The organism is Pseudacidovorax sp. 1753, assembly GCF_040544975.1.
In the GTDB taxonomy this organism is placed as follows: domain Bacteria; phylum Pseudomonadota; class Gammaproteobacteria; order Burkholderiales; family Burkholderiaceae_C; genus Xenophilus.
In genome coordinates, this window is record NZ_JBEPKY010000008.1 from 1 (window position 1) to 55,573 (window position 55,573).

At 69.7% G+C, this 55,573-nt stretch carries 53 protein-coding genes and 1 tRNA gene (1 of these 54 cut by a window edge); 37 read left to right on the forward strand and 17 right to left on the reverse strand.

Features of this window, described 5'->3' with window-relative positions; genetic code table 11:
- Positions 1–392 precede the first annotated feature (392 nt).
- From ABIC63_RS11125 to ABIC63_RS11190, 14 genes are read left to right on the forward strand one after another with little or no spacing between them, the layout of a single operon-like run.
- Positions 393–1,187: a prepilin-type N-terminal cleavage/methylation domain-containing protein gene (locus ABIC63_RS11125; protein WP_354319795.1), complete on the forward strand. Its 795-nt coding sequence runs from the start codon at positions 393–395 to the stop codon at positions 1,185–1,187.
- A gap of 36 nt (positions 1,188–1,223) precedes the next feature.
- On the forward strand, positions 1,224–1,724 hold the full coding sequence (locus tag ABIC63_RS11130) for a hypothetical protein (RefSeq protein ID WP_354319796.1): 501 nt from the start codon (positions 1,224–1,226) through the stop codon (positions 1,722–1,724).
- On the forward strand, positions 1,721–3,142 hold the full coding sequence (locus ABIC63_RS11135) for a hypothetical protein (RefSeq protein WP_354319797.1): 1,422 nt from the start codon (positions 1,721–1,723) through the stop codon (positions 3,140–3,142). The genes ABIC63_RS11130 and ABIC63_RS11135 overlap by 4 nt, the downstream gene beginning before the upstream one ends.
- Positions 3,139–3,702 carry a hypothetical protein gene (locus ABIC63_RS11140; RefSeq protein ID WP_354319798.1) on the forward strand — a complete coding sequence of 188 codons (564 nt, stop codon included), beginning with the start codon at positions 3,139–3,141 and terminating at the stop codon, positions 3,700–3,702. Before ABIC63_RS11135 ends, ABIC63_RS11140 begins: the two co-directional genes overlap by 4 nt.
- Positions 3,699–4,355 (forward strand): hypothetical protein, encoded by a 657-nt coding sequence (locus tag ABIC63_RS11145; protein WP_354319799.1) that lies wholly within the window; start codon positions 3,699–3,701, stop codon positions 4,353–4,355. The genes ABIC63_RS11140 and ABIC63_RS11145 overlap by 4 nt, the downstream gene beginning before the upstream one ends.
- The gene (locus tag ABIC63_RS11150) at positions 4,352–5,017 is read left to right on the forward strand and encodes a type II secretion system protein (protein WP_354319800.1); all 666 of its coding nucleotides are present in this window, start codon (positions 4,352–4,354) and stop codon (positions 5,015–5,017) included. Before ABIC63_RS11145 ends, ABIC63_RS11150 begins: the two co-directional genes overlap by 4 nt.
- Positions 5,014–6,660: a secretin GspD/PilQ domain-containing protein gene (locus ABIC63_RS11155; protein ID WP_354319801.1), complete on the forward strand. Its 1,647-nt coding sequence runs from the start codon at positions 5,014–5,016 to the stop codon at positions 6,658–6,660. Before ABIC63_RS11150 ends, ABIC63_RS11155 begins: the two co-directional genes overlap by 4 nt.
- Positions 6,657–7,286 (forward strand): tetratricopeptide repeat protein, encoded by a 630-nt coding sequence (locus ABIC63_RS11160; protein ID WP_354319802.1) that lies wholly within the window; start codon positions 6,657–6,659, stop codon positions 7,284–7,286. Before ABIC63_RS11155 ends, ABIC63_RS11160 begins: the two co-directional genes overlap by 4 nt.
- A gap of 15 nt (positions 7,287–7,301) precedes the next feature.
- Positions 7,302–8,966 carry a GspE/PulE family protein gene (locus ABIC63_RS11165; protein ID WP_354319803.1) on the forward strand — a complete coding sequence of 555 codons (1,665 nt, stop codon included), beginning with the start codon at positions 7,302–7,304 and terminating at the stop codon, positions 8,964–8,966.
- Entirely contained in the window at positions 8,963–10,216 is a 1,254-nt protein-coding gene (locus ABIC63_RS11170) for a type II secretion system F family protein (RefSeq protein WP_354319804.1), read from the forward strand. The genes ABIC63_RS11165 and ABIC63_RS11170 overlap by 4 nt, the downstream gene beginning before the upstream one ends.
- Positions 10,217–10,230: 14 nt before the next feature.
- Positions 10,231–11,406, forward strand: coding sequence for a hypothetical protein (locus ABIC63_RS11175; protein ID WP_354319805.1), 1,176 nt, complete (start codon positions 10,231–10,233; stop codon positions 11,404–11,406).
- A complete protein-coding gene (locus ABIC63_RS11180) occupies positions 11,406–12,491 on the forward strand; it encodes a type II secretion system protein (protein ID WP_354319806.1) in 1,086 nt (361 codons plus the stop codon). The genes ABIC63_RS11175 and ABIC63_RS11180 overlap by 1 nt, the downstream gene beginning before the upstream one ends.
- Complete coding sequence (locus ABIC63_RS11185) at positions 12,488–13,615, forward strand: type II secretion system protein (RefSeq protein ID WP_354319807.1); 1,128 nt, start codon at positions 12,488–12,490, stop codon at positions 13,613–13,615. Before ABIC63_RS11180 ends, ABIC63_RS11185 begins: the two co-directional genes overlap by 4 nt.
- A 23-nt stretch (positions 13,616–13,638) precedes the next feature.
- Complete coding sequence (locus ABIC63_RS11190) at positions 13,639–14,340, forward strand: prepilin-type N-terminal cleavage/methylation domain-containing protein (RefSeq protein ID WP_354319808.1); 702 nt, start codon at positions 13,639–13,641, stop codon at positions 14,338–14,340.
- A 59-nt stretch (positions 14,341–14,399) separates the two neighbouring features.
- On the opposite strand, the gene ABIC63_RS11195 is transcribed toward ABIC63_RS11190, so the two are convergent.
- Complete coding sequence (locus tag ABIC63_RS11195; protein WP_354319809.1) at positions 14,400–15,068, reverse strand: enoyl-CoA hydratase/isomerase family protein; 669 nt, start codon at positions 15,066–15,068, stop codon at positions 14,400–14,402.
- A 524-nt stretch (positions 15,069–15,592) separates the two neighbouring features.
- On the opposite strand from ABIC63_RS11195, the gene ABIC63_RS11200 reads away from it, so the two are divergent.
- From ABIC63_RS11200 to ABIC63_RS11210, 3 genes are all read left to right on the forward strand, one after another.
- Positions 15,593–17,521 carry a solute carrier family 23 protein gene (locus ABIC63_RS11200; protein ID WP_354319810.1) on the forward strand — a complete coding sequence of 643 codons (1,929 nt, stop codon included), beginning with the start codon at positions 15,593–15,595 and terminating at the stop codon, positions 17,519–17,521.
- A 139-nt stretch (positions 17,522–17,660) separates the two neighbouring features.
- Complete coding sequence (locus ABIC63_RS11205; RefSeq protein WP_354319811.1) at positions 17,661–18,212, forward strand: hypothetical protein; 552 nt, start codon at positions 17,661–17,663, stop codon at positions 18,210–18,212.
- A gap of 39 nt (positions 18,213–18,251) precedes the next feature.
- Complete coding sequence (locus tag ABIC63_RS11210) at positions 18,252–19,964, forward strand: ion transporter (protein ID WP_354319812.1); 1,713 nt, start codon at positions 18,252–18,254, stop codon at positions 19,962–19,964.
- 28 nt (positions 19,965–19,992) lie between these two features.
- Here ABIC63_RS11210 and ABIC63_RS11215 read toward each other — a convergent pair whose 3' ends face one another.
- Together ABIC63_RS11215 and ABIC63_RS11220 are read right to left on the reverse strand one after the other, a co-directional pair.
- Positions 19,993–20,382: a hypothetical protein gene (locus tag ABIC63_RS11215; RefSeq protein ID WP_294369048.1), complete on the reverse strand. Its 390-nt coding sequence runs from the start codon at positions 20,380–20,382 to the stop codon at positions 19,993–19,995.
- Positions 20,383–20,686: 304 nt separating this feature from the next.
- Positions 20,687–21,421, reverse strand: coding sequence for a DNA/RNA non-specific endonuclease (locus tag ABIC63_RS11220; RefSeq protein WP_354319813.1), 735 nt, complete (start codon positions 21,419–21,421; stop codon positions 20,687–20,689).
- Positions 21,422–22,116: 695 nt separating this feature from the next.
- On the opposite strand from ABIC63_RS11220, the gene ABIC63_RS11225 reads away from it, so the two are divergent.
- The 10 genes from ABIC63_RS11225 (at position 22,117) to ABIC63_RS11270 (ending at position 33,241) form a co-directional block, all read left to right on the forward strand.
- Positions 22,117–22,320 (forward strand): hypothetical protein, encoded by a 204-nt coding sequence (locus tag ABIC63_RS11225; protein WP_294369043.1) that lies wholly within the window; start codon positions 22,117–22,119, stop codon positions 22,318–22,320.
- Between the two features lie 334 nt (positions 22,321–22,654).
- Positions 22,655–23,689: a LysR family transcriptional regulator gene (locus ABIC63_RS11230; protein WP_354319814.1), complete on the forward strand. Its 1,035-nt coding sequence runs from the start codon at positions 22,655–22,657 to the stop codon at positions 23,687–23,689.
- A 13-nt stretch (positions 23,690–23,702) separates the two neighbouring features.
- A complete protein-coding gene (locus tag ABIC63_RS11235) occupies positions 23,703–25,211 on the forward strand; it encodes a SidA/IucD/PvdA family monooxygenase (RefSeq protein ID WP_354319815.1) in 1,509 nt (502 codons plus the stop codon).
- Positions 25,208–26,182: an ABC transporter permease gene (locus tag ABIC63_RS11240; protein WP_354319816.1), complete on the forward strand. Its 975-nt coding sequence runs from the start codon at positions 25,208–25,210 to the stop codon at positions 26,180–26,182. The genes ABIC63_RS11235 and ABIC63_RS11240 overlap by 4 nt, the downstream gene beginning before the upstream one ends.
- Positions 26,179–27,102, forward strand: a complete 924-nt coding sequence (locus ABIC63_RS11245; protein ID WP_354319817.1) for an ABC transporter permease — start codon at positions 26,179–26,181, stop codon at positions 27,100–27,102. Before ABIC63_RS11240 ends, ABIC63_RS11245 begins: the two co-directional genes overlap by 4 nt.
- Complete coding sequence (locus tag ABIC63_RS11250; protein ID WP_354319818.1) at positions 27,099–28,091, forward strand: ABC transporter ATP-binding protein; 993 nt, start codon at positions 27,099–27,101, stop codon at positions 28,089–28,091. The genes ABIC63_RS11245 and ABIC63_RS11250 overlap by 4 nt, the downstream gene beginning before the upstream one ends.
- Positions 28,088–29,131 (forward strand): ABC transporter ATP-binding protein, encoded by a 1,044-nt coding sequence (locus ABIC63_RS11255; protein WP_354319819.1) that lies wholly within the window; start codon positions 28,088–28,090, stop codon positions 29,129–29,131. Before ABIC63_RS11250 ends, ABIC63_RS11255 begins: the two co-directional genes overlap by 4 nt.
- A 39-nt stretch (positions 29,132–29,170) precedes the next feature.
- Positions 29,171–30,745, forward strand: coding sequence for an ABC transporter substrate-binding protein (locus tag ABIC63_RS11260; RefSeq protein WP_354319820.1), 1,575 nt, complete (start codon positions 29,171–29,173; stop codon positions 30,743–30,745).
- Positions 30,746–30,755: 10 nt separating this feature from the next.
- Entirely contained in the window at positions 30,756–32,066 is a 1,311-nt protein-coding gene (locus ABIC63_RS11265) for an acyl-CoA thioester hydrolase/BAAT C-terminal domain-containing protein (RefSeq protein ID WP_354319821.1), read from the forward strand.
- Positions 32,063–33,241 carry a CMD domain-containing protein gene (locus tag ABIC63_RS11270; protein ID WP_354319822.1) on the forward strand — a complete coding sequence of 393 codons (1,179 nt, stop codon included), beginning with the start codon at positions 32,063–32,065 and terminating at the stop codon, positions 33,239–33,241. Before ABIC63_RS11265 ends, ABIC63_RS11270 begins: the two co-directional genes overlap by 4 nt.
- Positions 33,242–33,254: 13 nt before the next feature.
- Here ABIC63_RS11270 and ABIC63_RS11275 read toward each other — a convergent pair whose 3' ends face one another.
- The 8 genes from ABIC63_RS11275 to ABIC63_RS11310 form a co-directional block, all read right to left on the reverse strand.
- Positions 33,255–34,541, reverse strand: coding sequence for an MSMEG_0569 family flavin-dependent oxidoreductase (locus tag ABIC63_RS11275; RefSeq protein ID WP_354319823.1), 1,287 nt, complete (start codon positions 34,539–34,541; stop codon positions 33,255–33,257).
- Between the two features lie 35 nt (positions 34,542–34,576).
- Positions 34,577–34,870, reverse strand: a complete 294-nt coding sequence (locus ABIC63_RS11280) for an MSMEG_0570 family nitrogen starvation response protein (RefSeq protein ID WP_354319824.1) — start codon at positions 34,868–34,870, stop codon at positions 34,577–34,579.
- Positions 34,858–36,108 (reverse strand): MSMEG_0565 family glycosyltransferase, encoded by a 1,251-nt coding sequence (locus ABIC63_RS11285; protein WP_354319825.1) that lies wholly within the window; start codon positions 36,106–36,108, stop codon positions 34,858–34,860. The genes ABIC63_RS11280 and ABIC63_RS11285 overlap by 13 nt, the downstream gene beginning before the upstream one ends.
- A complete protein-coding gene (locus tag ABIC63_RS11290; RefSeq protein WP_354319826.1) occupies positions 36,101–37,171 on the reverse strand; it encodes a sll0787 family AIR synthase-like protein in 1,071 nt (356 codons plus the stop codon). Before ABIC63_RS11290 ends, ABIC63_RS11285 begins: the two co-directional genes overlap by 8 nt.
- Entirely contained in the window at positions 37,168–37,710 is a 543-nt protein-coding gene (locus ABIC63_RS11295; protein ID WP_354319980.1) for an MSMEG_0567/Sll0786 family nitrogen starvation N-acetyltransferase, read from the reverse strand. The genes ABIC63_RS11290 and ABIC63_RS11295 overlap by 4 nt, the downstream gene beginning before the upstream one ends.
- Positions 37,711–37,840: 130 nt before the next feature.
- Entirely contained in the window at positions 37,841–38,938 is a 1,098-nt protein-coding gene (locus ABIC63_RS11300) for an MSMEG_0568 family radical SAM protein (RefSeq protein ID WP_354319981.1), read from the reverse strand.
- 20 nt (positions 38,939–38,958) lie between these two features.
- Positions 38,959–39,954, reverse strand: coding sequence for a Nit6803 family nitrilase (locus ABIC63_RS11305; RefSeq protein WP_354319827.1), 996 nt, complete (start codon positions 39,952–39,954; stop codon positions 38,959–38,961).
- 19 nt (positions 39,955–39,973) lie between these two features.
- Entirely contained in the window at positions 39,974–40,456 is a 483-nt protein-coding gene (locus ABIC63_RS11310; RefSeq protein WP_017761953.1) for an MSMEG_0572/Sll0783 family nitrogen starvation response protein, read from the reverse strand.
- A 356-nt stretch (positions 40,457–40,812) separates the two neighbouring features.
- Between ABIC63_RS11310 and ABIC63_RS11315 the strand changes: the two genes are divergently transcribed.
- Entirely contained in the window at positions 40,813–42,204 is a 1,392-nt protein-coding gene (locus tag ABIC63_RS11315; protein ID WP_354319828.1) for an aminotransferase-like domain-containing protein, read from the forward strand.
- 13 nt (positions 42,205–42,217) lie between these two features.
- On the opposite strand, the gene ABIC63_RS11320 is transcribed toward ABIC63_RS11315, so the two are convergent.
- Positions 42,218–42,451, reverse strand: a complete 234-nt coding sequence (locus ABIC63_RS11320) for a hypothetical protein (protein ID WP_294369000.1) — start codon at positions 42,449–42,451, stop codon at positions 42,218–42,220.
- 199 nt (positions 42,452–42,650) lie between these two features.
- A tRNA-Leu gene (locus tag ABIC63_RS11325) sits at positions 42,651–42,735 on the reverse strand.
- 94 nt (positions 42,736–42,829) lie between these two features.
- On the opposite strand from ABIC63_RS11325, the gene cysM reads away from it, so the two are divergent.
- The 3 genes from cysM to ABIC63_RS11340 are packed head-to-tail and all read left to right on the forward strand — an operon-like array spanning position 42,830 to position 44,605.
- Positions 42,830–43,732 (forward strand): cysteine synthase CysM, encoded by a 903-nt coding sequence (gene cysM / locus ABIC63_RS11330; RefSeq protein ID WP_354319982.1) that lies wholly within the window; start codon positions 42,830–42,832, stop codon positions 43,730–43,732.
- A gap of 58 nt (positions 43,733–43,790) precedes the next feature.
- Positions 43,791–44,345: an NUDIX domain-containing protein gene (locus tag ABIC63_RS11335; RefSeq protein ID WP_354319829.1), complete on the forward strand. Its 555-nt coding sequence runs from the start codon at positions 43,791–43,793 to the stop codon at positions 44,343–44,345.
- Between the two features lie 23 nt (positions 44,346–44,368).
- Positions 44,369–44,605, forward strand: a complete 237-nt coding sequence (locus tag ABIC63_RS11340) for a sulfurtransferase TusA family protein (RefSeq protein ID WP_369822454.1) — start codon at positions 44,369–44,371, stop codon at positions 44,603–44,605.
- Positions 44,606–44,677: 72 nt separating this feature from the next.
- Here ABIC63_RS11340 and galU read toward each other — a convergent pair whose 3' ends face one another.
- Both galU and ABIC63_RS11350 read right to left on the reverse strand, forming a co-directional pair.
- Positions 44,678–45,565, reverse strand: a complete 888-nt coding sequence (gene galU / locus ABIC63_RS11345; RefSeq protein ID WP_354319830.1) for a UTP--glucose-1-phosphate uridylyltransferase GalU — start codon at positions 45,563–45,565, stop codon at positions 44,678–44,680.
- Positions 45,566–45,631: 66 nt separating this feature from the next.
- A complete protein-coding gene (locus ABIC63_RS11350) occupies positions 45,632–48,601 on the reverse strand; it encodes a valine--tRNA ligase (RefSeq protein WP_354319831.1) in 2,970 nt (989 codons plus the stop codon).
- A gap of 117 nt (positions 48,602–48,718) precedes the next feature.
- Between ABIC63_RS11350 and yaaA the strand changes: the two genes are divergently transcribed.
- The 6 genes from yaaA (at position 48,719) to ABIC63_RS11380 (ending at position 53,353) form a co-directional block, all read left to right on the forward strand.
- Positions 48,719–49,498, forward strand: coding sequence for a peroxide stress protein YaaA (yaaA, locus tag ABIC63_RS11355; RefSeq protein WP_354319832.1), 780 nt, complete (start codon positions 48,719–48,721; stop codon positions 49,496–49,498).
- 45 nt (positions 49,499–49,543) lie between these two features.
- A complete protein-coding gene (locus ABIC63_RS11360; protein WP_354319833.1) occupies positions 49,544–50,374 on the forward strand; it encodes a 2OG-Fe(II) oxygenase in 831 nt (276 codons plus the stop codon).
- Between the two features lie 16 nt (positions 50,375–50,390).
- Positions 50,391–51,308 carry an alpha/beta fold hydrolase gene (locus ABIC63_RS11365; protein ID WP_354319834.1) on the forward strand — a complete coding sequence of 306 codons (918 nt, stop codon included), beginning with the start codon at positions 50,391–50,393 and terminating at the stop codon, positions 51,306–51,308.
- Positions 51,305–52,162: an NADPH-dependent 7-cyano-7-deazaguanine reductase QueF gene (gene queF, locus ABIC63_RS11370; protein WP_294368982.1), complete on the forward strand. Its 858-nt coding sequence runs from the start codon at positions 51,305–51,307 to the stop codon at positions 52,160–52,162. The genes ABIC63_RS11365 and queF overlap by 4 nt, the downstream gene beginning before the upstream one ends.
- Before the next feature lie 154 nt (positions 52,163–52,316).
- Positions 52,317–52,673 (forward strand): response regulator, encoded by a 357-nt coding sequence (locus ABIC63_RS11375; RefSeq protein WP_294369207.1) that lies wholly within the window; start codon positions 52,317–52,319, stop codon positions 52,671–52,673.
- Positions 52,670–53,353 carry a hypothetical protein gene (locus ABIC63_RS11380; protein ID WP_354319835.1) on the forward strand — a complete coding sequence of 228 codons (684 nt, stop codon included), beginning with the start codon at positions 52,670–52,672 and terminating at the stop codon, positions 53,351–53,353. The genes ABIC63_RS11375 and ABIC63_RS11380 overlap by 4 nt, the downstream gene beginning before the upstream one ends.
- On the opposite strand, the gene ABIC63_RS11385 is transcribed toward ABIC63_RS11380, so the two are convergent.
- Entirely contained in the window at positions 53,307–54,473 is a 1,167-nt protein-coding gene (locus ABIC63_RS11385; RefSeq protein WP_354319836.1) for a DNA topoisomerase IB, read from the reverse strand. The two genes, ABIC63_RS11380 and ABIC63_RS11385, sit on opposite strands and share 47 nt — an antisense overlap.
- Positions 54,474–54,578: 105 nt before the next feature.
- A protein-coding gene (gene dinB, locus ABIC63_RS11390) for a DNA polymerase IV (protein ID WP_354319983.1) crosses the window boundary here: on the reverse strand, positions 54,579–55,573 show its 3' portion. It continues 205 nt past the right edge of the window; the window shows 995 of its 1,200 coding nt (coding positions 206–1,200); its start codon lies off the right edge, out of view; the stop codon is at positions 54,579–54,581.

The following is a 55,573-nucleotide window of genomic DNA, read 5'->3' on the forward strand; positions in this document are numbered from 1 at the left end:
TCATGACCTCAAGCGCTCGAACCGCCCGGTGCGGACCCGCATGCCGGGTGGTGTGGGAGGGGCTCCGTCGACAATGACGGACCCCTATCCCGATTGGGTAAATCGAATTCCAGATGAATGGCGGAAATTGGAGCTTCTCGTCCGCGATTTTGAATTATCCGGGCAATAAGTCAGGTACGGAAAATGAATAAGCACAAGATGTACATCAGATGAAAATGGTGGCTGCAAGACTCAGGTATTACTCTATTCTTGCGTGAACTTATTCACAGAACTTTTTTAGTACACGGCGATAGACTTCGCCCCGCTTCGTGGAACCGCATGGCGCGGTCGCGCGGAGGAGGCGGGCTGGCAGCGATTGCCACTTGCATGTCTAAAAATCTCAGGGACCAGCAATGAAATCCAGAAATTCCAACCTCGCCCTGCGGCGAGCCCAGCAGGGCTTTACGCTGGTGGAAATGGCCGTGGTGCTCATCGTGATCGGCGTGATCATTTCGGCCGTCATGATCGGGCGGGACGTCCAGCGCAATGCCGAATACGTGCGGGTGCGCCAGACCTTCATCAATCAATGGGCCGAGGCGTACAACGCGTACCGGCAGCGATATGGCATTCCGATCGGCGACAACGCGGCGCAGCCGCGGCAGATGGTCAATGGCACCAATTTCGCCGGCAATGGCAATTCCCTGTCGGGTGGAAACATGACCAACGTGACGCCGCCTCCCGCGATCTGCAGCGGCGGCGCCGGTCCCAACATGTCGCGCCAGGCCGACACGCAACTCGACCTGATCGGCCTGATGCGCGAAGCTGGCATCGAGCTGCCGCCCGGGCGCGGCGCCGGTCTGGAAGACCGCTATGTGTACCAGGACAGCAATGGCAACCCGCAGGAAATCCAGGTCTGCTTCCAGTGGAACCGGCCCGGATTTCCCGGCGGCTCGGGCAACGTGATGGTGATTACGGGCCTCACCCCCGATCTGGCCCGCTCCCTGTCCGCTGGGCTCAAGGGATCGGTGGACGCCAACAGCGGCACCTTCCGTCAGGAAAACGTGGCGCGTGGCGTGGTGCAAGGGGGCCAAACGGCGGGCACGCTCGACTGGACCGTGAACAACACCGCCAGCATCGACGGCGCCGCTGCGCAGACGCGCGAAGACCAGGTCGCGACCCTGGTGGCCAATTACAAGATGAACCAGTAAACCGGACGCGCCCTGTCTTTTTGCTCGCGAATAAAAATGGCATCGAAATTTCGTGCGCTCGGGACGGGGCGCTCGCCGATCAATTCGGCTCTTCCAATGCGGTTGGCAGGCAGTGCCTGCATTGCATTGTTCATATCGACCGGCCTTCTCTGGCATGCGGTCGATTCGTGGAATTCGGCAAGAAGCAACCTGCAGATCCAGCAGGGCCGCCTCAAACAGGCGCAGACCCGGGATCGCGCTTCTCTGCAAAAAGTGGAAATGGCTGATTACGCAAAGAATTTCATGGAACAGGCCCGCGAAAAGCGCCTGACGGCGGGTCAGTGGGTCGGCCGTGGGGTGGAAATCCGCGAGGCGCGGGCCAAGCGCAAGGCTGCGGTGGAATTCCTCTACCAGGCCCAGTCCTACGGCGGGCAGATCTTCAGTGCCGAGGAATTCGATGTAGCGGCGACCGATGCAGGCGCCGGATTGTTCGGCGATGTGCCGCAGGACTTTCAGGTGATGCTCAAGGGCCGCGCCATGTTCAGGGTGTCGCAATGAGCGCGGCGATGCGACTGGCGTGCCTGTTGGGCACCCGCTGCGAGGTCCACCGGCCGGACGGCGTGGTGAACCTGCCGGGCGAGTTCGACGCCGAGGAAGACACCCTGCTCATCGTGGACGCCGACGAGGCCATCACGCAGATCGTGCGCTTGGCAGGCGACCCCAAGCATGCGCCGGCCCTGGCGGCGCGCCATGTCCGCCAGCAGGGGCTGATGGAGGGCGAGGCCTCGGTCGTAGCGCATGCCTCGTTCCGGCGCGGCGGCGAATACGAGCTGCTGTTCACGGCCTATCCCGCAGCGCGGTGGAAGGCACTGCAGGCCTGGGCTTCGGCGCAGCCGCATGCGGTGGCGGTGGTGCCGGTCATGTCGTTGCTCTGGCATTCGCTGACGCCGGGCACGGGGCTCATCTATCGCAGCGGCAGCCGCTTCACCTTCGTGGCCAATCTGGGCGGCGCGCCGGTGCTTTTCGCGACCCAGGCGTTCAGCGAAGAGGTGTCCGACCTGAGTGCCACGGCGGGCATCCTGGCGGACGGCATCCTGGCCCAACTCGGGCAGTCGTCCGCGGGCGCAGGCGGCATTGCAGCCCTGAGCCGCATCGACTGGGTCAGCCGGCTGGCCTCGGGGCAGGTGGCGGCAGAGGTGGACAAGGAGGTCATCGCACGCGTGGAGGCGCAGTTGCAGGCGAAGGTCAGCCTGCAGGCGCATCAGGCGCTTCGCGGCGCGTCGGCAGGTTGGATGTCGGGCCTGGGCCTTCTGGCCCGTCCCTACCGGCCCGCCCTGGCCGTGTGCTCCCCCGGCACCCGGGCGGCGCTGGTGGCGCGGCATCACCTGCGGGCGGCGGCCTGGGTGTCGATGGCCGCCGCGGTGTTGGCTTCGGTCGGCGTGGCCGGCTTCTGGGCGTCGACCCTGTCGCTGCGTTCCACCGCCAGCCAGACGGCAGACGAAGCCGCCCGGATCGAGGCGCTCGTCCAGCAGCGCGCAGCGTCGGAGGCGATGCCGCCTCTCTTCGACGAGACGCGGGCGCTGGTGGAGCGGCTGGGCAGCTTTGCCGGCTCGCCCGACCTCACGCAGATCCTCGGCGCGCTGCGGGCCGCCGGCGGCTCCGGCGTGCGCGTGCTGCGGGTGTACACGGTGGCGGACAAGTCGGCGGGCGGCCGTGCGACCCCGGCCGGCGGCGCAGGTGCCGCGCCCGCTTCGGTGACCGCGCCCCGCATCCAGATCGATGCCACGGTCGACGCCACGGCGCAGCGCAGCGAGGCCGAATCGCTGTCGGACTTCGTGGCGCTGCTGCGCAAGCAGGGCTTCGTGGTGGCAGAGGTGGAGGGGCAGACCCGGGGCGCCCTGTCGAACGGTCGCACCGTGTTCTCTTACCAATTGAAGTCGATGCGCAACGAGGCGCAAGGTCGGGTGCCGCGATGAAGGCCAAATGGATTCCCCTGGCGTACGCCGTGCTGATGGCAGCGGGCGTGGCTGCGGCGGTGGGTGTGGGCTTGTCGTCCATGGCGGGCATGCGCGCCATGGGGGCGTCGGGCAAGAGCCTGCCTTCCAAGCCCGCCGCGCGCAACGGCGCGGGCGCGGGTGCGACGGGCGTGGCCGTGCTCACGCCCGAAGTGCGACAGGAGCTTCTGCGCACGCTCAAGGAGGTGGCGGCCTTCGACGCCATCGAGCCGGTGAGCATGAGCAGTTATCCGATCAGCCCGCTGTCTTCGGCCGATCGCGCCGATGACAACCCGGCGCCGCCGCCTGCGTCCGATCACAAGGTGAGCGGCGTGGTGATGTCCGTCAAGGGACGGGGCACCGCCCTGATCGATGACCGTGTGCAACAGGAGGGCGATGTGCTGCCCGACGGAAGCCGGGTGCAGAGCATCCGCCCCGGCAAGGTCGTGTTGGTGGGGCCTTCGGGTGTGGTGAGCCGCTATGCGGTCACCCAGGGCTTCACGCCCTCCAAGCCTGCCCAACCCGGAAAGGAACAACCATGAAGCGCGCCACCCTGTGGCTGATGGTGGCCGTGCTGGCCGTCGCCGCGGCCATTGCCGCATTGTTCACGCGCGGGAATGAGGGGGCCGATCGCAAGGCGGCCGCCGCGCCCGAAGCCTCGTTGCCCGCTGTTGCCGCGCCGCCTGTGGTCTCGGCTCCTGTTGCCGTTGCGCCCGCGGCGCCGCCGGTGCCGGCACCCTGGGAGCGTCCCGCCGGTATCGACGCTGGTCCGGCGACCGCGCGTGCGGCTGGCACGGCATCGGCGTCCACCGACAAGGAGGCGGCGGCCCGCGACGAGCGGATGCGTGCCCTCGAAAAGGTCTCGGCCCGGCTGCAGGCCCTGCGGGCGAGCAACCGTGCCGATCCGGCCGAGGTGGACAAGGCCCTCGGTGACCTTGAGCGCATCCAGGGTTCCAGCGTGGTGGGCGGCGTGGACCTGTCGGTGGTGCGCGCCAGCCTGCGTGCGGCCACGCGGATGCAGGAGCTGCAGAAGGAGATCGAGCAGCTGCGTCCGGCCACGGGCGAGCCCACCGAGGCCAACAAGGCCAAGCTGGCGGAGAAGTACAAGGAGATGCAGGCGGTCATCGCGCAGATGCAGGCCAGCACGGGCGCGGTGCAGGCGACGCGTCAACCCTTCACCAAGGAGACGCCATGAGCCGGGCGCTGACCGCACGGCGCGCTCGCCCGGGCGCAGGCTTCTCGTTGCTGGAGTGCGCCATCGTGCTGGCGGTGGCCTCGACGATGACGGTGGCGGGCTTTCATTGGGTGTCCACGGCGCACATGAGCGGCGCATCCATCGCCGCCCAGGCGACCGCGGATGCGGCGCGCGAGGCGCTGTACTCCTTCGCGCGGACCAACCACCGGTTGCCCTGCCCGGACTTCACCGGCAACGGCCTGGAGGGCAACTGCGACGATGCCGGCAACCGGGTCGGCTGGCTGCCGGTCGTCACGCTGAACATGAGTGATCGCAACCTGAGCACCGACCTGCTCAAGCGACCGCGCTATGCGGTCTATCGCGCGCCGGGCGCAGACCTGGTGAAGCCCACCAGCGCGTTGGACGTGTCGCCGGGGGAGCGGTTGTCCTTCTCCCTGATGGCGGCGGCCTCGGCGGCTTCCGATATGGGGCAGCCCCGGGTGGTGCGCAGCGCGGACGACTGCGGATCTGCGCCGGGCAATGCGGCTTTCGTGGTGCAGGTGCCGGTCGATCCGGGCACCTGGACACCGGTCCAGACGGCCTCGGCCTCGTGCTTCCTTTCTTCCAGACCTACAGCAAGCGAAATGGCAGCCCAGCTGCTCGCGGAGGTAACTCGCTCATGATCGATTCGAAACGTCGCCCCGTGCGGCAACTGGCCGCCGGGTGTGCGGTGTCTGTGTTGCTGGCCGGCTGCGTGGCACCACGGGCCGCATTCAACGGCAAGGAAGAGGCGCCCGGCACCGACCGCGCCATGATGGCCTCGGCCGCCGAGCAACTGCCCCAGGTGGCGGCCGATGTGGTGCCACCGTCCGAGGCGATGCGTGCGGGGCTCGAGCGCGTGCAGACGGTGCAGCCCCAGTTGCCGCTGGCGATCGCGGCCGAGCGCGATCCGCTCGAAGAGCGGATCGTCAGCTTCGACATGTACGAGGCCAAGGCCGACCAGTTCCTGTGGGCCATCGCCAAGGACATGGGTTTCAACCTGATCGTGGAGCCCAAGATCCTCAAGTCGGACAACCGGGCCAGCCTGTTCCTGAACAAGGTCTCCGCACGCGAGGCGCTCACCGCCGTCACGCAGCTCTTCGACCTGAGCGCGACGCGCTCGGGCAACACCATCAGCGTGTCGTCGCTGGAGCAGAAGGTGTTTCCGGTCGATCTGCTGGCCAGCAACGTCAAGCTCAACGCCGACTCGGGCGGCGATGTGCTGGGCGGCGCCAGCGGTGACAAGGGCGTGCAGGGCTCGGTCAAGCTGGCGGGTGAGATCGGCCAGAAGACCGACGCCTTCGATTCGGTGCTCAAGGCGGTCGAGACCATCGTGAAGGACCCGGAGGGCGCCAAGTCCGACGACGACTCGCTCAAGCCGGTGCTCACGCTCGACCGGCGCAGCCAGACGCTGTTCGTGCGGGCCAAGCCATCGCGTGTGCGGCAGGTGGCCGACTTCCTGGCCCAGGTGCGCGCCGTGCGCGGGCGCCAGCTGCAGATCGACATGCAGATCATCGACGTGGCGCTGAGCGAGACGCACAAGCTGGGCATCGACTGGAGCGTGCTGAGCAACCGCGTCGTGGCGGCCGGCGGCAGCACCACGGGCACGCTGTCGCAGATGACGTCCACGCTTGCATCGGGCAGTTCGCTGCCCACACGCTCGCTGGTGATTCCCGAGCAGACGGTGGGGTCCACGTCCGGCGGCGCAGGGGTGGCGCTTTCCTCGGGGCGGGTGTCGGCGGTGGTGAACGCGCTGCGTACCTTCGGCAACGTCAAGCTCGTGTCCAACCCCACCTTGCGCGCCCGCAGCGGCGAGCCCGCCTTCGTGAGCGTGGGCACGACCTACCGCTACGTCTCCAAGATCACGGCGACGACCACCGTCGTGCAGGGTGTGAGCCAGACCAGCTACAGCACCGAGACGAACTCGCTGTTCTCGGGCCTCATGGTCGGGCTGACGCCGGCCATCCGGGAGGACGGCTCCATCGAGCTGTTCGTGCATCCGCTGCAGTCGATCGTGCGCTCGGGGTCGCTGAACCTGGTGGCGCTGGGCGGGGGCAATTCGGTGACGCTGCCCGTCGTCGATTCCAAGAGCGTGGCGACCACGCTGTCGGTGCGCAGCGGCGACCTGGTGGTGCTGGGCGGCCTGGCGGACCAGTCGTCCAACGTCAACAACACGGGCGTGCCCGGCCTGAGCGATGTGCCGGCCCTGGGCCAGGCCCTCGACACCAATTCCAACGGACAGACCAGTCGCGAGCTGGTGATCCTTCTGAAGGCAAACCTGCTATGAAACCGAACCACCGCCGCATTCCCCTTGGGGCGCTGGGCTGCCTCGGGTCTTTGGGCGCTGCCGGCATGCTCGCCGGGTTCGCCCTGGCCGCAGAGCCCCCGGCGATGCCGGCCGCGCCGGCGCCGGTCGAGGCCAAGGCCCTGCCGACACCGGCAAAGCTCCCTGCCGCCGCGCCGGCGCGCAAGGGCGCGCCGGACAAGGCCACGCGCGAGAAGGAGGCCATTGCCGCGCGTGAGGCCGAGACCTCGCGCCTGCTCGACACCTTCGCCGCTGCGCAGCGCAAGGGCGACATCGAGGCGGCCGCGCAGGCGGTCGCCCGGCTGCAGCCGCTGCTGCCGACCGACAGCGTGGCCCTCTCGCGGCGTGCCGCGTGGGTGGAGCAGATGCGCGGCAACCGCGAGGCGGCGCGCCGCCTGCTGGGCCAGGTCATTGCCAAGCTGCCGGACGACCTGAACGCGAACACGAACCTGGCGCTGGTGGATGCACACGATGGTCGTACCCGGGAGGCCATCACGCGGCTGCGCAAGCTCAAGCTGGTCTATCCGGAAGCCATCGAGCTCGATGCACTGCTGGCCGAGCTGGAAGGCCGTTCGCTGGTGGTGACGCGGTCGGCGCCGGGTGGTTGAGACGCGAGCCTGCCCATGGAGTATTCCGTCGAGCGCCTGAGTGCGCTCATGGCCCGGCAACTGCAGGAGCGCGACATCCTCTCGCGGGCGGAGGCCGACTATGCGCTGCAGAAGCAGCGCGTGGAGGCCAAGCCGCTGTGGCGGGTGCTGGTGGACACCGGTCTGGTGCGCGAGCGCGTGGTGTGCGAGCTGCTGAGCGAACTGTTCGACATCGACTTCGTCGACCTCGACCGGGTCGAACGTCCCGGTGAGGAGTTGCTTGCGCTGTTCAACCGCGAGCTGTGCCAGAAGGGCGAGTTCCTGCCGCTGCGGCGCGAGAGTGACCATCTGTTGGTGGTGCTGGGTGACGCCAATCCGATCGAGGTGGGCCAGCTGGTGCTGCGGCGCTGTGGCCTGCGCAGCCGCTTCGTGCTCGGCGAGTTCTCGCGGGTGCGCACGCTCATCCGGCACAGTTTCTTCTTTGCGCAGAACCCGGTGTCGGACCTGATCAACGCCGAGATCCGCAACCTCATGGCCGACCAGGACGGCACCCGCAGCCCGGCGGCCTTCGTGCAGCATCTGCTGCATCTGGCGGTGCAGGAGCGGGCGACCGACATCCACATCGCGCCCACGGCGTCGAGCATCCATGTGCTGCTGCGGGTGGATGGCGTGCTGCACCCGGCCTTCGCGCTGCCCCTGGAGCTGACGCGCATCGGCAGCTACATCAAGCTGATCGCCGAGATCGACATCTCGGAGAAGCGCAAGCCGCAGGACGGCAGCTTCCGCACGCGCATCCTGGACGTGCCGTATTCCGTGCGCCTGTCGACCATCGTCACCGACGTCGGCGAGCGCATGGTGATGCGGCTGCTGCCCGAAAGCCACGACCTCAAGGGCCTGCGCGAGATGGGCTACTACGAAGAGGATGCGCTGCTGCTGGAGGAAGGCCTTGGCCGGCCCGCCGGCCTGGTGGTCATCACCGGCCCGACCGGCTCGGGCAAGAGCAGCACCTTGCACGCTGCCCTGCGCATGCAGAACCTGATCGAGCGCAACGTGCTGACGGTGGAAGACCCGGTGGAATACCGGGTGCCCGGCGCCGGCCAGACCGAGGTCAACCGCAAGGCGGGCTACGACTTCCAGTCGGCGCTGCGGCACTTCCTGCGCCACGACCCGGACGTGATCCTGGTGGGCGAGATGCGCGACTCCGAAACGGTGGTGGCGGCGCTCGATGCCGCGACCACCGGCCACCTGGTGCTTTCCACCCTGCACGTGACTTCGGTCTTCGGGGCGGTGCCGCGCCTGGCACTGCTCGGCGGGCAGGCGCCCATCGTGGCCGAGAACCTGCTGCTGGTGGTGAACCAGCGGCTGGTGCGCCGCAACTGCTCGGCCTGTGCCGAGCCGGTGGAACTGGGCGAGCGCGAGTGCCGCTGGCTCGGCAAGCCCGCAGGCTTCAAGGGCATGCGAGGCCGGGGCTGCCCACGGTGCCGTGGTACCGGCTTTCATGGCCGGGTGCCGGTGTACGAGATCCTGTCGATCAACGACGAGCTGGCCGACCTGATCGCCAGCGATGCGCGCCGGGCCGAGTTGCGCAAGGCGGCCGAGCGCAACGGCTTCCGCGACATCGAGTTCTGTGCCAGGCGTCGCGTTGCCGACGGCATGACGACGAGCGACGAGATCGTGCGATCCCTGGGAGTTGGACCTTGACCTGGTATTTCTATCGCGTGGTGGACGCGGCTGGCGCCGTGCGCTCGGGCACGCGCGCCTTCGAGCTGGGCGACCCGCAGTCGGTGCGCGAGGCGCTGGAGCAGGAGTACGAAGACGGCGCCGTCCTGTCGGTGCGGCAGATCCCGGCCGTGCTGGTGCAGTCGGTGCGCTCGGCCGGCAGCCTGTTCGGCAAGAAGCTCAAGGACCAGGACCTGGTGGTTCTGCTTCGCGACCTCGCCGTGCTGGCCAAGGCGGGCGTGCCGATCATCGATGCCGTGCGCACGCTCGCCGAAGACGCCGAATCCGTCGGGCCCGCCTGCGCGGCCGTGGCGTCGCGGATGCTCGCCGACCTGCGTGCCGGCGCCACGTTGGGCGAGGCTTTCGATCGCCAGCCCAGCGTATTTCCGGAGCCTGTGCGCAACCTGATCCGCCTGGGCGATGCGACCGGCGCGATGGACCGCATGCTGCACGAGGCCGCCGATCACGTCGAGCGTCTGACGGCGCTGAAGGCCGACTCCAAGCAGGCGCTGATCTACCCGGCCTTCGTGTTCACGGCCATCTTCGGCGCGGCGGGCTTCTGGCTCTATTACGTGGTGCCCAACCTGGCGTCGCTGTTCAAGCAGTTCAGCATCAAGCTGCCGGCGCTCACGGTGGCGGTGATCGGTACTTCCGAATGGGTGTCGTCCAACGGCCTGCTGGTGTTGCTGGGCCTGGTGGCGGCGGTGGCGCTGGTGATGTTTGCCTGGTACACGAGCCAAAAGTTCCGCCTGCAGGTCTACCGGGCGCTTCATGTGCTGCCGGTGGCCAAGCGGCTGATGTCGGCCGCCGGCATGGCCTTCTTCGCCGAGTACTTCTCGCTGCTGCTGAGGGCGGGGGTGGACATCGTGCGCAGCCTGACCGTGCTGGAGAACATCACGGGCGATCTGTACTACCGCGAAAAGCTCACGCTCGTGCGTATGTACGTGGAGCGTGGCGAGCGAGTGTCTGCCGCCATGCGGCGGGTGGGCGGGTTTCCGCCGCTGATGCTGCGCGTGATCGCGGTGGGCGAGGACTCGGGCACGCTGGACGACCAACTGCAGTACCTGGCCGGCGAATACCGCACGCGCCTGGGCCGCGTGGTGGCCACGCTCTCGGAGATTCTCAAGCCGGTGGTGATCTTCATCGCGGGCGGACTGATGGCGGTGTTCGTGGTGGCGCTGGTGCTGCCGGTGTATGACCTGATCGGGCAGGCGATGGCGGTGCGGCGATGAGCAGGGTGAATTTGTTGGGGCCCCGCGCGGGCGCGCGTCGTCGGGCGACCGCCGGCCGGCGGCGACAGTCGGGCTTTTCGCTGCTGGCGGCCGCGGCCCTGGCAGCGCTGCTGGGTCTGCTGGCCTTCGTGGTGTACAGCCGCTGGCAGGTGAACCAGCTGGCCGCGGACCGGCTCGCGCAAGACCAGTTGCTCGACAAGGCCGATGCGGTCACCCGTGGCTTCGCGGCGCTCAAGGGCCGGCTGCCCTGCCCGGCCGCCACCTATGGCGGCAACGAACAGTGCGACGGCACGCTGGCCAAGGGCTGGTTCCCGGCCAACGCCGCAACGCTGTTCGCGCCGACGGAGGTGGCCGAGCGGCTCAAGGGTCTGCGCTACTACGCCGATGCGCGGCTGACGAATGTCCGGGACGTGTTTCCGAAGGACCCGCATAACGCCGCGATCATCAATGGCCATGACTTCTGCCGGACGCTGGTTCTGATCGATCTCGGTCTTGGCGGCGTGGACGGCGGCCTGCCGGGCACGTCGGGTGAGCGAACACCGGTCTATGGATTTGCCGCTCCGGGGCCGGCGGGTTTCACGGGCAATAACCTGAATGCCGCATCGCGACTCGAGGACGAAGACCGCGAGCAGAACGCCATCTACCGCGAACGCGTGCGCGCGGGCAGTGCCCGCTCGCTCGCCATGGCGAGCAACTGCGGGGCCATCATCGCCTCGCTGAACATGCTCACCATCGCGGCGCAATGGAACAGCGCCATGCCCGATGCACGCACGGTCGCCAGCTTCGACTACAACCGCTACACGATCTGGCCGATGGCCAATGCATTGGCCATGAGCCAGATCATGGCGGTGGATGAGGTGGCGTCCTTCGCGACGGAGACGGCGGCGCTGATCGGCGGCCTTGCGGCGTCGGAAGGCAAGGATGACGCCGCCTGCTTCAGCCTCTGGTTTCCGGCATGTGGAGCCATGGTCGTTCAGGGTATTCAACTGGGATTGGTAGCGGCGCAGAGTGTCACGCTTGCGCTGGACGTCCTGGCGCTGGAGGCGCGCGTGGTGGGCGCCATCATCGAGCTGGCCAAGAACGGCAGCATCCACCGCGACTACGACACGCTGGACATCTGGAAGGGGCAGAACGACGTGCTCTTCAAGGTGGACCAACTCGGTCCCCTGATCTGGGAGGAAGGACCATGATGTCCACGCGTGGAGCCCGCGCCACGGGCCGCTGCCGTTCAGGCCTGCGAAGCCATGTTCAGGGCCTGAGCCTGATCGAGATGGTGGTCGTGCTCATGATCACCGGCGTGGTGGTCGTGGTGGCGGGCCGGCTGATCGCGCTCAGCACCGCCACCGCCAATGCGGACAAGGAGAACATGGGGCTGCGCAGCGCCTATGGCGCACTCGTCGGTTTTGCCGGTGCCAATGCCCGGCTGCCGGCCTCGGACAACGGTTGGCTGCCCGGCGTGCTCACCGGCAATGCGCGGGGCAACCGGCTGCGCTACCACGTGGCACCCGTTGTGACGAAGGCGCCCACCGTGGTGTTCAGCCCTTCGGCCAACTATCCGATCAATTCGCCTGGGCTCAACTTCTGCCTGTCGCTGACGCGGCTGTCTGCGGGCGACCTGATTGCCGCGGGGCAGGGTGGCACCACAGTGCCGGTCCTCGCGCTGATGGAATATTCCTCGTCTGGTCCTACGGCAACTGCACCGACGGATGTAGCGCTGCCGGGGTCGGCGGCGGCCCTGCAGCGGACGGCGCAGGGTCGCTTCGTCCGGGCGATTTCGGCGCAGGAGCTGTTCTCGGCCCTGGGTTGCGGCGACAGGCTGTCGCGCGTCGCCGCTGCGGCCAAGTACGTGGACGTCGCCACCGATCTGCTGAACCTGGCCAAGCTCAACACCCAGCATTGGCGCAATGCGATCACGGCGGGCAACGCGCGGCAGGCCCGCGTCCTCTACTCCGGGGGCCGGCTCAACCAGTGGTGGGAACTGCTGGTCTTCGATGCGGCCAATCTCACGGCCATGCACGTGGGCAAGCTGCCCTGGTCGGCCGTGAACGTGGTGACCTTTCCATTCGTCCTGGGTGCCTATGCGTCCACGATCGCACAGGTGCTGCTGCAGGGCGACCTGGTCCGCGAGGAGGTGAAGCGATGGAACAACACCGATCTGCCCGCCCTGAATACATCCCTGGATGCGGCGCAGGCGCAGGAGGCCAACTTCGCGGCCGTGCTCGCCGATGCACAGCGCGAACTGGCGCGGTTGGCCGCATTGGGGCTGGTGCAATGAGCCGCCACGTTTCGCGCCGCGGCCAGTCCGGCATCTCGATCCTGGAAGTGGTCATCGCCCTTCTTGTCCTGGGTCTTCTGACGGTGGCCGCCTGGAAGCTGCAGAGCGGCGTGGTGGTGGAAGCCCGGCAGGACGCCGATGGCGAACTCGTCACCCGCGCCGATCAGGCGGTGCGGACTTTCATCGCACGCAATTCGCGCCTGCCGTGCCCGGCCGCCGATAACACCGGCGTGGAGCGCTGCGTCACCGGCATGGCGGCCAGCCCCGGCTTCGTGCCCTGGGTCACCATCGGTTTGCCGGACGCCGGTGCCGGCAGCCTCCGCTACGCGATCGACACGGATGCCCTGGCCCAGTCGCCGCCGGGGCTGGGCGTGCTCAGCCTGGATGTGGCCAATGGAACGAGCGTGGTGGGGTTCAGCCAGGATTCGACCGACCGCACCATCCATTGGTGCAACCTGGTCGGCAAGCGCATGAAGGCCGCCCCGACGGGCCGCGTCCCCCGTGCGTACCAGGTGTTCAGCGCGGGGGTGGACCCGCAGGCCAGCGCGACCAGCCGTCCCATGGACGCCGCCGGCGCACAGATCACCCGCACGCTGCCGGAGCTGTGGAACGAGCTCAATTGCGGCGCCCTGGTCGCGGGGGCCGCACGGGCCTACATCAATGCCGCGCTTGCCGCCCGAATGATGGCGCTGGCGGCGCAGGAGCAGCTCAAGCTCTCGACCATGAACCTGGACACGTCCCACTCGAACTACAACTACGACCTGATCGATCTCATCGCCGAGGCGGCACGACAGCCCTCCAAGGTGGCCAATGCGCTGATGAACTGCGCGAATGCGGCCAGCCTGGCTGCCGATGCGATTGCCTTGACAGCCACCCCCCCGCAATGGGCCGCGTTGCCGGCTTCCGGCCCGCTGTGCGTTTCCTCGGTGGCCGATCTGGCCGTGCACATCGCGTCCCTCATCCAGAAGATCCAGGACCTGGGAACCGCCGGCAAGGAACTGGGCGACGCTGCGCAGTTGGACCAGACGGCACGCAACGACGAGGCCACGCAGGCCGCCGCACTGGCCGATGCCATCGCAGCCCGCGCGCGGGCCGCCATTGCCGAGGGGATGGACCTCGAATGACTGCTTCTGAACAAAGGACGACCATGAGACAGCGACTGCATGACGTGCCCGCGCCGCGTGCGCGAGCCGGTGGATTCACATTGGTCGAGCTCTCGCTGGTGCTGGTGGTGATCTCGATCCTGATCGGCGCCGTGATGGGCGGCATGAACGTGTATCGCCAGGCCCAGGTGCAGCGCATGTACAGCGACTTCGTGCTGGGCTGGCGGGCGGCGTACCTGTCCTTCATCGCCGACAGCTATGGCGTCCAGCCCGGCGACTCCACGACCAGCCCGACCTACGCCATCGGTGGCAGTGTGGGCACGGCGCTGTGCGGCACGCCGCTGATCACGGCCATGCTCCAGCGGGGCATCACCTTGCCGCATGGCCGCGCGGCAGGCATGCCGGACCGCTACGTCTACATCGACAAGAGCGGCAACCCCCATGAACTCCAGGTCTGCCTCATGACGGTGCAGTGGACCTTGCCCGGTACCACGGCCGGCACCTTCCAGAATGCACCGCGGCATGTGCTGCGCCTGGCGGGGCTGACGCCCTCAACGGCCATCGCGTTCGACGCCATGACGGACGGCCGCATCGATGCGGGCCTGGGCGAGTTCCGTGAGGCGGGCTCGGAGGCGGCGCTGGGCACCGCCTCTACCGATTGGAGCAGGGACGAGAACGCCTCCATGAACAACATCGACGAGGGTCAGTCGGTGGACCTCACGGCCTACCTGCTCGTCGGTCGCTGAGCGGGCAGGCCGTCGTTGCCGGTTGCGGCAGCGACGCGCGTCGTCGCTGCATCGCTTCATCAGCTGAAGGCGGTGGTGTCGAGGGCCTGCTTGATGGACTGGGTGGTGCAGGGTTCGAGCGCGGCGATCTGCCGCGCGAGCGTGCCGACATAGCCTTCGAAGGCATCGGGACGGACCACGCCCTCGAAGACACCCCGTGCCTTCAGCTCTTCCGTGGTGATGGCGCTGCCCGAGAGAAAAGCGCGCTTGGCGCCGTCGATGCCCAGGTGCCGCACCGTCCGGGCATAGAAGGCGTCGCTGTGCAGCGGGCTCATTTCCATGGGCAGGTGGATGGCCGTGCCGCTGGCGGCGACCCGCAGGTCGCAGGCCAGCACCAGATCGAGGGCCGGGCCGTAGACGCTGCCGCTCAGCGCGCACAGGGTGACGGGACGCATCTGTGCCAGTGCGGCCGCGGTCGAGGTGAAGAGCGCGTCGTCGGCGCGTGGATTCGCCTCGGTGATTTCGTAGCCGCCGCAGAACACGGGCCGACCCTGTCCAGCGGTGTTCGCCGTCAGCACCACCACCTTGACCGAGGGATCGGCATCGAGCACGAGGAAGGTGCTGAGCATCCATCGCAGGTCCTCGTCCCGGACCCAGTTGCTGAAGGCCGGCCGGTTGAGGCGGATGGTGGCGACGCCACTGGCGTAGGTGAGAAGAGGAAGGTCGGGTGAGGCGATGTCCACGGTCATGGTGTGAGAGTCCCTGGGTTCGATTGCACGTCCGCTGCCGCCTGCACGGAGGCCGTCACAGCCACTTGGTGGCAAGCAGAAAGCCTGCCCATGTACGAGTGGTGTTGCCAAGCCCTGCCGGGTGCGGGGAAGGCCCTGGGGTGTCAATCGGTGAGAAGAATTCGACGGCGATCGTGCGATGGAATGGTGCGTCGCAGGGTGCGTGAATGGCGCATGGCGGCCTGCCAGCGTGCGGGGCCACCGCGCTGCAAGGCCAATGGAGAGTGACTTCCGCGCGAACTCGGCCGTCTGTGGATGGATCGTCGTGAACTTGTTCGCGGTCTTGGCGATTCAATGTCCACCACCCCGTCCGACGGCATGTCCCTTGCATGCCCGGATGCGACGTTGGAGACCGTTGGCGTCACGGGAACGCACGAACAAAAGCAATCAGGGAGCGTGCATGTCATCGGCAACGGACTCCGCGGCGCGCTGCGCGCGCCTCAGCGCTTCTTTCGTTTCCCTCCACAAGCTCCAAGAGCAAGACCATGCAAACTGCTGTCACACCCCCAACCACGGCGCCGCGCCGGGTTCATCCCGTCGATGAGGTGCTGCCCATTGCCCAACTCGCGGCCTATGGCTTCCAGCATGTGCTGGCCTTCTATGCGGGCGCAGTGCTGGTGCCGATCATCCTGGCCGGCGCGCTGGGCCTGAGCAGCGAGCAGCTGATCCACCTCATCAACGCGGACCTCTTCACCTGTGGCATCGCCTCCATCCTCCAGGCCTGGGGGCTCGGCAAGGTGGGCGTGCGGCTGCCGCTGCTGCAGGGCGTCACCTTCACGGCCGTGAGCCCCATGATCGCCATCGGCCTGGCCGCGGGCGGTGGCGTCACCGGGCTGCTGCAGATCTATGGCTCCGTGCTGGTGGCCGGGTTGTTCACCTTCTTCGCGGCGCCTTACTTCGCGCGGCTGATCCGCTTCTTTCCGCCCATCGTCACGGGCTCGGTGATCCTGATCATCGGCATCGCCCTGCTGCCGGTGGCCGCCAACGACATCGTGGTGGGCAAGGGTCCCAATGCGATCCAGAACCCGGTGTTGCTCAAGAACTGTCTCTATGCCTTCGGCACGCTGGCGTTGATCGTGCTGATCCAGCGCGTGTTCCGCGGCTTCATGGCCACGGTCGCGGTGCTGCTGGGCCTGGTGGTGGGCACGCTGGTGGCCTGGGCGCTGGGCGATGCGCACTTCGACAAGGTGGCCGGCTCGGCCTGGTTCGGCTACACCTCGCCGTTCTACTTCGGCATGCCGACCTTCAGCATCACGGCCATCCTGTCGATGCTGATCGTGATGTGCATCACCATGGTGGAGACGACCGGCGATGTCTACGCCACCGGCGAGATCGTGCGCAAGCGCATCGGCAGCGAGGACATCGCCCGGGCGATCCGTGCCGACGGCGCGGCCACCTTTCTGGGCGGCGTGTTCAATTCCTTTCCCTACACCTGCTTCGCCGAGAACGTGGGCCTGGTGCGGCTCACGCAGGTCAAGAGCCGCTGGGTGGTGGTGGCGGCGGGCTTCATCATGATCGTGCTGGGCTCCCTGCCCAAGGCCGCGGCCATCGTCGAAGGCATTCCGCACCCGGTGCTCGGCGGCGCGGCGCTGGCCATGTTCGCGGCCGTGGCCGTGGTGGGCGTGCAGACGCTGTCGAAGGTGGACTTCAACGACCATCGCAACATCGTGATCCTGGGTACCAGCCTGGGCCTGGGCATGCTGGTGACGGCTCAGCCCTTCGTCACCACGGCATTCCCGAGCTGGGCCGAGATCGTGTTCGGCAGCGGCATCACGCTGGGCGCGCTCACGGCCATCCTGCTGAACATCGTGTTCAACCACCTGGGCGGCAGCGCCCACACCGCCGTGGCCGGCCGGCCCGGAAGCCTGGTGAGCCTCGACCAGGTCAACAGCATGAGCCGCAAGGAGTTCGACGCCACCTTCGGTCCCCTGGTGCAGAACATGGACTGGGTGCTGGCGCGTGCATTCGCCCTGCGGCCTTTCGAGAACACGCATGCGCTGCGTACCGCCTTCCAGAACACCCTGCTGACGGGCACCGTCGACGAGCAGGCGGCGCTGATGAAGGCCTTTCCCGACCTGGGCAGCGACGGCGATGGCGCCAATGCGTACCTGCTCGACCACGAGAAGGCCGGCATGACCGCCACCTCGCAGGAAGACGTGGCGGCCATGGCCCGCGCCTACCGCGCGCAGTTCGGCTTTCCGCTGATCATCAGCGCCCGCGACGCGCATTACGAGCGCATGGTGAGCCAGGGGTGGCAGCGACTGGGCAATGCGCCCGCGGTCGAGCGCGCGGCGGCGCTGGTCGAGATGGCCCGCATCGCCAACTACCGCTTCGACGACCTGGTGGCCGATGCGAATCCCATCGTGACCGCGCGGCTGCGGGCCTTCGACGCCAGCCCGGCCACGGCCCACTGACGCACGCCTGGGGCGCGGCCCCATTGATGATCGATGACATCGCCTCGCGCGAAGGCAGGAAAGATGTGCCATGGTCCGTCGACCGACTGGCGCATCCTGTTGCGGACGCCGGGGCTTCTCCATGTGCTGCGTGGTGCCCGTGCCAGTCTCTCCATCCTCCCCACCTGCAGAACGCCGCGTCGGCGGCGATGCCATCTTTCTGGTCCTCGCTGCGGCCGCCATGGTCTGCATGGTGGTGGCGGCGCAACGGACCTGGTCCAGCGCCGTGCGCACCGAGCAGAGCCGGGCGCAGGCACACGCCCTTCACCAATGGATGGTGCAGGCCGGGCACCGTGCCGACGACCCGGTGGCGCAGGCCTGCGCGCTGGCGCCGTCCGGGTTTCGCGAGGTGCCGCACTGGGGCGACTGTGCCCGGGCGCTGGTGGCCGAGGGCGGGCCGCTGGCGGGCGTGCGCAACGCCTTCAGCGGTGCCCCGTTGCAGGTGATCGAGCGATGCCAGCACGGAGCGCACGCCACCTTCGGCCAGATCGTTGTCGGCCGGCGGGTGCCGCCCGCGTCCGACGCCGCAGCCGGCCACGGCACTGCGGCCGGACTGGCGCCGGGTGACGCCCTGACCCATCCCCTGGCGCTGCGGCTGCAGGTCTGCGACAGCGCCGGCTATGCGCTCGACGTGGCGGATCTGGCGCTCTGAGCGTCACTCAACGCGCGACGCCCCGCACGCTCTCCATCCATGTCCGCCATGCCCGCCATGACCGACGAGCCCAAGACGCCCGAGCCGCGTTCCTACCGCCATGCGGGCCGAGGCCCGGTGCCCGCCATCGTGGGCGACCGGGCGCGGCAGGAGGCCTCTGCCCTGAACCCGCGCCAGCGGTTGCGCCGGCTCCTGTGGGCCTGGCTGCTGGACCCGGGCAATGCCAGCAACCATCAGCGCCGCTTCGACCGCGCCATCGCATGGCTCATCGGCGCCAACCTGCTGGTGACCGTGTTCGAAGCGACGGCGGGCGTGCCGGATGCGGCCCGGCGCTGGCTGCACCTGTTCGACGCGATCTCGGTGGCGGTGTTCGCGATCGAGTACGCCCTGCGGCTCTACACGGCGCCGGAGGATCCCGCCTTCGCCGGGGCGGCGCGTCCGCGGCTGGCCTTCATGCGCAACCCCTATGCGATCCTGGACCTCGTCGCCATCCTGCCCAGCGTGCTGCATGCCGTGGTGCCCATCGACCTGCGTGTCCTGCGGGTCTTCCGGCTCTTGCGCATCCTCAAGCTCTTCCGCTTCCTGGTGCCGGCCGTCCAGGAGTTCCGGCAGTTGAACGCGGGGCGCAGCCTGCGGCAGAAGGCCCACGCCCTGGTGTTTGCCAGCCCCTATGGCGGCCGGCTGCACAGCGCCTTCGATTTCGTCATCGCCGGCTGCGTGCTCGTCTCGGTGGTGGCGGTCATCCTGGAGTCCGTCCAGTGGGTCCATGACCGGTTCCACCTCGAACTGGTGGCGGTGGACATCGCGGTGGTGGCGATCTTCACGCTCGAGTTCTGCCTGCGGCTGTATGCCTGCGTCGAGGAGGAGGGCCACGAAGGGCCGCTGCTCGGCCGGCTGCGGCAGGCACGCAGCCCGGGCATGCTGGTCGACCTGCTGGCGATCCTGCCCTTCTTTGCGGAGGCCTTCCTCAACTACGTGCTGGACCTGCGCTTCCTGCGCATCTTCCGGCTGCTGCGCCTGCTGAAGCTGACGCGCTACACCGACGCCACGCGCACGCTGGCCAAGGTGATCGGGCGGGAATGGCCGGTGATGGCGGCGGCGGCCTTCATCATGGTGCTGCTCGTCGTGCTGACGGCGAGCCTGGGCTATGTGTTCGAGCACGACGCGCAGCCCGACAAGTTCGAGAACATTCCGCAGTCCATCTACTGGGCGGTGATCACGCTGGCGTCGGTGGGCTACGGCGACATCACGCCGGTCACGCCCGCGGGCCGTGCCGTGACCATCGTGCTGGCCCTGATCGGCATCGGCATCTTCGCGATCCCGGCGGCGCTGCTGTCGTCGGCCTTCTCCGACCAGCTGCACAAGGAGCGCGATGCCCTGCGCCAGGAACTCTTCGAGATGCTGGGCGACGGCGTGCTGTCGGAGGAGGAGGCGGAAATCCTCAACCGCGAGGCCAAGCGGCTGCACCTGTCGGCCGAAGACGTGGAGGTGCTGATGCAGGAGGCCCGGCGCGCCCGGGAGATGGCCGCCGACCTGTCCAAGCTGCCGCTGCACATCATCGCGGCCGACCCGGCGCATGCGATCGAGCATTTCAAGTCGCTCGTGTGCGACATCCGAAAGCTCGGCCTCATGGCCGACCACGCGCGGTTCGCCGCCCTGGCACGGGCCGATGGCCGGCTCACCGAGGCCGAATGGCGGGCCTGGGCGTGCATCTGCGGCACGACCGCCGACGGCGGCGGCCCGGCCGCGTAGCCGGCCGGACCACGGCCCGCTCAGGCTCTCAGGCCAGCAGCCCCCGCAGGTAGTCCTTCTCCATGTCCGACAGGCGGGACAGGAGGAAGGGATAGTTGTCCTGGAAGGCGGTGACGAAGAAGTGGGCGTAGTCGGCAAAGCCCGCGTCGTGCACGATCAGCAGCGCGGCCGCTTCGTCGATGCCCAGATCGCTGCGCGTCGCGCCCTCCATGACCGCCGCAACGCCCAGGACGCTGAACAGGTACTGCCGGAGTCGGGCCGGAAGCGGGACCGCCCTGGCGCGTGCATCGTCCAGTGCAATCTGGCCGACCCCCGAGCCCGCGAAGTCGAGCGCCCGGCCGATCGCGGCCTGGAAGCCCTCGAGGTAGTTCGTCGTGGGGGAGAGAAGGCGCCTGACGGCATCGCTGACAAAAAGCATGGGTGCTCCTGGAAGGTGTGGGCGCCCGGCCCCGCCGCGGCAGCTGCCGCCCGTCCCACGGAGCCTGGACTGCACGCCGACCAAGCAGGACACATGCGCGTTGACGCCTGCTTCTTCTGAGGCATCACGGCGCCAATGGCGATACGGATGTCGATGGACGGCACCGCGTTGGTGAGCACCGCGAGGCATTTCGGTGCCGGGCCGGCTCCCGCGCGGTGGCGGCCTTCGCGGGGATGCTCTTCACGAATGCGCGCGCCGTGGGCATCGCAGCGCCCACTTGCCGCTCGATTCGTGAAGAGCATCCCTAGCGGACCTTCACGCCCGGCAGCAGGTCCAGGTTGAGCCACTGCTGGAAGGCGGCATAGCTCAGCGGCTTGTTGACCTTGGCATCGGGCCGGTTCTGCTGCCAATGCGCCCAGGCCCGGCCGGTGGCTGGGTCGTAGACCAGCTTGAACAGGTGCGAGGGCACGCGCACACCATTGCGGCCGATGGCCCGCTGGTCCGCGAACACGGGGCCCGTGATCACATGCACGTCCCCCTGCGCACGCATGACGTACTTGCGCGTGTCTTCTTCCACGCGGGCCCAGGGACCGCTGTTCTGGCGCGGGTCCTGCGGGACCATGTTGGCCAGGCTGAAGGACTGCGCCATCGCCTGGTCCGTGGGCATGTCCGCGGCGGGTGCCATGTGGCCGCGTGCGAAGCCGGAACCTCGGTAGTCGTCCAGGTCGGCGCGCTCGCCCGAGGGCGGGCGGGCATCTGCGAAGAAGCGGTCGTGGCGCTGCACCGTCTTCGCCTTCATCAGGATCTCCCGGTTCAGCCGCTCGGCCACGTAGACCGGCGTGCGCGTCTCCCCGGAATGAAGGACGGCGAAGTTGTCGAAGCACAGGGCGCGAAGGCGTCCGCCGATGGCCACGGCAGGCGCCCGGCCACCGGCGAAGAACTGGGGGCAGCGGCCGAAATCCTGGTTGAGCGCCGCGGTGGCGGGTGCCGGCCTTGCGGCGGCAGCCGAGGCGCGGGCGCCGCGCGCGTGGGGCTCCAAGGGTCCGCAGCCGAGGAGCAGCACGGCCGCGGCCAGGGCGACGACAGTTTGTGAAAAGGTTGTGAGGACTTGGAAACGTTTGGTCAGATTCGCCATGAAGGCGGCGAGTCTACTGAGCGGCCCCCACCGGCTGCAGTGCCCTGATGTCAGCGCCGGGCGCGTGCGTGTCGATGGGGAAGGGCGAGTCGACTCGGCTGCGCTTGGCTGGCACCCCCTCAAGTCTTCAGGACGCTAAGTAGTAACCCTATCGCATCCAACCGCCGCGGCGCCAAGCCCGCCAATGCCGGCTTGGACGTGCCCGAAGCGCAACCGCCTCTGGCGGCCGCCCGGAGCCGCGAAGCGGCCTGGGGGTTGTTTTCACTTCACTGCATCAGCATGGCCGCAACGGCCAACGTGGCCGCCACGAGCCAAAGAGCCAGAACGGTGGCCCGCAGCGAGGCCTTGTGGGCGAAGTCTTCCTTGCGTGCCATGGCCGCCACGTTAGTGGTTGTCACTGACTGTGTACTGAGCGGCACCGCCCTCGTCGCGCCGGGGGCCACCGCGACGGGCTTCGTTGCGCTTCTGTGCAAAAGCGCACGACTCAGCGTTTTTCCTATGCCCTTCATAGGGCGTTTTTCAAGGGGGTCGGGTCAACGTCAGTTGCGGACCGTACGTTTCGAGGTGTAACGTTTCGACGTAATTTTTCAGGTGCTGCCATGTGGGTTTTCATCGTTGTCTCGCTCATCGCCGTGGAAGTGGCGTGCGGCCTCTTCTTCTTCAGCCTGATCTGGGCCAGCCATCAGGCGGCGGAATGGGAGGAACGCGATCTGAACGGGGCGATGCCCGGCGCCGCCGCCTTCGCGTCCTCCGTCTTCGGCATCCTGGCGCCGGGCGCCGCGGATCGCGCCCGGCACGGCTGATCGGCCGTGCGGCCGAGGCCTCCGGCGGGCGGCCTTGCCGCCTGAGAGCGGCTGCCGCTTCCCAGACCGGCTGGCGCTGGCCTCGATCCCCGGGGGGGGCGCCAGGCCCACTTCAATCAATGGACAGGCTCAACAACGTCGCCCCAGCCCTGGGGCTTTTTTTCGCCCCGGCGTCGGCTGGAACAGGAGCCCGTCCCGGCTTCATCCGGGAAAGCCCGCGCCCACGCGAGCTTCCAGCGGTCCCATCCCGGCCGCCGCGGCGCCCCCTGAATAAGCTTTCTCGATAAAAGTATTTGAAGCTTGCATGCTTCATGCTTGATCATCCGCAAATCGGATGATCAAGAACCTCGATATTCGTCAGCTCGAAGCCTTCGCCGCCGTGATGTCCTCCGGGAGCATCACGGGCGCGGCGCGGCTGCTCGACCGCTCCCAGCCGGCTGTCACCCGCCTGATCCACGAGCTGGAGGCGGCGGCCGGCTACGCGCTCTTCACCCGCCACGGCCCCCGTGTGGCGCCGACGGCGGAGGGCTTCCAGCTCTTCGAGGAGGTGCAGCAGCTGCTGGGCGACTGGCGCCGGCTGCAGCAGCGGGTGGACGAGATCGGCCGCGGCGGCGCGCAGCCGCTGGTGCTGGCCGCCACCTCGGCCGCGGCGCTGGGGCTGGTGCCCGCCGCCTTGCAGGCCCTGGAAGCGGGCGAGGGCACCGGCGCGGTGCGCCTGGTCAGCGGCTCGCCGGAGCGGGTGATGGAGTCGGTGCTGGCCGGTGCCGTCCAGTTGGGCGTTTCCAGCCTGCCGCTGGAGCACCGCGGCCTGCAGGTGCTGTGGATCGGCGAGGCGCCCTGCGTGGCCGTGCTGCCCGACGGCGATCCGCTGGCTGCGCACGACGTCGTGCCGGCCGCCGCGCTCGCCGGGCGCCGGCTGGTCACCCTGAGCAACCCTTTCCGCTTGCGCCACCGCATCGACGCGCTGCTGGGCCGTGCCGCCACCGACGCCGACGCAACCGGCGAAAGCGCACCGGCAGGCGAGGGCGGCGCGCGCGGTGCGGACGTCATCGACACCAATTCCTCCGTCAACGCCCAGGCCCTGGTGCGCGCCGGGCTGGGCATCGCCCTGCTGGATCCGCTCACCGTGCATGGCGTGCCGATGGCCGGCGTGCAGCTGCGTCGGCTGGACGTGCACATCCCCTTCTTCTTCGGCGCCGTGGTGCCGCAGGGCCGGCCCATCACCCGCCGGGTGCAGGCCCTGGCCGATGCGCTGCAACAGGCGGCGACGCGGCTTCCCGGTTTCGTCGCCCATCCACCCGAGGCCCATGCCCGGCTGCTGCAGGCCGCGCAGGGGGCCGAGCCGACTTCTTCTTCCCCCCGTTCCTGACCGAAAGCGCCCCATGAGTTCGCCCGCCCCCGATGCCTTCACGCCCCCGGCCGGCCTGCCCCACCTGGAGCAGCGGCTGCGCCAGGACCTCCTCTGGCTCGGTCTGCCGCCCAAGCACTGGGTGCCGCCCAGCGCGCGCGACGGCCAGCCGGTGATCGACGTGGCCGTCATCGGCGGCGGGATGGCGGGGCTCACGCTGTCGGCCTCGCTCAAGCACCTGGGCGTGCAGGCGGTGGTGTTCGACCAGGCGCCGGCCGGCTTCGAGGGGCCCTGGGCCACCACGGCGCGCATGGAGACGCTGCGCTCGCCCAAGGAGCTGACCGGCCCGGCGCTCGGCCTGCCGGCGCTGACCTTCCGCGCCTGGTTCGAGTCGCAGTTCGGGCTGGACGCCTGGCGGGCGCTCGACAAGATCCCGCGCCTGCAATGGATGGACTACCTGCGCTGGTACCGCCAGGTGCTGCGCCTGGACGTGCGCAACCGCCAGCGCGTGGCGGCGGTGCGTCCGCGGGCCGATGGCGTGGTGCAGCTGGAACTGGTCGACGAAGGCGAGGGCGATCGCGCCCACACCGTGCTGGCGCGCCACGTGGTCATCGCCACCGGCCGCGACGGCCTGGGCGGCCCGTGGGTGCCGGACTGGGCCCATGCCCTGCCACGCGAACGCTGGGTGCATTCCTCGCATGCCTGGGACGGCGCCATGCTGCGCGGCAAGCGCGTGGCCGTGATCGGCGGCGGCGCCTCGGCCATGGACGCCGCGGCCACGGCGCTGGAGAACGGCGCCACCCGCGTCGACCTGCTGATCCGCCGCCGAGAGCTGCCGCGCATCAACAAGGGCAAGGGCTCCGGCAGCCCCGGCATGTCGCACGGCTACTGGATGCTGCCGGACGAATGGAAGTGGCGCTTCCGCCATTACCTCAACGTGCAGCAGGTGCCGCCGCCGCAGGGCAGCACGCTGCGCGTGTCGCGCCATGCCCAGGCGCATTTCCACCTGGGAGCGGGGGCGACCGGTGCTTCGGTGCGGCCCGACGGCGTGATCCGTGTCGAGACGGCCAAGGGGCCCTTGGCGGCGGACTTCGTCATCTTCTGCACCGGCTTTCGCATCGATTGGACCCAGCGGCCCGAGTTCGCCGGGCTGCAGCCGCATGTGCGGCTGTGGCGCGACCGCTTCGCCGCGCCCGAGGGCCAGGACGACGAGGAGCTGTCCGAGTCGCCCGACCTGGGCCCGCTGTTCGAGTTCCAGCCGCGCGAGCCCGGCCGCTGTCCGGGCCTGGAGCGCATTCATTGCTACAACTACGCCGCGGCCCTGTCGCAGGGCGCCGGCGCGGGCGACATCCCGCAGATCACCGACGGCTCGCAGCGCCTGGCCCGTGGCCTGGCCGGCCAGCTGATGGTGGAGGACGCCGACGCGCATTTCGCCGCCATGCAGCGCTATGCGGAGCCCGAGCTCGAAGGCCACGAATGGACCGAGGCGTCGTTTCCCGCCTATGAGGAAGCGGCCGCTGTGCGCGAAGGGGCCGCCCCATGACCGGCTGGCTGCTGCGCCGGCTCGGCCAGGCGCTGCTGGTGGTGTGGGCGATGACGCTGATCGTGTTCGTCGGCCTGCATGCCATCGGCAATCCGGTGGACATCCTGATCGGCGACGACATGAACCAGGCCGAGCGGGCCGCCGCCATCGCCCGCCTGGGGCTGGACCAGCCGCTGTGGCGCCAGTACCTGTCCTTCCTCGAAGGCGCGGTACAGGGCCAGCTGGGCAAGAGCTTCGTCTACCACGACGAGGCCATCCGCATCATCCTGGCGCGCCTGCCGGCCACCATGGAACTCGCGGTGGCCGCGCTGCTGCTGGCCGTGCTCATCGGCGTGCCGCTGGGTCTGTTCGCGGGCATGAAGCCGGAACATCCGGCCTCGCGCGCCATCATGGCCACCAGCATCGTGGGCTTCTCGCTGCCGGCCTTCTGGGTGGCGCTGATGCTGATCATGGTGTTCAGCGTGCAGCTGGGCTGGCTGCCGGCCGGCGGGCGCGGCGAGACGCGCAGCCTGTTCGGCATCGAATGGTCCTGGCTCACGCTCGACGGGCTGCAGCATCTGCTGCTGCCGGCCTTCAACCTGGCGCTGTTCAAGATCTCGCTGGTGCTGCGGCTGACGCGCGCCGGCGTGCGTGAGGTGCTGCCGCAGGACTTCGTGAAGTTCGCGCGGGCCAAGGGCCTGTCGCCGGTGCGCGTGGTGGGCGTTCATGTGCTGCGCAACACGCTGATCCCGCTGGTCACGGTGCTGGGCCTGGAGCTGGGCTCGACCATCGCCTATGCGGTGGTCACCGAGACCATCTTCGCCTGGCCCGGTGCCGGCAAGCTGATCCTGGACAGCATCAATTCGCTGGACCGCCCGGTGGTGGTCGCCTACCTGATGGTGGTGGTCGTGATCTTCGTGACGCTGAACCTGGTGGTGGACGTGCTCTATCGCCTGCTCGATCCGCGCGTGCGGTTGGAGGGTGCGAAGTGAGCGCGGTGCAGACCTCTTCTTCGTCCACCGCCGCATCGAAGCCCGAGCGCGGCTTCTGGTGGCGCGTGGGCAGCGACTTCCTGCAGTCGCGCGTCGCCGTCGCCGGGCTGCTGATGCTGGCGGTGGTCGTCGTCGTGGCCCTGGCCGCGCCGTGGATCACGCCGCAGAACCCCTACGACCTGCTGCAGCTGGACGTGCTCGACGCCCGCCTTCCGCCCGGCTCGCCGCGCGGGGAGGGCGGCTACACCTATTGGCTGGGCACCGACGGCCAGGGCCGCGACCTGTACTCGGCCATCGTCTACGGCCTGCGCATCAGCCTGGGCGTGGGCGTGGGCTCGGCCCTCATCGCCGCGGTGCTGGGCACGCTGGTGGGCCTGCTGGCCGCCTATGCCGGCGGCCGGGTCGACGCACTGCTGATGCGGCTGGTGGACCTGCTGCTGTCCTTCCCGACCATCCTGATGGCGCTGATGATCCTCGCCTATCTGGGCAAGGGCATCACCAACGTCGTGCTCACGCTGGTGCTGCTCGAATGGGCCTACTACGCGCGCACCGCCCGCGGGCAGGCGCTGGTGGAGACGCGGCGCGAGTATGTCGATGCCGCACGCGGCCAGGGCATTCCGCCGTGGCGCATCCTGGTCGGCCATGTGCTGCCCAACTGCCTGCCGCCGCTGCTGGTGATCGGCGCGCTGCAGGTGGCGCGGGCCATCACGCTGGAGGCCACGCTGTCCTTCCTGGGGCTGGGTGTGCCGATCACCGAGCCCTCGCTGGGCCTCTTGATCTCCAACGGCTACCAGTACCTGCTGTCCAACGAATACTGGATCAGCCTGTTCCCCGGCCTGGCCCTGCTGGCCACCATCGTCGCGATCAATCTGGTGGGCGACCAGTTGCGCGACGTACTGAACCCGAGGTTGCAGAAGTGAGCGGCGATACCACTCCCGTGCTGGAACTGCGCGATTTGCGCACCCGCTTCCACACCCGCGACGGCGTGCTGCCGGTGGTCGACGGCGTCTCCTTCTCGCTGGGCCGCGGCCAGGTGCTGGGCCTGGTCGGCGAGTCGGGTTCGGGCAAGTCGGTGACCGGCTTCTCGGTCATGGGCCTGGTCGATCCGCCGGGCCGCATCGAAGGCGGCGAGGTGCTGTTCCTGGGGCAGGACCTGCGCACCCTGCCGCAGAAAGCCTTGCGGCAGTTGCGCGGCGACCGCATCGCCATGATTTTCCAGGACCCTATGGCGACGCTGAACCCGGTGCTGCGCATCGACGTGCAGATGGTCGAGGCGGTGCGTGCCCACCGCGACGTGGACACTGCCACCGCCCGCCGCCATGCGGCCGACACGCTGGCGCTGATGGGCATTCCCAGCCCCGAGGAGCGGCTGCGCGCCTATCCGCACCAGCTCTCGGGCGGCATGCGCCAGCGCGTGGCCATCGCCATCGCGCTGCTGCACAAGCCCGCGCTGATCATTGCGGACGAGCCCACCACGGCGCTGGACGTGACCATCCAGGCGCAGATCCTGTCGGAGATGCAGAAGCTGGTGAAGGACAGCGGCACGGCCATGATCTGGATCAGCCACGACCTGTCGGTGGTGGCCGGCCTGGCCGACGCCATCGCCGTGATGTATGCGGGGCGCATCGTCGAGATCGGCGCGGTAGACGACGTGCTCGACCGGCCGCAGCATCCGTACACGCAGGGCTTGATCGGCAGCCTGCCCAGCGCCAACCGGCGCGGGGCGCGGCTGAAGCAGATTCCGGGCATGGCGCCGCACCTGGCGCGGCTGCCCGCCGGCTGCGCCTTCGCGCCGCGCTGCCCGCGTGCGACGGCCGAATGCCAGGCTGCCGTACCGGCACTGGTCGCGCCGAGGGCCGAAGTGCCTGGGCACCAGGCGCGTTGCATCCATCCGGGAGCTGCCGAATGAGCGCCATGCTTTCTTCCAATGCAGGCGCCGCCCGCGAGGCAGCATCGACACCGCTGGTCGACCTGCGCGCCATCTCCAAGCGCTTCGGCGAGCGGCAAGAAGGCTGGCTGGACCGCCGCCTGCGCGCCCTCGGCCTGGGCGAGGCGCCCGCCATCACCCATGCCGTGGACCATGTCGACCTGCAGGTGCAGCCCGGCGAGGTGGTCGGCCTGGTGGGCGAGTCGGGCTGTGGCAAGTCCACGCTGGGCCGCATCGCCGCCGGCCTGCTGGCGCCCAGCGAGGGTGAGGTGCTCGTCGATGGTCAGGACATCGCGCACATGAACGACCGCGCCCGCCTGGCCGCGCGGCTGAAGGTGCAGATGGTGTTCCAGGATCCCTTCGGCAGCCTCAACCCGCGCCTGCGCGTGGCGCGCATCGTGGGCGAGGCGGCGCGGCTGCACGGCCTGACCGATGCGGCCGGCGAGGACGACTACGTCTGCGCCCAGCTCGAACGCGCCGGCCTGGACCCATCGCTGCGCCACCGCTACCCGCACCAGTTCAGCGGCGGCCAGCGCCAGCGCATCGGCATCGCCCGCGCGCTGGCGGTGCGGCCGCGCATGTTGGTCTGCGACGAGGCCGTGGCCGCGCTGGACGTGTCGATCCAGGCGCAGATCCTCAACCTGTTCATGGACCTGCGCGAGCAGCTGGGCCTGGCCTACCTGTTCATCAGCCACGACCTGGGCGTGATCGAGCACCTGTGCGACCGCGTGGTGGTGATGTACCTCGGCCGCGTGGTCGAGTCGGCGCCGGTGGACGAGCTCTTCGCCAATCCGCGCCATCCCTACACCCGCGCGCTGCTGCAGGAGATTCCGCGCATCGACGCCCGGCGCGCGCAGTTCGCGCCCATCCGCGGCGAGATTCCCAGCCCGCTCGCACCGCCCAGCGGCTGCCACTTCCATCCGCGCTGTCCGCAGGTGATGGACCGCTGTCGCACCGAGGTGCCGCAATTGCGCGGCATCGCCATCCGCCACCAGAGCGCGTGCCATCTGGACGCGCTCTGACCCACCGCATTCCCGCTGTTCCCTGACGAAAGGATCGCCATGACTCACCATTCCCTGCGCACCGCGGCCGTCGCGGCCGCCGCCCTGATCGCCGCGGCCGGCGCCGCGGCACAGAACCTCGCCATCGGCTTCGCCGACCCGGTCTCCTCGGTGGACCCGCAGCTCAACAACCATGCGGGCGACCGCTCGCTGGCGCTGCATTTCTGGGACTCGCTGGTCACCTCGCGCGACGGCGGCAAGCTGGATCCGGGCCTGGCCTCCAGCTGGAAGTCGCTGGACGACAAGACCTGGGAGTTCAAGATCAACACCGCCATCAAGTGGCAGGACGGCACGCCGGTGTCGGCCGATGACATCGTGTTCTCCTTCCAGCGCGCGCGCAGCGTGCCGGGCTCGGTGGCCTCGTACTCGGGCGCGCTGCGCTCGGTGGAATCGGCCACCGCCAAGGACCCGGGCACGCTGATCGTCAAGACCAGTACGCCCAACCCCATGCTGCCGCTGGAGATTGCCTCCATCTACGTGGTGAGCAAGCATGTGGGCGAGAAGGCCCGCACCGAGGACTACAACAGCGGCAAGGCGGTGGTGGGCACCGGCCCCTACAAGTTCATCTCGTACACGCCGGGCGACCGCACGGTGTTCGAGCGCAACCCCACGTACTGGGGGCCCAAGCCGCAGTGGGAGAAGGTGACTTACCGCTTCATCAACAACGGCGCCGCCCGCACCGCGGCGCTGCTGGCCGGCGACGTGGACGTGATCGACAAGGTCGCCGTCACCGACGTCGAGAAGCTGCGCAAGGACCCCAAGGTCAGCGTCTACACCTACCCGGGCCTGCGCGTGCTGCTGCTGCAGCCCACGCTGCGCGAAGGCCCCAACGAGTTCATCACCGACAACGCCGGCAAGGTGCTCGACAAGAACCCCCTGACCGACCTGCGTGTGCGCCAGGCGCTGTCGCTGGGCATCAACCGCAAGGCCATCGTGGACCGCGTGCTGCAGGGCACCGTGACCGAGGCCAACCAGTGGATGCCCAAGAACAGCTTCGGCTACAACCCCGAGGTCAAGGACATTCCCTACAACGCCGAGCAGGCGAAGAAGCTGCTGGCCGAGGCCGGCTATCCGCAGGGCTTCCAGATCGCCATCCACGTGCCCGGCGACCGCTATCCGCAGGCGCCCGAGACGGTGCAGGCCGTGGCGCAGTTCTGGTCGCGCATCGGCGTCAAGACCAAGGTGGAGGTGGTGCCGTGGTCGGTGTATTCGGGCCGCGCCTCCAAGAACGAATACGCCGTCAGCGTGATCGCCTGGGGCAACGGCACCGGCGAGGCCGGCTACGGCCTGCTGCAGACCCTGGCCAGCTACGACCCCAAGCGCGGTCGCGGCATCAACAACTGGGGCCGCTACAGCAACGAGAACGTGGACAAGGCGCTGGACGCCGCCACCGTCGAGTTCGATGCGCGCCGGCGCGAGGCCATCTTCCGCCACGCCGCCAAGCTGGTGACGGACGACGTGGGCCACATCCCGCTCTTCCACTACCAGAACATCTGGGCCGCGAAGAAGGGCCTGAAAGTGGTGCCGCTACTCAGCGATCGCACGACGGCCATGCAGGTCTCCAGGACCAACTGAGGCGGCGCCGATGCTGCAAGTCACGCCCGCCGATGCGCTGATCGACGTGCCGCGGCGCATCGTGGCCGACGGGCTCGCGCCCGGCGAGCGGGTGCGCATCGAGAGCCGCACCGTGCGCGGCCCGGCCATCGCATGGACGGCGCGGGTCGAGCTGCTGGCCGATGCCGGGGGCACGGTGGACCTGGGCCGCGATGCGCCGCTGCCCGGTGGCAGTTACGAAGGCGCCTCGCCCATGGGCCTGGTCTGGGCACAGGTGCCCGAGCGCGCCGGTGCGCCGCGCGAGGTCTTTGCCGCCGAGCCGGCCGCGCCGCTCGCGACAGAGCTGGTGCTCACGCGTGCCGACGGCAGCCGCTGGCAGGCCACCTTCGTGCAGCGGCTGATGGCCGAGGGCGTGACGCGCCGCGAGGTGCGTGACGACGGCCTGTCGGCCACGCTCTTCCTGCCACCCGGACCGGGCCCGCATCCGGCGGTGATGGTGCTCAACGGCAGCGGTGGCGGCATCAACGAGCCGCGGGCGGCGCTGTACGCGTCGCACGGCTACGCAGCCCTGGCCGTGGGCTACTTCAAGTCGCCCGGCCGGCCGGACCACATCTCCGACACGCACCTGGAGTACTTCGAGACGGCCCTGCAGTGGATCCATGCGCAGCTCAAGCCGGCGGGCGGCTTCGTCGCCCTGTCGGGCCAGTCGCGCGGCGGCGAGCTGGTGCTGCTGCTCGCCACGCTGATGCCCGAGCTGGTCTCGGCCGTGATCGGCTACGTACCCGGTGCCGTGGTGCACAGCGCGCAGAACGCCTGCAACCCGGCCAACGGGCCCGACAGCCGCAACGGCCCGGCCTGGTGGTGGCGCGGCCAGCCGCTGCTGCACCTGTGGCAGGACAACCGCACCGCCACCTGGGCGCCCTGGGACGAAGGCCCCGAGCCGCGCCGCCATGCCAACGCCTTGCTCACCGCGCTGCAGGATGCCGAGGCCGTGGAGCGCGCCCGCATCCGCGTCGAGCGCATCCATGGTCCGGTGATGCTGCTGTCGGCCACCGACGACGGCTCCTGGCCGTCCAGCCTGTACGGCCGCATGGTGGTCGAGCGCCTGGCCGCGCATGGCCATCCCTGGCCGGTGGAGCACCTCGACTTCGAGGGCGCCGGCCATTCCATCGTCTTCCCTTACGTGCCGACCACCCAGCTGGCCTATGCCCATCCGGTCTCGGGCCGGCTGAGCACCAGCGGCGGCGCGCCCGCCGCCAATGCGCATGCCGACGAGGCCTCCTGGGCCGGCGTGCGCGACCTCCTCCACCAGGCCGCTTCGGCGGCCAAGGCCAAGCCATGACTTCTGCCGTTTCCACCCCCGTCGTCCCCGACCTGATCGACTCGCTGGTGCCGCTGGCCGACGGCGCGCCGCTGCATGCCGTGCGCCACCAGCGCGACAAGGTGGTCACCGCCACGCAGGGCAGCCATGCGCGGCTCTTCGATCCCGCGCTGCCCGGCCTGAGCCTGGCCGAGCGCCTGCTGGCCGCGCACGAGATCGCCCGCCGCGCCGGCGTGACGATGCTGGCCGACCACTACCGCACGCAACTGCTGGCGCTGGGCACCCCGTCCGCCGCCCAGCAGGCGGCCCTCGATGGCGAGGCCGTGCCGGCCGACGACGCCCGCCTCGCCGAGATCCTGCGCTTCACCATTGCCCTGGCCGACAAGCCCGTGGAAGGCGACCAGGCCGCGCTGCTGCGCCTGCCCACCGCGGGCATCGACACGCCGGCCGTGGTGGCCCTGGCCCAGCTCATCGCCTACGTGGCCTACCAGGTGCGCGTGCTGGCCGGCCTGCAGGCGCTGGCGGCGGCCGGCGATGCGCAGACCGCGGCACCCGCGACCACCGAGGACGCAGCGCCCTTCGTGCACCCGGCCAACCTGCCTAAGCCGGGCGAGCCGCTGCGCATCAACGGCTTCACCAGCGAGACGCTGGGCTGGAAGGCCTGGCTGCCGGTGCTGGACCTGGCTGACGCGACACCGGAGCAGACCGCCGTGCTGGAAAGCAGCCATCCCAAGGCCAAGACCAGCGACTACTACCTGCTGCTGGTGCAGCAGCCGGCCATCCTGCAGGAGCGCTCCACCGTCTTCAACGCCATCATGTATGCGCCGGGTGGCCTGTCGCGCGCCGAGCGCGAACTGGCCAGCGCCGTGGTGTCGCGCATCAACGGCTGCGTGTACTGCGCCTCGGTGCATGCCCAGCGCTTCGAGCAACTGGCCAAGCGCAACGACGTGATCGCGCAGGTCTTCCACGAGCCGCAGGGCGCCGGCACCAACGCGCGCGAGCGGGCCATCGTGCAGGCCTCCATCGCGCTGACGGCGACGCCGGCCGGCTTCGGCGCCGACGACATCGCGCCGCTGCGCGCCGCGGGCCTGTCGGACCTGGAGATCCTGGACCTGGTCCACGCCATCGCCATCTTCGCCTGGGCCAACCGGCTGATGCTCAACCTGGGCGAGCCGGTCTACGGCGGCGAGGGCTGAGGCCCACCTTCGTTCAGGCCGCCTCGGCGAGCGGCTCCCGAATGTCTGTGGCCGCGGCGATGCGTGCACCGATCACCTCCACCAGGTGCCGCGCATCGTCCGCCACGCCCAGGAAGCGGCCCGAGCCCCAGGTGTTGAGCCAGGGCAGGCCGACGAAGTAGAGCCCGGGCTCGGCGGTCACGCCGCGGCGGAAGCGCGGATGGCCGCGGCCGTCGAAGACGGGCAGGTCGATCCATCGGTAGTCGGCGCGGAAGCCGATGGCCCACACGATGCTGGTGATGCCGGCCGCCTGCAGGTCCAGCAGCGTCGGGTCGGCATCCGGCTCCCAGGCCTTCTGGAAGGGCGGCTCCACCGGCGCGTCGATGCCGGCCCGCGCGATGTAAGCGTCGATGTCGCGGCGGATGTTGCAGTACACCTCGTCGGCTTCGTCGAGGTTGCGCGTGAGGTCGGGGCGGAAGCTCACCTGCGTGCCGTGGATGTCGGCCAGCGTGCCGTACAGCCGCACGCCTTCCAGAGCGAAGCGGCGCAGATCGATCTCGTGGCCGCCGTCGCGGCCGGTCATGTAGTGGTTGGTCTTGTGGCGGGCCTCGTCGCCCAGCGGATGGCGGTCCACGGTGAGGTTGTAGAACCCCAGCTCGTGCAGCCATTCGGTGGATTCGCGGCCGCGGTACACGCGCGGCGAGCGCGGGGCCGAGCCCACGGCCAGGTGCACCTTGCGGCCGGCCAGGTGCAGGTCTTCCATGATCTGCACGCCGGACTGGCCCGAGCCCACCACCAGCACCTCGCCGGGCGGCAGCTGGGCCGGGTTGCGGTAGTCCACCGAATGCAGCTGGGTGATGGCCGGCGGCAGGCTGTGAGCGCAGGCGGGCACGATGGGGATGTCGTAGCCGCCGGTGGCCACCACCACATGGTCGGCCAGGCAGGTGCCGAGCGAGGTGCTCACCTCGAGCGCGCCATCGGCATGACGCTGCACGCCCTGCACCGACACGCCTTCGATGACCGGCGGCCGGGATTTGCGGGCGAAGGCCTCCAGGTAGGCCACGATCTCGTCGCGCAGCATGAAGCCCTTCGGGTCCGGCCCGTCGTAGGGAAAGTCGGGCAGCCGGCATTGCCAGTTGGGCGTGACCAGGCAGAAGCTGTCCCAGCGCTGGTCGCGCCAGGCATGGCCGATGCGGTGCTTTTCGAGCACCACATGCGCGATGCCGGCCTGCTGCAGGTAGTGGCTGGTCGAAAGCCCGGCCTGGCCGCCGCCGATGACGACGACGGGATAGTGCGGGGCGAGCGAAGTGGAAGCGGTCATGGGTTTCTCCGTGGATGAGGAAGCGCGGTCGTGGCTCAGTCCGCCGGCCCGAAGGCGACGACCTGCACCTGGGCGCCGGTCTGGCCGGCGTGGCGGGCCACGCGGGCCTCGATGTCCGCCAGCTGGTCGCTGGCCCGCGAGCAGGCGAAGCCGAACTTGGCGCGCACCCGGTCGTTGGCGATGCCGGTGGCTTCGCGCAGGCGCTGCACGAAGTCGTCCAGTGCATAGGCCTGGCCGGGCGCGAAGTAGTCCTGGATCACCAGCGAGGGCGAGTAGGCGACGGTCTCGCTGGCATCGGGCCAGCGCAGGGTGTAGGTCATGGCAGGCATGGGGCGGGGTCTCGAGATGGGGTGGACGGGGTGGCTGATGCCAGGCACTGGCGGTAGACCTGCAGGTGGGCGACGGCACTGCGCGCCCAGCTATACGTTTGGCAGACGGCCGGCGGCTGGGTGAGGCGGGTCTGGCTCCAGGCGCGGGCCAGGCCCAGGGCCAGGCTGGTGTCGTCCTCCGGCTCGCACCAGCTCACGCCGGGGCTCCCGGCCAGGTGCTCGGTGAAGGGTGCCCGGCGCGAGACCAGCACCGGCGTGCCGCAGGCCAGCGCCTCCAGCGCGACCAGGCCGAAGCCTTCGTTGAGCGAGGGCATGGCCAGCAGCCGGGCGCGGCGCATCAGCCCGGCGATGGCCGCATCGGGCAGGGGGCCGGTGCGCCAGACCGGCTGGCCGGGGCCTTCGGCCAGACCGCTGTCGGCCAGGGCAAGCTGCCATCGCTGCTGCTCGGCGCCATGCTGCAGCAGGCTGGCGCCGCCGGCCACCAGCAGGCGGGCGCGGGCCGCCTGCGGCACCTCGCGGCGCAGGCGGGCGAATGCGTGCAGCAGGCGTGCACTGTTCTTGCGCGCCTCCACGCCGCCCAGGGCCAGCAACATCGGCGCATCGTCGAGGCCGGCCGCCGTCAGCGCGGACAGGGCGGCGGCATCCTCCGCCACGGGGCCGGGGCGAAAGCGTTGCAGGTCCACGCCGTTGAAGACGCGGTGCACGGGCGGGGCTTCGGGGCGAGCACGCAACTGGTCGAACCAGGTGTCGCTGACACAACAGATGGCCCGTGCGCGCTGCCACGCCATGGACTGCCAGGCCTCCAGGCGTGCATCGGCGAAGTCGTCGAGGTGATGCACGGTGCGCAGCCAGGGCACGGCCGGCGGGCTCTGCGCCAGTGCGGCGCCGTTCAGGCTGTCCTGCACATGCAGCACATCGACGCCAGCCCGCGCCGCCGCCGCCGGCAGCGCCGCACGCAGGGCCGCGATGCGCTCGCCCACCTGGTCGGCCAGCATGGCACCCGTGGGGTGCGGCATGGGGATGGGATGCAGGCGCAGGGGCAGTCCCTCGGGCAGCGGGCGGAACAGGGCCTGGCCCGGTTCCACCGGCGCGAAGACGGTGACCGCCACGTCCTGCCCGGCCAGGGCGGTGGCCAGCTCCAGCGTGTGGACCACGCCGCCGCGCGGCAGCACGCTGTGCATGGCCAGGCCGACGTGCAGGCGCTGGCCGTCCGGACGCAGCGGCAGGGTCTCAGGCATGGGGATGCTCCTGCACGAGGCGCATCGCGGAAGGTGCCGCATCCACCGGTCCGCCGAGGATGAAGCCGGCTTTGGCCAGATCCCACAGGCAGGCCTGCTGCGCGCCCAGCGCGACGTCCAGGCATGTGCCGGCCCGCACCTCGCCGACGTCGGCGCAGGCGATGCCCTGTTCGGCGAAGCGCGCGGCAACCTCCGGCGCCAGGGCAGGACGCACGGCCAGCACGAAGCCGAAGCTGGGAAAGGCGCTCAGCCAGCGCAGCCGCGCGGCCTGGGCGACGTCGCCGTCCGCATGCCAGTCGGGTCCGCCCTGGGCGAGAGCGGGGCAGGGCAGACGCTCAAGCTGCACCCGCGCGCCGCAGCCCGAGCACTCCAGCAGCATCAGCAGCGTGCCCAGCACGCCCGCCATGCTGATGTCCTTGCCGGCATCGACCAGCCCGGCCTCGGCCAACCGCGGCAGCAGGGCCAGATCGGCCTGCAGGCGTGCGGCGGGGGCGGTGGTGCTCGCGTTCCAGAAGGGCGCATCGCCCTGCCAGGCGCCGCGCAGATCGGTGGCGACCAGCAGGCGGTCGCCGGGCCGGGCGGCGAAGCTGGAGATGAGCCGCTCGGCCCGGCCCAGCACCGCCACGGCCAGTTGGGCGCCGCCGCTGCGCAGGTTGGTGTGGCCGCCCACCAGCGGCACGCCGTACTGGCGGCAGGCGGCGCGCATGCCGCGCAGCAGCTCGGCCGTGGTGGCCTCGTCGGCGCTCCACAGGGCGTCGACGACGGCAGTGGGCCGGCCGCCCATGGCGGCCACGTCGCTCAGGTTGACCATCACGGCGCTGTAGCCGGCGAACCAGGGCTGCTGCTGCACGAAGTCGGGCATCAGCCCTTCGATGGCCAGCAACTGGTGGCCGCCGCCGGGCAACGGCAGCACGGCACAGTCGTCGCCGTTGGGGACGGCAGTGGCAGGCGCCGGCTCGCCATCGAGCGAGCGCATCACGCGGGCGATGTCGCGCTTGTGTGCGAAGCCACGGCCAGCGCGCAGGGCGTCGAGCAGCGCAGGCAGCATGCCGAGCGGCTTCATGCCCGGCTCCCTGCCAGCACGAAGCCGGCCTCAGGCGTGTGGCAGGGCGGGTACTGCCGCAGGTCGGCGCGCATCAGGGCGTGCGGCAGGCCATGGACATCCACCACGCCGTCCTGACGCCAGTGCAGGCGTTCGAACAGCGGCACGTTCTGCATCTGCACATGGGCCAGGAACTCGCGGCAGCCGCGGGCATGGGCACTGCTCACCGCCAGGCGGATCAGGCCGGTGCCCAGCTGCGCATGGCGGCGCCAGTGCGCGGCCACGGCCAGGCGCGAGCCCCACCAGGTGCCCGGCGATTCCTCGTGGATGCGCACCGTGCCGACCACCTCGTCCGGCAGCCCGGCCAGCGTGGAGCAGGCCACCAGCGTGCGGGTGCCGGGCTGCGCGTCGATGGCATCGTGGTCGTCGCGGTCGAACACGTGCTGCTCCTCGCAGAACACCTGCCGGCGCAGGGCCTGCGCCTCGCGCTGCATCCACGGGATGCTGGCCCACTGGATGCGGAAGGCGTTGTCGACCCGCGGCACGGGCGGCGCAGGCATGAGCCAGGGTTGGGCGTCGACGAGGATCATGAGGAGGGCTCCAGCGGTGGGTCGGGCGGGGCGACGGGTTCGGGCGCTTTCGGCGTGTTCGCGCGTGTTCGGGCTGCCAGGAGGCCCGGAGGCACGGCGCTCAGGCCGCCTCGGCCAGGGGCGCGGCCGCATCCTCGAAGACCGACAGCGTCGAGCAGGCGGCGCACTTGCCGCAGCCCGCCTTGATGTCGGCCGCACGCAGGCCGGACTGGCGCACCATCGCACCCAGCGGCTCCAGCACGGACCGCATGAAGTCCGCGCCGGGCGGGGCATGGTCTTCCAGCGGGGTGCCGCTGATGGGCACGAAGGGCACGACGAAGGGATACACGCCCAGCGCCAGCAGCCGCTCGCTGATGGCCAGCAGGGTCTGCGCGCTGTCGCCCAGGCCGGCCAGCAGGTAGGTGCTGACCTGTCCGCGACCGAAGACGGCCACGGCGGCCTCGAAGGCCTCCCAGTAGCGGGCCATGGACACCTCGGCCTTGCCGGGCAGGATCTGCTGGCGCAGGTCCTCGCCCACTACCTCGATGTGCATGCCCAGCGTGTCGACGCCCGCGTCCTTCAGGCGCTGAAACCAGGCGTCGGTGTCGGGCGGCTCGCACTGGGCCTGGATGGGCAGGTCGACCGCCGCCTTCACGGCCGCGGCGCTGTCGCACAGCACCTGCGCGCCGCGGTCGCGGGTGGGCGGCGTGCCGGTGGTCATCACCATGTGGCGCACGCCGTCGAGCTCGACGGCCGCCTGGGCCACCTCGGCCAGTTGCGCGGGCGTCTTGTGGGCGATGGTGCGGCCGGCCGCCAGCGACTGGCCGATGGCGCAGAAGCGGCAGGCCTTGCGCCGGCTCTCGTAGCGGATGCAGGTCTGCAGCACGGTGGTGGCCAGCACGTCGGTGCCGTGCAGCGTGGCGATCTGCTGGTAGGGAATGCCGTCGGCCGTCTGGCGTCCGTAGAAGCGCGGCGCGCGCGGAAAGCTCAGCTGCGCGATCGGGATGGTGCCGTGGCGCAGCGTGGCGCGGCCCTGCGCATCGGGCGTGCCGGCGACGAAGGGCGAGTCGAAGGCGCCGTGCGTGTGCACCGGCACCATCAGCGTCACGCCGTCCACGGTCACCGCCTTGTGGTCCGAGGGCCCGGCGCCGCCGCGGCGGCTCGCGGCACCGGCCTGCGGGGCTTCGAGCCGCAGGCCTCGGGTCTGCAGTTCGGTCATCAGCTGACGTGTTGTCGGATTCATGCGGCCTCCGGGGGCAGGGGGATGTCGTCGGAAAGAAGGGCCGGCTCGGGCGCGGCCAGCGGCCGGGTGGTCGATGCGGCGTCGCGGCGGATGGCGAGCGACAGCAGTTCGGGGCGCGCGTAGTGGCCCACCGAATCCATCATTCGCTTGCGCTTGTCGATCAGCGCCAGGTCCAGGTCGGCCACCACCAGGCCCTCGCCCTCGGTCAGCGGCTCGGCCAGGTACTTGCCTTCAGGCGAGACGATGGCGCTGTGGCAGCCGCCGCGCAGCGCGCCCTGCAGGGCCTCGTCGGGCATCAGGCGGCGCACCTGTTCGTCGTGCAGCCAGCCGGTGGCGTTGACCACGAAGCAGCCCGACTCCAGCGCGTGGTGGCGGATGGTCACGCCCATCTGCTCGGCAAAGATGGGGCCCACCAGCGAGCCCGGGAACTGGGCGCAGTGGATCTGCTCGTGGTCGGCCATCAGCGCATAGCGGGCCAGCGGGTTGTAGTGCTCCCAGCAGGCGAGGGCGCCGACGCGGCCCACGGCCGTGTCCACGGCCTTGAGACCGCTGCCGTCGCCCTGGCCCCAGACCATGCGCTCGTGGTAGGTGGGCGTGATCTTGCGGCGCTTGAGCACCAGGCGGCCGTCGGCATCGAAGACCAGCTGCGTGTTGTAGAGGCTGCCGTGGTCGCGCTCGTTCACGCCCAGCACTACCACCATGCCGGCCTGCCGCGCGGCGGCAGCCACGGCCTCGGTCATGGGACCGGGCACGGTGGGCGCGCGCTGCATCAGCAGCAGGTGGTCCGCGCCCTGGCGCGCCGGCGGCTGCACGAAGGAGAAGTAGGGGTAGTAGGGCACGAAGGTCTCGGGAAAGACGATCAGCTCCACGCCCCGGCAGCCCGCCTCGTGCACCGTCTCCAGCACGCGGGCCAGGGTGCCGCCTTCGCTGTCCAGGTCGGGCGCGATCTGCGCGGCGGCGGCGCGCACGGTCTTCTTCTTCGGCAGGGCCATGGCTGCTCCGGGGCGACGCTCAGAGCGTCCAGGTGTCGAGGATGAAGGCGCCCTGCTTGCGGTGCAGCAGCACCACGTCGAGCACGTCCAGCGGGTTGATGGGGCGGATGCCTTCGATCAGCGCGCCCTCGCCGTGGCCGTACAGGGCCTGCAGCGCGAAGCGGCAGGCGTAGACCTTGCCGCCTTCGGCGATGAACTTGGTGATCTGCTCGTTGAAGTTCTGGTGGCCCGGAAAGGCCGAGTCGCCCAGCTTGGGAAAGCCGCGCTTGACGCCCAGCGTCACGCCGGGGCCGTAGAGCAGGATCGAGGTCTCGAAGCCCTTGCGCTGCAGCCGCGTGGCCTGCAGCAGGTTCACGAAGCCGATGGAGCCTTCGAAGGCCACGGTGTGGAAGGTCACCAGGGCCTTCTCGCCAGGCTCGGCCTTGACGTCTTCGAACACCTTCTCTTCGTAGTCGACCAGGAAGTCGCCCTTCTGGGCTGCGGGATGGGTCACTTGGGGCATGGGCACCTCGGTTGCGGTTGGCGGTGGATCGGGTGGGGCCGCGGCGCGAGGCCTTTCGAGAAAGCGGCGCATCGCACGGCGGTGCCAACCTCTTTGCGAGGAACGGGCCGCTGGCCGGGCGGCTTGGCCGATCAATGGCCGATCAAGCCAGTGGGCATGCGTGCATGCGGCCGACGGCGGCCTGGCATGGCGCTGCGAGCCCGCCAGGCCCGATGCACCAGCGCGCCGCAGACCGATGCAATCAATGCATCCGATCAATGGCATGACGCACCAAAACAAGCACGCGCCGCGGCCGCACGGCGGGGGCGTATTGCGCTCTACTCGGAGCTTTCCGAGCGCCTGAAAGCCATTCCTCCATGCCCTTCTCGCACTGGGCCGCGCGGCTGAGACACAGCGAACTTCCGGCCTATCAGCTCATTCCCGACCTGCTGGCTGAAGACCTCCAGCGCGGTCGCCTCGCACCGCGTGACCGGCTGCCGCCGCTGCGCGATCTGGCCCAGCAGCTGGGGCTGAACTACACGACGGTGGTGCGTGGCTTCGCGCAGGCGCGTGAGCGCGGCCTCATCGCCTCGCGGCCGGGGCTGGGCTCCTATGTGCGCGGCTCCTTCATCGGCCTGCCGCTGCGCGGCGGCACCGGCGCCGAGATGACGATGAACATGCCGCCGGAGCTGAGCGAGCATCCCGTGGGCCAGCAACTGCAGGACGAGGCGGCCGCCTTCGTCGCCGCCACGCCGGTGGCCGAGCTGATGCGCTACCAGGACTTCGGCGGCAGCCCGCGCGACCGCGAGGCCGCGGCGCAATGGCTGCGTCAGTGGGTGGGCCATGCCCGCGCCGAGCACACGCTGGTGGCGCCGGGCATCCACAGCGTGCTGCTGGCGCTGCTGAGCCTGCTGGTGAGGCCGGGCCAGAGCCTGGCGGTGGAGTCGTTGCTCTACCCCGGCCTCAAGGCCATCGCCGCGCAGCTGGGCACGCAGCTGCAGCCGCTGCAGTGCGATGAGGAAGGCATCGTGCCGCAGTCCTTCGAGACGCTGTGCAAGAGCGCGTCCATCGGCGCGCTGTACCTGTGCCCCAACCTGCACAACCCGACGACGGCCACGCTGTCGCTCGGCCGGCGCGAGGCGCTGGCGGACATCGCCGCCCACCACAGCGTGTTCATCATCGAAGACGATGCCTACGGCATGCTGGCGCCCGCCGTGCCACCGCCGCTGGCGGACTTCGCACCGGCGCTCACCTACTACGTGAGCGGTACCTCCAAGTGGCTGGGCGCGGGCCTGCGCAATGCCTTCGTGCTGGCGCCCACCGATGCCGCCACGCAGCGCCTGGCGGGCGCACTGCGCGCCACCACGGTGATGGCCTCGCCGCTGACCACCGGCCTGGTCACGCACTGGCTGGGCTCAGGCCTCGCGGCGCAGGCGCTGGACGCCATGCGCGCCGAATGCAGCTGGCGCAGCGCCCTGGCGCGCGAGCTGTTGGGTGACCTCGGCCTGCGCACGCATCCGCAGGGCTTCCATGCCTGGCTGCCGCTGGAGGGCGATGAGGGAGACAGGGGAGGCCGCTGCGTGAGTGCCGAGCTGGCGCAGCAGTTGCAGCAGATGGGTGTCGCGGCCGTGGCCAGCCAGGCCTTCTCGACCGATCGCATGCCGCCCGAGGCCCTGCGCCTGTGCCTTGGCGGCCCGCTCACACGCGACGACTGCGGCCGGGCGCTGCGGGCGGCGCGCGACGCGGTGCGCGGCTGCCGCGCGGGCTGATCAGGGGGTCAGCTCAACGCCGGCGCAGCCAGCGCGACCACCAGGGCGTGGGGCGGTTGCGCTCGTCGAAGGGGCGGGTGTCGAGCTTGCCGAACATCGACGCGGCCTCGCCGAAACGCTGGCGCAGCGAGGCGGGACTGTCGGATTCGACGGCCGGGTCCGGCGTGTTGCCGGCGGGAGACATGCGTGACCCGTCGGTCTCGTCGGTGGGGCGAGCACCCATCGGCGCGGTCGGGCGGTCGCTCATGCCGGAAGCTGGGGGAAGGGAATCGGGCGTATCGGTCAATGCGGCGCAGTACGAGGGGAGGCGGGCTCCCTGGAAAGCCGGGCCGGCATGTGCCCTCGGACGAGGACCAGCCCGCAGGCTGCGGATGCCGGAAGGCGGGAACGCGCAACGCTGTTTGGAACGACGGGCGCGGGCCGTAGAGGCCATGACGCGCAATCGTTGGTGCCGGAGGCCGGAATCGAACCGGCACGCCTTGCGGCGGGGGATTTTGAGTCCCCTGCGTCTACCAATTTCACCACTCCGGCACGGAGCGTCGAGACAGCCCAAAATTATGGCACAGTGCCCTGGACGAGTGCGCCGTTCCGGCGCCGCCCGGCCTTTCATCCAAGAACCATGACCATTTCCTATCCGACGATCGAAGACGCGGTCGGCAAGACGCCGCTGGTGGCCCTGCAACGCATCGAGGCCGCTGCCAATGCCGCCCGCGGCAACGTGGTGCTGGGCAAGCTCGAAGGCAACAACCCGGCCGGCTCGGTCAAGGACCGGCCGGCCCTGTCGATGATCCGCCGCGCCGAGGAGCGCGGCGAGATCAAGCCCGGCGACACGCTGATCGAAGCCACCTCGGGCAACACGGGCATCGCGCTGGCCATGGCCGCCGCCATCAAGGGCTACCGCATGGTGCTGATCATGCCGGAGGACCTCTCCATCGAACGCGCCCAGACCATGAAGGCCTACGGCGCCGAGCTGGTGCTCACGCCCAAGAGCGGCGGCATGGAATACGCCCGCGACCTGGCCGAACAGATGGTGGCGCAGGGCAAGGGCCGCGTGCTCGACCAGTTCGCCAACGCCGACAACCCGCGCATCCACTACGAGACCACCGGCCCCGAGCTGTGGGCGCAGACGGGCGGGCGCATCACCCATTTCGTGAGCGCCATGGGCACCACCGGCACCATCACCGGCGTGTCGCGCTTCCTCAAGGAGAAGAACCCGGCGATCCAGATCGTCGGCGCGCAGCCGGCCGAGGGCTCGCGCATCCCGGGCATCCGCAAGTGGCCGCAGGAATACCTGCCCAAGATCTTCGACCCCGCGCGCGTGGACCAGGTCGTCAACGTGAGCCAGGACAGCGCCGAGGAAATGGCCCGCCGCCTGGCGCGCGAGGAAGGCATCTTCGGCGGCATCTCGGCCGCCGGCGCGCTGTGGGTGGCCCTGGAGATCGCCCGCACGGTGGAGAACGCGACCATCGTCTTCATCGTCTGCGACCGCGGCGACCGCTATCTTTCCACCGGCGTGTTCCCGGCCTGAGTGCCGCCTCTGCGTCGAACCCACAACCACCACAACGACGACATCGGAGACCCCGTCCTTGAACAACCTGCCCAAGTTCTGCCAGGCCTGCGCCACGCCGCTCGAATGGATCGAGATGATGGAAGACGGCGGCCCCAAGGCCCGCCTGCGCTGCCCGGCCTGTGGCCATACCCACTGGAACAACCCGACGCCGGTGCTGGCCGCCATCGTCGAATACAACGGGCAGGTGCTGCTGGCGCGCAACGCGGCCTGGCCACCCAAGATGTTTGCGCTGATCACCGGCTTCATGGAGGCCGGCGAAACGCCCATCGAGGGCATCGCGCGCGAGGTCAAGGAAGAGACCAACCTCGATGTCCTGAGTTGCGACATCGTGGGTGCCTACGACTTCCAGCGCATGAACCAGGTCATCATCGCCTACCACGTGGTGGCCGAGGGCGAGGTGAAGCTCTCGCCCGAGCTGGTGGACTGGCGCCTCTACGACCTGGCCGACCTCAAGTGCTGGCCCGCCGGCACCGGCTATGCGCTGGCCGACTGGCTGCGCACGCGCGGTCACGAGCCGGTGTTCTTCACCACCGAAGAGAACGAGGAGCGGCGCCGCGGCCTGTCCACCTGAACCGCGCCACGCAACAAAGACCCATGACCGACATCGCCATCGACAAGGAAATCGACACCCGCGGGCTGAACTGCCCGCTGCCCATCCTCAAGGCCAAGAAGGCCTTGAACGACATGGCCAGCGGCCAGTTGCTCAAGGTGGTGGCCACCGATCCGGGCTCCACCCGCGACTTCCAGGCCTTCGCGCGCCAGACCGGCCACGGGCTGGTGTCGCAGGAGACCGTGGGCGCGGAGTTCATCCACGTACTCCGGCGCCGCTGAGACGGCGCACGCCACCAGAAACAGAAAGGGGCCGCGAGGCCCCTTTCGTTCATCACCAGCGGATGAGACCGCTCAGAGCGGCAGGCTCTTGAGGTAGTCCTTGAAGAAGCCGCCCACCTCGGGGTGCGCCAGCGCCAGTTCGACGGTGGCCTGCAGGAAGCCTTCCTTGCTGCCGCAGTCGTAGCGCATGCCCTTGTACGAATAGGCGTAGACGCTTTCCTTCTTCATCAGCGAGGCGATGCCGTCGGTCAGCTGGATCTCGCCGCCGGCGCCCTTGGGCTGGCGACGGATCTCCTCGAACACACCGGGGGTCAGCACATAGCGGCCCGCGACGCCCAGGCGCGACGGTGCGTTCTCGGGCGAGGGCTTCTCGACCATGGCGCGCACCTGGGTCAGGCCGTCGCCCATCGCGTCGCCGGCCACGATGCCGTAGCGCTTGACCTGATCCAGCGGCACTTCCTGGACGGCCAGCACGGAGCCGCCGAGGTTGTTGTAGGTGCGCACCATCTGCGACAGCACGCCCTCGCCACCTTCGGGGCCGACCATCAGGTCGTCCGCCAGCAGCACGGCGAAGGGCTCGTCGCCCACCAGATGCTCGGCGCACAGCACCGCATGGCCCAGGCCCAGCATGCGCGGCTGGCGCACGTAGGAGCAGGTCATGTCCTCGGGCGCCACCGAGCGGGCGATGCGCAGCAGGGCGTTCTTGCCGCTGGCTTCGAGCTGGCTTTCCAGCTCGTAGGCCGTGTCGTAGTGGTCCTCGATGGCCCGCTTGTTGCGGCCGGTCACGAAGATCATGTCGCGGATGCCCGCGGCATAAGCCTCTTCCACGGCGTACTGGATCAGCGGCTTGTCCACCACGGGCAGCATTTCCTTGGGCTGCGCCTTGGTGGCAGGCAGAAAGCGGGTGCCGAAGCCGGCCACTGGGAAAACGGCCTTGCGGATGCGTCTGGAAGTGGGCATGCGTGTGTGCAGGAGAGTTGAAATTCGTGAATCGTTCAATGCTACTGCACGCATTTGACTGCGCTGTCAGCCAAGTCGCACGAGTTGTTCCTGCAAACGTGTCAGCGCGGCGCCAAAGTCGGTCAATCTCTGCTTTTCCTGAGCGATGACAGCCGGCGGCGCCTTGGCCACGAAAGCCTCGTTGCCCAGTTTGCCCTGGGCCTTGGCCATCTCGCCCTGGATGCGGGCGACTTCCTTGCCCAGGCGTACGCGCTCGGCGGCCACGTCGATCTCGACGTGCAGCGCCAGCCGCGCCTCGCCGACGACGGCCACCGGCGCGGCCTGCGCCGCGGCCGTCCAGGCCGCTTCATCGTCAAAAACCTTGACTTCGCTCAACTTCGCCAGGGCCTGGAGCACCGGTGCGGCCTGCCGCACGAAGTCGGCGTCGCCCACCACGTACAGCGGCAGGCGCTGAGCCGGCGACACGTTCATCTCGCCGCGCAGCGTGCGGCACGACGCCACCAGCGCCTTGAGCTTGGCCACGTGCGCCTCGGCCGCCTCGTCGATCTTCCCGGGCTGGGCGACGGGGTAGGCGGCGACCATGATCGATTCGCTGGCGCGGCCCGCGACGGGCGCGACCTTCTGCCACAGCTCCTCGGTGATGAAGGGAATGATCGGATGCGCCAGGCGCAGCAGGGTCTCCAGCGTGCGGATCAGCGTGCGGCGGGTGGCGCGCTGCTCGGCCTCGCCGCCGGTCTGGATCTGCACCTTGGCGATCTCCAGGTACCAGTCGCAGAACTCGTCCCAGGCGAACTGGTAGATGGCGTTGGCCACGTTGTCCAGGCGGTAGTCGGCGAAGCCCTGCGCCACCTCCTGCTCCACGCGCTGCAGGCGCGAAGCGATCCAGCGGTCGGCCTGGCTGAAGCGCATGTAGCCATGGGCCTTGCCGCCGGGGGCGCAGTCGGCCTTGGTGTGCTCCATCAGGCCACAGTCCTGGCCTTCGCAGTTCATGAGCACGAAGCGGGTGGCGTTCCACAGCTTGTTGCAGAAATTGCGGTAGCCCTCGCAGCGCTTGCTGTCGAAGTTGATGCTGCGGCCCAGCGAGGCCAGTGCCGCGAAGGTGAAGCGCAGCGCATCGGCGCCGTAGGCCGGAATGCCCTCGGGGAACTCCTTCTGCGTGTTCTTGCGCACCTGCGGCGCGGTCTCGGGCTTGCGCAGGCCCTGGGTGCGCTTGTCCAGCAGCGGCTCCAGCGCGATGCCGTCGATCAGGTCCACCGGATCGAGCACGTTGCCTTCGGACTTGCTCATCTTCTTGCCCTGCGCATCGCGCACCAGGCCGTGGATGTAGACATGCTTGAAGGGCACGCGACCGGTGAAGTGCGTGGTCATCATGATCATCCGGGCGACCCAGAAGAAGATGATGTCGTAGCCGGTCACCAGCACGGTGGAGGGCAGGTAGAGGTCGTAGTCCTTGAGGGCGTTGCCGTCCTCCGTTCCGCCGCCGGGCCGCCCCAAGGCGGAACGCGCCCCCTCGGGGGGCAGCGAGGACACGTCAGTGCCGAGCGTGGGGGCCTCAACACTTTCGGGCCAGCCGAGCGAGGAGAAGGGGACCAGCGCGGACGAATACCAGGTGTCCAGCACGTCCTCGTCGCGCTTGAGCGTCTTGCCGGGTGCCTGCTTCTGCGCCTCCTCCTCGTTGCGGGCGACGTAGACGCGGCCATCCTCGTCGTACCAGGCGGGGATCTGGTGGCCCCACCAGAGCTGGCGGCTGATGCACCAGTCCTGGATGTTGTTCATCCACTGGTTGTAGGTGTTGACCCAGTTCTCGGGCACGAAGCGCACCTGGCCGGACTGCACGGCGTCGATGGCCTTCTGGGCGATGCTCTTGCCGGTCGGGTCCTGCTCGCTGACCTTCGTCATCGCCACGAACCATTGGTCCGTCAGCATGGGCTCGACCACCTGGCCGGTCCGGGCGCAGCGCGGCACCATCAGCTTGTGCTTCTTGGTCTCGACCAGGGCGCCGGCGGCTTCGAGGTCTGCCACGATCTTCTTGCGGGCGGCGAAGCGGTCCAGGCCGCGGTAGGCCTCAGGCGCGTTGTCGTTGATCCTGGCGTCCAGCGTCAGCACGCCGATGATGGCCAGGCCGTGGCGCTGGCCGACGGCGTAGTCGTTGTGGTCGTGCGCAGGCGTGACCTTGACCACGCCGGTGCCGAACTCGCGGTCGACGTAGTCGTCGGCAATGATGGGGATCAGCCGGTCCACCAGCGGCAGGCGCACCTTCTTGCCGATGAGGGCGGTGTAGCGTTCGTCCTCGGGGTGGACCATCACGGCGACGTCGCCCAGCATGGTCTCGGGCCGGGTGGTGGCCACCGTCAGGCTGCCGCTGCCGTCTTCCAGCGGGTAGGCGATGTGCCACAGCGCGCCTTCTTCCTCCTCGCTCTCCACCTCCAGGTCGGAGACGGCGGACATCAGCACCGGGTCCCAGTTGACGAGCCGCTTGCCGCGGTAGATCAGGCCCTGCTCGTACAGCCGCACGAAGGTGTCGGTCACCACCTTGGACAGCTTGTCGTCCATGGTGAAGTACTCGCGGCTCCAGTCCACCGTGTCGCCCATGCGGCGCATCTGCTCGGTGATGGTGTTGCCGGACTGCTGCTTCCACTCCCACACGCGGGCGACGAAGTTCTTGCGGCCCAGGTCGTGGCGGCTCTGGCCCTGGCCCTGCAGCTGGCGCTCCACCACGATCTGCGTGGCGATGCCGGCATGGTCGGTGCCCGGCACCCACAGCGTGTTCGCGCCCGCCATGCGGTGGTAGCGCGTCAGGCTGTCCATGATGGTCTGGTTGAAGGCATGGCCCATGTGCAGCGTGCCCGTGACGTTGGGCGGCGGCAGCTGGATGGCGAAGGAGGGCGCGCCGGCCTGGGGCGCCTGCGTGCCGCGGAAGCCCGCCTTCGCATAGCCGCGGCGCTCCCACTCGGGGCCCCACTGGGCCTCGATGGCGGCGGGTTCGAAGGACTTGGCGAGGCTCTGGAGACCGGGTTGCAGGGGGGTGTCGCTCATGGGCGGATGGAGTCAGGGCCAGCCGGCAGGGGCCGGCAGGCCGTGGGGGTTCGAAGACGGGAAACGGGCAATTTTACGGGGCGCTCCCCGCTGCTCCGGGTCTTCCATAATTCCCCGATGCTCTTCCTGCTCTCGCCCGCCAAGTCGCTCGATTACGAAGCGCCCGTTCCCGAAGACCTGCCCGCCACCCAGCCCGTGTTCGAGGGCGCCCGCGGCCCCGCTGCCGAGCTGATCGGCCTGCTGCGCCAGAAGTCGCCGCTGCAGGTGGCCGAACTGATGCACCTGTCGGACAAGCTGGCTGCCCTCAATGCGGCCCGCTACGAGGCCTGGGCCCCCAAGGGCACTGCCAAGAACGCCCGACAGGCCGCGCTGGCCTTCGACGGCGACGTCTACGGCGGCCTGGACGCGCGCAGCCTGAGCGCCGCGCAGCTCGATTGGGCGCAGGAGCATGTGGTGATCCTCAGCGGCCTGTACGGCGTGCTGCGTCCACTGGACCGGCTGCAGCCCTACCGCCTGGAGATGGGCACGGCCCTGGCCAACCCGCGCGGCAAGGACCTGTACGCTTTCTGGGGCGACCGCATCGCGCTCTGGCTCAACGAGCGCCTGGCCGCGGACCGCACGCCGGTGGTGGTCAACCTGGCCTCGCAGGAATACTTCAAGGCCGTCGACCAGAAGGCGCTCAAGGCCCGCGTCGTCGAATGCGTGTTCCAGGAGCGAAAGGGCGACGACTACAAGATCGTGAGCTTCTATGCCAAGCGCGCCCGCGGCCTGATGGCGCGCTGGGCCATCCTGCACAAGGCGGGCACGCCCCGCCGGCTGGAAGCCTTCGACCTCGAAGGCTATGCCTTCGCGCCCGAGGTTTCGCAGCCGGACCGGCTGGTGTTCCGTCGCGGCTGAAAGGTATCCTGACGCATTCGGCCCAAGCCCAGGGAGTCCCAGCGCATGCAAGCCCTCACCCCCGAACTCCGGCAGTGGATCCAGTCCCAGCTCGCTGCCGGCCATTCCGTCGCCACGCTGCGCGCGTCGATGCATGCCGCCGGCTGGCGCGACGATGCGACCGACATGGCGCTGGCCGAACTGGAGCGCGGCGCACCCGCCGAGCCGCCGCCCCGGCGCACCGAGATGCCCGAGCCCCGGCTCGATGGCGACCCGCTCTACCTCGACGCCGGCGACCGCCGCGTGCAGGTGATGCAGACGCTGGCGCAGCCTCGCGTGGTGGTCTTCGGCCAGTTGCTCGACGACGAGGAATGCGAGGGGCTGATCGAGGCCGCCCGTGCCCGCCTGGCCCGCTCGCTCACGGTGGAGACCAAGACGGGCGGCGAGGCCGTCAACGCGGACCGCACCAGCGACGGCATGTTCTTCCAGCGTGGCGAAAGCGAGCTGGTCACACGCATCGAGGCACGCATCGCCCGGCTGCTGAACTGGCCCGTGGAGCGGGGGGAGGGCCTGCAGATCCTGCGCTACTCGCCCGGCGCCCAGTACCGGCCGCATTACGACTACTTCGATCCGGGCGAACCCGGTACGCCCACCATCCTGCGCCGTGGCGGCCAGCGGGTGGGCACGCTGGTGATGTACCTGCAGGAGCCCGAGCGCGGCGGTGCCACGACCTTTCCGGACGTGGGCCTGGCGGTGGCGCCGGTGCGGGGCACGGGCGTCTTCTTCTCCTACGACCGGCCGCATCCGGCCACCAAGACGCTGCACGGCGGCGCGCCGGTGGAGGCGGGCGAGAAATGGGTGGCCACCAAGTGGCTGCGAGAGGGCGAGTTCAAGTGAGCGGGGTGGTACCGCGATGAACGCCGGCACTGCCCGCGCCAACGGCATCGACATCGCCTTCGAGGACAGCGGCGGCAACGGGCCCGTGGTACTGCTGGTCATGGGCCTGGGCATGCAGTTCATCGCCTGGCCCGCATCGCTGGTGGATGCGCTCACCGGCGCCGGCTACCGCGTGCTGCGCCACGACAACCGGGATGCGGGCCTCTCCACCCACCTGCACGATGCCGCGCGCAGCAACCTGATGTGGCAGGCCCTGCGCATGCGCATGGGCCGGGCGCTGGATGTGCCCTACGGCCTGCAGGACATGGCGAACGACGCGCTGGGCCTGCTCGACGCCCTGGGCATCGCCCAGGCGCATGTGCTGGGCGTCTCCATGGGCGGGATGATCGTCCAGCGCATGGCGGCCACGGCGCCGGATCGCGTGCTCAGCCTGACCAGCGTCATGAGCAGCAGCGGGGCCCGCCACCTGCCCGGTCCCCGGGCCGAGGTGGCTGCCGCGATGCTGCGCCGGCCGCCGCGCCGCAGTGCCGGCGAGGACGCGCTGGTGGACCACAGCGTCGGCCTGCTGCGCCTGATCCAGAGCCCCGCCTGGCCGCTGGACGACGCCGTGCTGCGCGAGCAGGTGCGCACGGCGCTGCGCCGCAACTACGACCCCGCAGGCACCCAGCGCCAGTTGCTGGCCATCTGGGCCGACAGCGAACGGCCCGCGCTTCTTTCGCGGATCGTCTGCCCGGCGCTGGTGCTGCACGGCGAGGCCGACCCGCTGCTGCCCGTCGAATGCGGCCGCGACACCGCGCGCCGCATTCCGGGCGCGCGCTTCGTCGGCGTCCCCGGCATGGGTCACGACTGGCCACCGGCCGTCGCGGCGCAGATGGCGGGGCATGTCCTTCCCTTTCTTCAGGACGCCGACGCCCGCCGACAATCGGCGGCATGAGTCTGGACAACACCCCCGAGCAGTCGCAGCTGGGCCGGGCCTCGGCCTACGTCGACCGCTACGACCCCTCGCTGCTCTTCCCCCTGCCGCGCGCCCTGCAGCGCGAGGAGATGGGCATCGACACGCAGCGGCTGCCCTTCTTCGGCGCCGACCTGTGGACCGCCTTCGAGCTGTCGTGGCTCAATCCGCGCGGCAAGCCGCAACTGGCCATCGCGCACTTCACAGTGCCCTGCGAGACGCCCAACATCATCGAGAGCAAGTCCTTCAAGCTCTACCTCAACAGCTTCAACAGCAGCACCTTCGCCGATGCCGAGGCCGTGCGAGAGCGCCTGCGCGCCGACCTGGGCGAGGCCGTCTGGCGCGGCAGCGAGCGCAGTGGCAGCGTGGGCGTCAGGCTGCTGGCACCTTCCCAGTTCGATGCCGAGCGGGTGGAGGAGCTGTCAGGCCTGGACCTCGACCGCCTCGACGTGGACTGCACCGACTACGAACCCAGGCCCGAACTGCTGCGCACCGTGCCGGGCGAGCCTGCGGTCAACGAGACGCTGACGAGCCGCCTGCTCAAGAGCAACTGCCGCGTCACCGGCCAGCCCGACTGGGGCAGCGTGCAGATCAGCTACAGCGGCCCGCCCATCGACCAGGAAGGGCTGCTGCGCTACATCGTGAGCTTTCGCAACCACAACGAATTCCACGAGCCCTGCGCCGAGCGCATCTTCACGGACATCTGGCGCCGCTGCGCCCCGACGCGCCTGGCCGTCTACTGCCGCTACACCCGGCGCGGCGGGCTCGACATCAATCCCTTGCGCACCAGCTCGCCGCAGGCGCTGCCGCCGAACATCCGCACCGCCCGGCAATGACCGGGGCGCCGGCCGGGCCGGCGTGGCCTTGGAACGCGCCGTCGGCATGTTCCTACAGCCTGGGCGGACGGCGGCGCGCATACTGCCCCACCGGCTGCCGACCCCGGAGCGGCCTTCCATCCAGACACAACGCAAGAGGACCTTCCGCTTGAACGTGCTCATCGTCGACGACAACGTCTCCGCGGCCGAACTGCTGCAGGAGCTGATCGTCCTGCAGGACCATCAGGCCCGCTGTGCGCACACCGCGCAGGAGGCCATCGATGCCTTCTCGCAGGACAGCTACGACGTCGCGCTTGTCGACCTCACGCTGCCTGACCGTCCTGGCACCGAGGTGGCGCAACATCTGCGCAGCAATGCCGGCGACCGGCCGCTGCTGCTGGTGGCGATCTCCGGCTACGGTGCCGGTGACGCGACGGGCGCACACGCCGTGCCCTATTTCGACCATTACCTGCAGAAGCCGATCGACTTCGACGCGCTGGACCGGCTGCTGGCCCCACCGGCTTCCGCATGAAGTCCTCCCCCAGCGCCCGCAGCTGGATCGCCGCCGGCGTCCGGCATGAACTTCTCATGCGGGCGTTGCCCGCCCTCCGGCACGAGATGGCGGGTCCCGTCTCCCTGCTGCGCATGACGCTGCTGATGCTCAAACGCCATGCCGGCGCCAACCCGGTCGATGGCGCCGCCTGCATGCAGCGCGTGGACCAGGCCAGCGACCAGCTGGCGCTGCTGGTCGATTCGGTGCGTGCGCTGCGCGACTGGGAGCTGGCGACCAATGACGAGGGCCTCGCCCGCAGCGAGCTGGTGCGTCAGTGCGCCGGCCTCATGCGCGCCGCTTTCGACCTCAATGGCCTGTCCTTGGAGATCGACGAGCGCCTCGACGCCTCGGCGCCGGACGAGGTGCGCTGGCCCGACGGTGCCGCCTTGCGTTACCTGCTGCTGGGGGCGCTGGGCCACCTTCACGACCAGACCGAGGAGCCGGTGCTGGTTCGCATCGAGCCCGGCGACGAGCCTCACATGGTGCGGGTGCGCGTCGCGCCCAAGCCTGACGGTCGCGAGGATGTGGAGCTGATGCCGCACCGTGCCCCGCGCAGCCTGGCCATCGATGCCGTGTGCCTGCAGAACCTGGCCGATGACCTCGGCCGCACCATCACGATCGAGCGCGACGAGGTCGTGCTGTCGATGAAACCCGCTTGAGCTGACGCGCCTCGCGCGCCAGCGCGAGCCGGTGGTGGCGCAGGAAGTCCATCAGCCGCCCCTCCGCCGCCAGAAGGCCGCGCCGCGTGCGCGCCGTGCCCAGTCCGTCCCACACCTTCGACATCGCCTCGGCATCGGCCGAGAGCTTGCCGCCCAGCGCCAGCACCGCGGGGTGGATGTAGGCCTTGCGGCAGACCGCGGGTGTGTTGCCCAACTGCCTGGCCACCGCCGCCAGGATCTCCTTGGCGCGGATCCGCAGGCCGGTCGATTCCTCCACCTGGCGGTCGCAGGCCAGCCGCGTGAGTTCCAGCGCCTGCACCGAGCCGTGCCAGGTGCGGAAGTCCTTGGCAGTGAACTCGCCGCCGGTCGCCTCGCGCAGGTAGTCGTTGACGTCGCCGGAACTCACATGGCGCTGCTCGCCGTCCTCGTCCAGGTACTGGAACAGGGCCTGGCCCGGCAGCTGCTGGCACTGGCGCACCACGCGCGCGACGCGTTGGTCGCCCACCTCGGCCTCGTGCATCACGCCGCTCTTGCCGCGAAAGCGCAGCGTGAGCCGGCCGCGGGTCGACTGCAGATGCCGGTTGCGCAGCGTCGTCAGGCCGAAGGACTTGTTGGTCCGCGCATATTCCTCGTTGCCGATCCGCAGGTAGGTGGTGTCGAGCAGCCGCACGATGGCGGCCAGCACCGCCGACCGCGAGGGCTTGCCGCGCGCCTTGTTCAGGTCGCGCTGTACCCGTGCGCGGATGCGGGGCAGGGCCTGACCGAACTGCTCCAGCCGCTCGAACTTGGCTTCGTCCTTCAGCAGCCGCCAGTCCGCGTGGTAGCGGTACTGCCGCCGGCCGCGTGCATCCAGTCCCGTGGCCTGCAGATGGCCGTTGGCCAGCGGGCAGATCCAGACCTGCTCGTAGGCGGGCGGGATCGCCAGCTTGCGGATGCGTGCGATCTCGTCCTCGTCGCGGATCCAGCGGCCGTCCGCATCGCGGTAGCGAAAATTCTGGCCGTCGCGCACGCGCTCGATGCCGGGCATCTCGCTGGAGACATAGACGAGACCGTTGCCGATGGGGGTGGGCGCCGGCACTGCAGCCGTTTCTGGGTGGGATGAGGCGGTGGCGTCGAGCATGGTGCAGGCTGTTTGCCTGCAAGCTGCCATGGCGAACGGTGCCCCGTTGTAGGACGCCCGGCGGGGCCTCGGTGCGCCGAGTCGTCGGCCCGCGGTCGGCCGAGGTCAGAACAGCGAGGCGGTGACCGGTCCTGGGGGCGCGGCCGGCTTGCTGGCGCCGCCGCTTCGACGCACGGGCGCCTGGGCCTCGGCGCTGCCCGCCTTCACCAATGCCCCCACCCGCACGCCGATCAGGCGCAGGGGCTTCTCCAGCGGTACGCGCTTGAGGGCCAGGCCGGCCGTGCGGCGGATCAGCTTCGCATCGGCGGTGTACAGCTCCAGCGACTGGTCGCGGGTGGCGATCTTGAAGTCCGCATAGCGCAGCTTGACGCCGATGGTGCGGCCCACATAGCCCTTGCGCTGCAGGTCCTCGGCCACCTTCTCGCACAGGCGGGTGAAGATGGCGCCGAGTTCGGCCCGGTCGCGCACGGCGTGCAGGTCGCGCTCGAAGGTGGTCTCTCGGCTCATGGAGACGGGCTCGCTCTCGGTCTCCACCGGCCGGTCGTCGCGGCCCCAGGCCACCTCGTGCAGCCAGGCGCCGTAGGCCTTGCCGAAGTGCTGCACCAGCCAATCGCGCTCGCACTTGGCCAGGTCGCCGATGGTGTGCAGGCCCAGCCGCGTCATCTTGGCCTCTGCCTTGGGCCCGATGCCGTTGACCTTGCGCACGGGCAGCGGCCAGATGCGGTCGGCCAGTTCGTGTTCGTAGAGCACGGTGATGCCGTTGGGCTTGTCGAACTCGCTGGCCATCTTGGCCAGCAGCTTGTTGGGCGCCACGCCGATCGAGCATGTGAGGCCCGTGGCGTCGAAGATCGACTTCTGGATCAGCCGCGCCAGCACCCGCCCGCCCTCGCGCTGGCCCCCAGGCACGTCGGTGAAGTCGATGTAGACCTCGTCCACGCCGCGGTCCTGCATCACGGGGGCGATGTCGGTCACGATCTTCTTGAAGGCGCGCGAATAGCGGCGGTACTCGTCGAAGTCGGTGGGCAGCATCAGCGCCTGCGGGCACAGCTTGGCGGCCTTCATCATGCCCATGGCGGAGCCGATGCCGAACTGCCGGGCCG

What these genes read in the sequence shown, in the direction of transcription:
- ABIC63_RS11295 (WP_354319980.1), bottom strand. Translation starts at nt 37,710, where the DNA reads ATGCCTGCGCCGCCCGTGCCGCGGGTCGACAACGCCTTCCGCATCCAG.
- ABIC63_RS11320 (WP_294369000.1), bottom strand. Translation starts at nt 42,451, where the DNA reads ATGAGCGACCGCCCGACCGCGCCGATGGGTGCTCGCCCCACCGACGAG.
- ABIC63_RS11160 (WP_354319802.1), top strand. Translation starts at nt 6,657, where the DNA reads ATGAAACCGAACCACCGCCGCATTCCCCTTGGGGCGCTGGGCTGCCTC.
- ABIC63_RS11255 (WP_354319819.1), top strand. Translation starts at nt 28,088, where the DNA reads ATGAGCGCCATGCTTTCTTCCAATGCAGGCGCCGCCCGCGAGGCAGCA.
- ABIC63_RS11290 (WP_354319826.1), bottom strand. Translation starts at nt 37,171, where the DNA reads ATGAAGCCGCTCGGCATGCTGCCTGCGCTGCTCGACGCCCTGCGCGCT.
- ABIC63_RS11270 (WP_354319822.1), top strand. Translation starts at nt 32,063, where the DNA reads ATGACTTCTGCCGTTTCCACCCCCGTCGTCCCCGACCTGATCGACTCG.
- ABIC63_RS11360 (WP_354319833.1), top strand. Translation starts at nt 49,544, where the DNA reads ATGCAAGCCCTCACCCCCGAACTCCGGCAGTGGATCCAGTCCCAGCTC.
- ABIC63_RS11150 (WP_354319800.1), top strand. Translation starts at nt 4,352, where the DNA reads ATGAGCCGGGCGCTGACCGCACGGCGCGCTCGCCCGGGCGCAGGCTTC.
- ABIC63_RS11230 (WP_354319814.1), top strand. Translation starts at nt 22,655, where the DNA reads ATGATCAAGAACCTCGATATTCGTCAGCTCGAAGCCTTCGCCGCCGTG.
- ABIC63_RS11135 (WP_354319797.1), top strand. Translation starts at nt 1,721, where the DNA reads ATGAGCGCGGCGATGCGACTGGCGTGCCTGTTGGGCACCCGCTGCGAG.
- ABIC63_RS11305 (WP_354319827.1), bottom strand. Translation starts at nt 39,954, where the DNA reads ATGGCCCTGCCGAAGAAGAAGACCGTGCGCGCCGCCGCCGCGCAGATC.
- ABIC63_RS11285 (WP_354319825.1), bottom strand. Translation starts at nt 36,108, where the DNA reads ATGCCTGAGACCCTGCCGCTGCGTCCGGACGGCCAGCGCCTGCACGTC.
- ABIC63_RS11365 (WP_354319834.1), top strand. Translation starts at nt 50,391, where the DNA reads ATGAACGCCGGCACTGCCCGCGCCAACGGCATCGACATCGCCTTCGAG.
- ABIC63_RS11165 (WP_354319803.1), top strand. Translation starts at nt 7,302, where the DNA reads ATGGAGTATTCCGTCGAGCGCCTGAGTGCGCTCATGGCCCGGCAACTG.
- queF (WP_294368982.1), top strand. Translation starts at nt 51,305, where the DNA reads ATGAGTCTGGACAACACCCCCGAGCAGTCGCAGCTGGGCCGGGCCTCG.
- ABIC63_RS11190 (WP_354319808.1), top strand. Translation starts at nt 13,639, where the DNA reads ATGAGACAGCGACTGCATGACGTGCCCGCGCCGCGTGCGCGAGCCGGT.
- ABIC63_RS11275 (WP_354319823.1), bottom strand. Translation starts at nt 34,541, where the DNA reads ATGACCGCTTCCACTTCGCTCGCCCCGCACTATCCCGTCGTCGTCATC.
- ABIC63_RS11180 (WP_354319806.1), top strand. Translation starts at nt 11,406, where the DNA reads ATGTCCACGCGTGGAGCCCGCGCCACGGGCCGCTGCCGTTCAGGCCTG.
- ABIC63_RS11145 (WP_354319799.1), top strand. Translation starts at nt 3,699, where the DNA reads ATGAAGCGCGCCACCCTGTGGCTGATGGTGGCCGTGCTGGCCGTCGCC.
- ABIC63_RS11130 (WP_354319796.1), top strand. Translation starts at nt 1,224, where the DNA reads ATGGCATCGAAATTTCGTGCGCTCGGGACGGGGCGCTCGCCGATCAAT.
- ABIC63_RS11125 (WP_354319795.1), top strand. Translation starts at nt 393, where the DNA reads ATGAAATCCAGAAATTCCAACCTCGCCCTGCGGCGAGCCCAGCAGGGC.
- ABIC63_RS11185 (WP_354319807.1), top strand. Translation starts at nt 12,488, where the DNA reads ATGAGCCGCCACGTTTCGCGCCGCGGCCAGTCCGGCATCTCGATCCTG.
- ABIC63_RS11300 (WP_354319981.1), bottom strand. Translation starts at nt 38,938, where the DNA reads ATGACCGAACTGCAGACCCGAGGCCTGCGGCTCGAAGCCCCGCAGGCC.
- ABIC63_RS11340 (WP_369822454.1), top strand. Translation starts at nt 44,369, where the DNA reads ATGACCGACATCGCCATCGACAAGGAAATCGACACCCGCGGGCTGAAC.
- ABIC63_RS11225 (WP_294369043.1), top strand. Translation starts at nt 22,117, where the DNA reads ATGTGGGTTTTCATCGTTGTCTCGCTCATCGCCGTGGAAGTGGCGTGC.
- ABIC63_RS11350 (WP_354319831.1), bottom strand. Translation starts at nt 48,601, where the DNA reads ATGAGCGACACCCCCCTGCAACCCGGTCTCCAGAGCCTCGCCAAGTCC.
- ABIC63_RS11210 (WP_354319812.1), top strand. Translation starts at nt 18,252, where the DNA reads ATGTCCGCCATGCCCGCCATGACCGACGAGCCCAAGACGCCCGAGCCG.
- ABIC63_RS11140 (WP_354319798.1), top strand. Translation starts at nt 3,139, where the DNA reads ATGAAGGCCAAATGGATTCCCCTGGCGTACGCCGTGCTGATGGCAGCG.
- ABIC63_RS11310 (WP_017761953.1), bottom strand. Translation starts at nt 40,456, where the DNA reads ATGCCCCAAGTGACCCATCCCGCAGCCCAGAAGGGCGACTTCCTGGTC.
- ABIC63_RS11155 (WP_354319801.1), top strand. Translation starts at nt 5,014, where the DNA reads ATGATCGATTCGAAACGTCGCCCCGTGCGGCAACTGGCCGCCGGGTGT.
- ABIC63_RS11380 (WP_354319835.1), top strand. Translation starts at nt 52,670, where the DNA reads ATGAAGTCCTCCCCCAGCGCCCGCAGCTGGATCGCCGCCGGCGTCCGG.
- ABIC63_RS11385 (WP_354319836.1), bottom strand. Translation starts at nt 54,473, where the DNA reads ATGCTCGACGCCACCGCCTCATCCCACCCAGAAACGGCTGCAGTGCCG.
- ABIC63_RS11265 (WP_354319821.1), top strand. Translation starts at nt 30,756, where the DNA reads ATGCTGCAAGTCACGCCCGCCGATGCGCTGATCGACGTGCCGCGGCGC.
- ABIC63_RS11260 (WP_354319820.1), top strand. Translation starts at nt 29,171, where the DNA reads ATGACTCACCATTCCCTGCGCACCGCGGCCGTCGCGGCCGCCGCCCTG.
- ABIC63_RS11235 (WP_354319815.1), top strand. Translation starts at nt 23,703, where the DNA reads ATGAGTTCGCCCGCCCCCGATGCCTTCACGCCCCCGGCCGGCCTGCCC.
- ABIC63_RS11200 (WP_354319810.1), top strand. Translation starts at nt 15,593, where the DNA reads ATGCAAACTGCTGTCACACCCCCAACCACGGCGCCGCGCCGGGTTCAT.
- ABIC63_RS11280 (WP_354319824.1), bottom strand. Translation starts at nt 34,870, where the DNA reads ATGCCTGCCATGACCTACACCCTGCGCTGGCCCGATGCCAGCGAGACC.
- galU (WP_354319830.1), bottom strand. Translation starts at nt 45,565, where the DNA reads ATGCCCACTTCCAGACGCATCCGCAAGGCCGTTTTCCCAGTGGCCGGC.
- ABIC63_RS11315 (WP_354319828.1), top strand. Translation starts at nt 40,813, where the DNA reads ATGCCCTTCTCGCACTGGGCCGCGCGGCTGAGACACAGCGAACTTCCG.
- ABIC63_RS11195 (WP_354319809.1), bottom strand. Translation starts at nt 15,068, where the DNA reads ATGACCGTGGACATCGCCTCACCCGACCTTCCTCTTCTCACCTACGCC.
- ABIC63_RS11240 (WP_354319816.1), top strand. Translation starts at nt 25,208, where the DNA reads ATGACCGGCTGGCTGCTGCGCCGGCTCGGCCAGGCGCTGCTGGTGGTG.
- yaaA (WP_354319832.1), top strand. Translation starts at nt 48,719, where the DNA reads ATGCTCTTCCTGCTCTCGCCCGCCAAGTCGCTCGATTACGAAGCGCCC.
- ABIC63_RS11215 (WP_294369048.1), bottom strand. Translation starts at nt 20,382, where the DNA reads ATGCTTTTTGTCAGCGATGCCGTCAGGCGCCTTCTCTCCCCCACGACG.